Annotated in this window: 52 protein-coding genes and 1 rRNA gene; 18 read left to right on the forward strand and 35 right to left on the reverse strand. The window is 46.1% G+C overall.

All coding sequences use genetic code 11. From position 1 onward, the window contains the following. The 31 genes from I2494_RS19415 to I2494_RS19560 all read right to left on the reverse strand — a co-directional run. Positions 1 to 612: phage tail protein (locus I2494_RS19415; RefSeq protein ID WP_228351033.1), on the reverse strand; the 612-nt coding region annotated here is incomplete at its 3' end. Beyond that, positions 612 to 1,277: a DUF2612 domain-containing protein gene (locus I2494_RS19420; RefSeq protein ID WP_218468591.1), complete on the reverse strand. Its 666-nt coding sequence runs from the start codon at positions 1,275 to 1,277 to the stop codon at positions 612 to 614. The genes I2494_RS19420 and I2494_RS19415, both read right to left, overlap by 1 nt. Beyond that, positions 1,274 to 2,473 carry a baseplate J/gp47 family protein gene (locus I2494_RS19425; protein WP_218468592.1) on the reverse strand — a complete coding sequence of 400 codons (1,200 nt, stop codon included), beginning with the start codon at positions 2,471 to 2,473 and terminating at the stop codon, positions 1,274 to 1,276. The genes I2494_RS19420 and I2494_RS19425 overlap by 4 nt, the downstream gene beginning before the upstream one ends. Next, positions 2,473 to 2,826, reverse strand: coding sequence for a hypothetical protein (locus I2494_RS19430; RefSeq protein ID WP_218468593.1), 354 nt, complete (start codon positions 2,824 to 2,826; stop codon positions 2,473 to 2,475). Before I2494_RS19430 ends, I2494_RS19425 begins: the two co-directional genes overlap by 1 nt. Before the next feature lies 1 nt (position 2,827). Continuing rightward, complete coding sequence (locus I2494_RS19435; RefSeq protein WP_218468594.1) at positions 2,828 to 3,448, reverse strand: Gp138 family membrane-puncturing spike protein; 621 nt, start codon at positions 3,446 to 3,448, stop codon at positions 2,828 to 2,830. Between the two features lie 132 nt (positions 3,449 to 3,580). After that, entirely contained in the window at positions 3,581 to 4,255 is a 675-nt protein-coding gene (locus tag I2494_RS19440; RefSeq protein WP_218468595.1) for a hypothetical protein, read from the reverse strand. Next, the gene (locus I2494_RS19445) at positions 4,252 to 5,253 is read right to left on the reverse strand and encodes a baseplate hub protein (protein WP_218468596.1); all 1,002 of its coding nucleotides are present in this window, start codon (positions 5,251 to 5,253) and stop codon (positions 4,252 to 4,254) included. Before I2494_RS19445 ends, I2494_RS19440 begins: the two co-directional genes overlap by 4 nt. A 2-nt stretch (positions 5,254 to 5,255) precedes the next feature. After that, on the reverse strand, positions 5,256 to 5,558 hold the full coding sequence (locus I2494_RS19450; protein WP_218468597.1) for a phage baseplate plug family protein: 303 nt from the start codon (positions 5,556 to 5,558) through the stop codon (positions 5,256 to 5,258). Next, positions 5,555 to 6,148 carry a phage baseplate protein gene (locus I2494_RS19455; protein ID WP_218468598.1) on the reverse strand — a complete coding sequence of 198 codons (594 nt, stop codon included), beginning with the start codon at positions 6,146 to 6,148 and terminating at the stop codon, positions 5,555 to 5,557. The genes I2494_RS19450 and I2494_RS19455 overlap by 4 nt, the downstream gene beginning before the upstream one ends. Continuing rightward, the gene (locus I2494_RS19460) at positions 6,148 to 8,175 is read right to left on the reverse strand and encodes a lytic transglycosylase (protein ID WP_218468599.1); all 2,028 of its coding nucleotides are present in this window, start codon (positions 8,173 to 8,175) and stop codon (positions 6,148 to 6,150) included. Before I2494_RS19460 ends, I2494_RS19455 begins: the two co-directional genes overlap by 1 nt. Further along, positions 8,172 to 8,318 carry a DUF6889 family protein gene (locus I2494_RS19465; protein WP_218468600.1) on the reverse strand — a complete coding sequence of 49 codons (147 nt, stop codon included), beginning with the start codon at positions 8,316 to 8,318 and terminating at the stop codon, positions 8,172 to 8,174. Before I2494_RS19465 ends, I2494_RS19460 begins: the two co-directional genes overlap by 4 nt. A 35-nt stretch (positions 8,319 to 8,353) precedes the next feature. After that, positions 8,354 to 8,779 (reverse strand): phage tail assembly chaperone, encoded by a 426-nt coding sequence (locus tag I2494_RS19470; RefSeq protein WP_218468601.1) that lies wholly within the window; start codon positions 8,777 to 8,779, stop codon positions 8,354 to 8,356. Positions 8,780 to 8,782: 3 nt separating this feature from the next. Continuing rightward, positions 8,783 to 9,223 (reverse strand): DUF3277 family protein, encoded by a 441-nt coding sequence (locus tag I2494_RS19475; protein WP_218468602.1) that lies wholly within the window; start codon positions 9,221 to 9,223, stop codon positions 8,783 to 8,785. A gap of 9 nt (positions 9,224 to 9,232) precedes the next feature. Then, positions 9,233 to 10,726, reverse strand: a complete 1,494-nt coding sequence (locus I2494_RS19480) for a DUF3383 domain-containing protein (protein WP_218468603.1) — start codon at positions 10,724 to 10,726, stop codon at positions 9,233 to 9,235. A 2-nt stretch (positions 10,727 to 10,728) separates the two neighbouring features. After that, positions 10,729 to 11,277: a phage neck terminator protein gene (locus I2494_RS19485; protein ID WP_218468604.1), complete on the reverse strand. Its 549-nt coding sequence runs from the start codon at positions 11,275 to 11,277 to the stop codon at positions 10,729 to 10,731. Further along, on the reverse strand, positions 11,270 to 11,656 hold the full coding sequence (locus I2494_RS19490; protein WP_218468605.1) for a head-tail adaptor: 387 nt from the start codon (positions 11,654 to 11,656) through the stop codon (positions 11,270 to 11,272). Before I2494_RS19490 ends, I2494_RS19485 begins: the two co-directional genes overlap by 8 nt. After that, positions 11,656 to 12,159 carry a hypothetical protein gene (locus I2494_RS19495; protein WP_218468606.1) on the reverse strand — a complete coding sequence of 168 codons (504 nt, stop codon included), beginning with the start codon at positions 12,157 to 12,159 and terminating at the stop codon, positions 11,656 to 11,658. Before I2494_RS19495 ends, I2494_RS19490 begins: the two co-directional genes overlap by 1 nt. After that, a complete protein-coding gene (locus tag I2494_RS19500) occupies positions 12,156 to 12,566 on the reverse strand; it encodes a DUF4054 domain-containing protein (protein WP_218468639.1) in 411 nt (136 codons plus the stop codon). Before I2494_RS19500 ends, I2494_RS19495 begins: the two co-directional genes overlap by 4 nt. Then, positions 12,538 to 12,975: an STY1053 family phage-associated protein gene (locus I2494_RS19505; RefSeq protein ID WP_218468607.1), complete on the reverse strand. Its 438-nt coding sequence runs from the start codon at positions 12,973 to 12,975 to the stop codon at positions 12,538 to 12,540. The genes I2494_RS19500 and I2494_RS19505 overlap by 29 nt, the downstream gene beginning before the upstream one ends. Before the next feature lie 62 nt (positions 12,976 to 13,037). Then, positions 13,038 to 13,985, reverse strand: a complete 948-nt coding sequence (locus I2494_RS19510) for a major capsid family protein (protein ID WP_218468608.1) — start codon at positions 13,983 to 13,985, stop codon at positions 13,038 to 13,040. A 10-nt stretch (positions 13,986 to 13,995) separates the two neighbouring features. Further along, positions 13,996 to 14,499, reverse strand: a complete 504-nt coding sequence (locus I2494_RS19515; protein WP_218468609.1) for a structural cement protein Gp24 — start codon at positions 14,497 to 14,499, stop codon at positions 13,996 to 13,998. 11 nt (positions 14,500 to 14,510) lie between these two features. After that, entirely contained in the window at positions 14,511 to 15,932 is a 1,422-nt protein-coding gene (locus I2494_RS19520) for an anti-CBASS protein Acb1 family protein (RefSeq protein WP_228351029.1), read from the reverse strand. Between the two features lie 49 nt (positions 15,933 to 15,981). Beyond that, positions 15,982 to 17,505, reverse strand: coding sequence for a phage terminase large subunit (gene terL, locus I2494_RS19525; RefSeq protein WP_218468612.1), 1,524 nt, complete (start codon positions 17,503 to 17,505; stop codon positions 15,982 to 15,984). Then, positions 17,435 to 18,061, reverse strand: a complete 627-nt coding sequence (locus I2494_RS19530; RefSeq protein ID WP_218468613.1) for a terminase small subunit — start codon at positions 18,059 to 18,061, stop codon at positions 17,435 to 17,437. Before I2494_RS19530 ends, terL begins: the two co-directional genes overlap by 71 nt. Before the next feature lie 4 nt (positions 18,062 to 18,065). Continuing rightward, a complete protein-coding gene (gene lysC / locus I2494_RS20745) occupies positions 18,066 to 18,275 on the reverse strand; it encodes an Rz1-like lysis system protein LysC (RefSeq protein ID WP_407657932.1) in 210 nt (69 codons plus the stop codon). After that, positions 18,208 to 18,390, reverse strand: coding sequence for a hypothetical protein (locus tag I2494_RS19535; RefSeq protein WP_228351030.1), 183 nt, complete (start codon positions 18,388 to 18,390; stop codon positions 18,208 to 18,210). The genes lysC and I2494_RS19535 overlap by 68 nt, the downstream gene beginning before the upstream one ends. A 188-nt stretch (positions 18,391 to 18,578) precedes the next feature. Next, a complete protein-coding gene (locus I2494_RS19540) occupies positions 18,579 to 19,004 on the reverse strand; it encodes a lysozyme (RefSeq protein ID WP_218468615.1) in 426 nt (141 codons plus the stop codon). Further along, the gene (locus I2494_RS19545) at positions 18,979 to 19,353 is read right to left on the reverse strand and encodes a phage holin, lambda family (protein WP_218468616.1); all 375 of its coding nucleotides are present in this window, start codon (positions 19,351 to 19,353) and stop codon (positions 18,979 to 18,981) included. Before I2494_RS19545 ends, I2494_RS19540 begins: the two co-directional genes overlap by 26 nt. A 323-nt stretch (positions 19,354 to 19,676) precedes the next feature. After that, positions 19,677 to 20,099, reverse strand: a complete 423-nt coding sequence (locus I2494_RS19550; RefSeq protein WP_218468617.1) for an antiterminator Q family protein — start codon at positions 20,097 to 20,099, stop codon at positions 19,677 to 19,679. A 446-nt stretch (positions 20,100 to 20,545) separates the two neighbouring features. Beyond that, positions 20,546 to 22,813 (reverse strand): DUF5906 domain-containing protein, encoded by a 2,268-nt coding sequence (locus I2494_RS19555; RefSeq protein WP_228351031.1) that lies wholly within the window; start codon positions 22,811 to 22,813, stop codon positions 20,546 to 20,548. A gap of 3 nt (positions 22,814 to 22,816) precedes the next feature. Next, positions 22,817 to 23,035 (reverse strand): helix-turn-helix transcriptional regulator, encoded by a 219-nt coding sequence (locus tag I2494_RS19560; protein WP_218468619.1) that lies wholly within the window; start codon positions 23,033 to 23,035, stop codon positions 22,817 to 22,819. 128 nt (positions 23,036 to 23,163) lie between these two features. Here I2494_RS19560 and I2494_RS19565 point away from each other — a divergent pair, with 128 nt between their 5' ends. The 13 genes from I2494_RS19565 (at position 23,164) to I2494_RS19620 (ending at position 33,930) form a co-directional block, all read left to right on the forward strand. Next, complete coding sequence (locus I2494_RS19565) at positions 23,164 to 23,838, forward strand: S24 family peptidase (protein WP_218468620.1); 675 nt, start codon at positions 23,164 to 23,166, stop codon at positions 23,836 to 23,838. Positions 23,839 to 24,303: 465 nt separating this feature from the next. Continuing rightward, entirely contained in the window at positions 24,304 to 25,188 is an 885-nt protein-coding gene (locus I2494_RS19570) for a hypothetical protein (RefSeq protein ID WP_228351032.1), read from the forward strand. Between the two features lie 3 nt (positions 25,189 to 25,191). After that, positions 25,192 to 25,950: a hypothetical protein gene (locus I2494_RS19575; RefSeq protein WP_218468622.1), complete on the forward strand. Its 759-nt coding sequence runs from the start codon at positions 25,192 to 25,194 to the stop codon at positions 25,948 to 25,950. Positions 25,951 to 25,952: 2 nt separating this feature from the next. Further along, positions 25,953 to 27,251 (forward strand): DUF2800 domain-containing protein, encoded by a 1,299-nt coding sequence (locus I2494_RS19580; RefSeq protein ID WP_218468623.1) that lies wholly within the window; start codon positions 25,953 to 25,955, stop codon positions 27,249 to 27,251. Positions 27,252 to 27,267: 16 nt separating this feature from the next. After that, on the forward strand, positions 27,268 to 27,816 hold the full coding sequence (locus I2494_RS19585; protein WP_218468624.1) for a DUF2815 family protein: 549 nt from the start codon (positions 27,268 to 27,270) through the stop codon (positions 27,814 to 27,816). Between the two features lie 46 nt (positions 27,817 to 27,862). Continuing rightward, complete coding sequence (locus I2494_RS19590; protein WP_218468625.1) at positions 27,863 to 28,489, forward strand: Nmad5 family putative nucleotide modification protein; 627 nt, start codon at positions 27,863 to 27,865, stop codon at positions 28,487 to 28,489. 102 nt (positions 28,490 to 28,591) lie between these two features. After that, a complete protein-coding gene (locus I2494_RS19595; protein WP_218468626.1) occupies positions 28,592 to 30,691 on the forward strand; it encodes a DNA polymerase in 2,100 nt (699 codons plus the stop codon). 131 nt (positions 30,692 to 30,822) lie between these two features. Then, the gene (locus I2494_RS20750) at positions 30,823 to 31,065 is read left to right on the forward strand and encodes a S24 family peptidase (RefSeq protein ID WP_407657933.1); all 243 of its coding nucleotides are present in this window, start codon (positions 30,823 to 30,825) and stop codon (positions 31,063 to 31,065) included. Positions 31,066 to 31,121: 56 nt separating this feature from the next. Then, positions 31,122 to 31,337, forward strand: coding sequence for an ANR family transcriptional regulator (locus I2494_RS19600; protein ID WP_218468627.1), 216 nt, complete (start codon positions 31,122 to 31,124; stop codon positions 31,335 to 31,337). Continuing rightward, on the forward strand, positions 31,334 to 31,624 hold the full coding sequence (locus tag I2494_RS19605; protein ID WP_218468628.1) for a DUF4406 domain-containing protein: 291 nt from the start codon (positions 31,334 to 31,336) through the stop codon (positions 31,622 to 31,624). The genes I2494_RS19600 and I2494_RS19605 overlap by 4 nt, the downstream gene beginning before the upstream one ends. Beyond that, a complete protein-coding gene (locus tag I2494_RS19610; protein ID WP_218468629.1) occupies positions 31,621 to 31,890 on the forward strand; it encodes a VRR-NUC domain-containing protein in 270 nt (89 codons plus the stop codon). Before I2494_RS19605 ends, I2494_RS19610 begins: the two co-directional genes overlap by 4 nt. Beyond that, a complete protein-coding gene (locus I2494_RS19615; RefSeq protein ID WP_218468630.1) occupies positions 31,887 to 32,504 on the forward strand; it encodes a SprT-like domain-containing protein in 618 nt (205 codons plus the stop codon). Before I2494_RS19610 ends, I2494_RS19615 begins: the two co-directional genes overlap by 4 nt. 31 nt (positions 32,505 to 32,535) lie before the next feature. Further along, on the forward strand, positions 32,536 to 33,930 hold the full coding sequence (locus I2494_RS19620) for a DEAD/DEAH box helicase (protein ID WP_218468631.1): 1,395 nt from the start codon (positions 32,536 to 32,538) through the stop codon (positions 33,928 to 33,930). 196 nt (positions 33,931 to 34,126) lie between these two features. Here I2494_RS19620 and I2494_RS19625 read toward each other — a convergent pair whose 3' ends face one another. After that, positions 34,127 to 35,524: a site-specific integrase gene (locus I2494_RS19625; RefSeq protein WP_218468632.1), complete on the reverse strand. Its 1,398-nt coding sequence runs from the start codon at positions 35,522 to 35,524 to the stop codon at positions 34,127 to 34,129. 202 nt (positions 35,525 to 35,726) lie between these two features. Between I2494_RS19625 and I2494_RS19630 the strand changes: the two genes are divergently transcribed. Continuing rightward, positions 35,727 to 35,987 carry a YfhL family 4Fe-4S dicluster ferredoxin gene (locus tag I2494_RS19630; RefSeq protein WP_218468633.1) on the forward strand — a complete coding sequence of 87 codons (261 nt, stop codon included), beginning with the start codon at positions 35,727 to 35,729 and terminating at the stop codon, positions 35,985 to 35,987. A gap of 72 nt (positions 35,988 to 36,059) precedes the next feature. Here the strand turns inward: I2494_RS19630 and I2494_RS19635 are convergent, their stop codons facing one another. Next, positions 36,060 to 37,103, reverse strand: a complete 1,044-nt coding sequence (locus I2494_RS19635) for a tRNA/rRNA methyltransferase (protein ID WP_218468634.1) — start codon at positions 37,101 to 37,103, stop codon at positions 36,060 to 36,062. Between the two features lie 181 nt (positions 37,104 to 37,284). Here I2494_RS19635 and trxC point away from each other — a divergent pair, with 181 nt between their 5' ends. The 4 genes from trxC (at position 37,285) to I2494_RS19655 (ending at position 41,111) form a co-directional block, all read left to right on the forward strand. Further along, the gene (gene trxC / locus I2494_RS19640) at positions 37,285 to 37,716 is read left to right on the forward strand and encodes a thioredoxin TrxC (protein ID WP_218468635.1); all 432 of its coding nucleotides are present in this window, start codon (positions 37,285 to 37,287) and stop codon (positions 37,714 to 37,716) included. Between the two features lie 122 nt (positions 37,717 to 37,838). Further along, a complete protein-coding gene (locus tag I2494_RS19645; protein ID WP_218468636.1) occupies positions 37,839 to 38,579 on the forward strand; it encodes a tRNA-uridine aminocarboxypropyltransferase in 741 nt (246 codons plus the stop codon). Between the two features lie 207 nt (positions 38,580 to 38,786). Further along, positions 38,787 to 40,142, forward strand: a complete 1,356-nt coding sequence (pssA, locus tag I2494_RS19650) for a CDP-diacylglycerol--serine O-phosphatidyltransferase (protein ID WP_218468641.1) — start codon at positions 38,787 to 38,789, stop codon at positions 40,140 to 40,142. 207 nt (positions 40,143 to 40,349) lie between these two features. After that, the gene (locus tag I2494_RS19655) at positions 40,350 to 41,111 is read left to right on the forward strand and encodes a transporter substrate-binding domain-containing protein (protein ID WP_218468637.1); all 762 of its coding nucleotides are present in this window, start codon (positions 40,350 to 40,352) and stop codon (positions 41,109 to 41,111) included. Positions 41,112 to 41,166: 55 nt separating this feature from the next. On the opposite strand, the gene I2494_RS19660 is transcribed toward I2494_RS19655, so the two are convergent. Further along, entirely contained in the window at positions 41,167 to 41,763 is a 597-nt protein-coding gene (locus I2494_RS19660; protein ID WP_218468638.1) for a hypothetical protein, read from the reverse strand. A 717-nt stretch (positions 41,764 to 42,480) separates the two neighbouring features. Beyond that, positions 42,481 to 42,596 (reverse strand): 5S ribosomal RNA (gene rrf, locus I2494_RS19665). Between the last annotated feature and the right edge of the window lie 19 nt (positions 42,597 to 42,615).

The raw sequence follows: 42,615 nt of genomic DNA on the forward strand, positions 1-42,615 counted from the left end.
ACCTCCAACAGTAAAAGCTCCGTCAACACTAGAAGTTCCCACCATCGTAATGTACCCCACGCTACCCGTGATATTTCGAATTGCGTCGCTTTGTGAACTGAGCAGTGCCCTTCCACTATCAACACCACGACCTTCATCCCACAAGCGTAGAAACTCGCCTCGCGCTTCCGTCAGTGATAAGCCAGGGAAAACTAATGCAAGTTTTGGGTAGGTTGTTGCTGAAAACGTAGCCCCATTGAATTTCAGAAATACCATATCCGACCACTCATCCATCACAGTATTCGGCATCGCAGATGATGGCCAGAAGAATGGGATACCAATAGCCGGTGCACCAGCTCCTAAACGGAGGTTTGTGATAAGCGCGTTCGTGAACTTTGTCACCAGCTCATCCACATCACCATTATCCAGCGCATCATCGCCAGAATTCGCAATAAACTGCCCCACAAGTGAGGCAATCGAGGTCGATTGACGAATTGCTTTGTTTACCTGCGCACTGGATGCCTTGCCAGAAGAGAACCCGGTCTGTAGAGCAGGTAGTGCTTCCCAGTCAGTCTGTGACATGACGTTAGCATTATGATCAAGCGCAAAGGCTTTAAAATTATTAATTGGCATTACAAATACACTCCCCATGAGCCAGTATCAAAACCGGCGATGTAGTCATTTTCCATATCAAATCCAAAAAACTTATTACCTTCTGATGGTGTTAATATTCCATCCGTAAAAACACCAGCAGCTTTAACCGTGAGATATCCCTGTCGTATCGCAGCAAGTAATTCCAAATCAACAAATTCGAGAGTGGTATCGGGGAAAACCCATATAGAGATCGTCATATCTTGGTTATCAATAATCTGCATGCTGATCCCCGACCCAGACAACGCAGTATCAATAATTGCAGGTAAAGAATCGTTCTTACCATCCCAATTATTTATTGCGATCTTAGCTTTCAGTACTATTCGATATGTATCGTCACTCAACGCCCTATAGCCTGCATCCGGATCAAACGGTCCCTGCCAAACACCCTGATCATACCCAAGTCCGTCTGTATCCCATGAGAAATAGATACCTGATATAGGTTCCTGAACATAACGAGTACGACCTATCCACTCGCCAAGTGCATCAAGCTGAACGCCCACCGCGCTATCAAGATCAAAAGCTGAGATAAGTCCGGATACAGTGCTGTCGATATCGATCAGCGGCCTTGTGCTTAAATCAATGTGGTCAAAGAAGATAGGTTTTGTTGCGTGGTAGTTCGTTATTAAATCTGTATATTTACTCATACAGTAGCCACTATATTGATATTGCCTGGTGAGCACTCTGCAGCTTCGTCATATGCAATAACGATATTAGCCGCCGCAGTAGTTCCGGCACTCCTGCCAATTTTCAATTCCAGAATGTCATAATATTTAGCATTACCCCCACTCACGACACCAAGGTTAGCAGGAGAATAAACACGGCTAATCAACACATCATCCCCAATAATTAATGAGTTGATATATGCTGCTACCTCTATTTTAATTTGTTCGCCAATTGCCGTTGTGTAACCAGTAAAACCTTTAAGCAATATATATACATAGATAGGCACGATTTCAGGCCGGGAGAATTTTATAGTGTGCGGATTACCGTAAAGATCTGGCACCGATACAGACGTAGTTCCATATGTAGATACACCCTGCCCTTTATTTCCCCTGATCGTTTGTGCGATTTCGGTAGCGTCACCGCCCTCAACTATTGCAGAAATAGAATGAGGTGGTAGTCCATCGCTATCAGTAATTCCCGTATCGTTTTCATAAAGTTTGTGCCTGGTAACACCATCAACGTTTGCTATCGCTCCGTCAACACCATCAAACGGCGTCAATGCAGGTAAAGCAACACTACGGTTCTGTCTAATACGAAGCTCTGCGTCACTTTCGACCGGAGAGCCAACGGAGGCCGCTGTTGGATTTGTTACTGCAATCCAGCCTCGTGTCGGTGTGTTAATACCGGTTACCGTACCAATAAGAGCCGCTACAGCACCTGATATCGAACTTGTTGCCGTTACAATTGCTGTTCCATCAATGCCAATAACAACAACGTCAGGTAAATTCCAAATAACGCCGTTATCATCCTTTACTGATCCATTATTGATAGTGGTTCCAGCGGTACCACTCAGGAGCAAATCAACAGTCGAGTTGGTTGCAGCCTTACGACTAATTCCGTTTATTTTTACGTTACTGGTTAATGCTCCAGATAATGCCGTTGAAGGTGAAAATGAGGTGTAAACCTGAATAGCTGTATTATTGGCATCGTGAATAGCTAACGCTACGAGGGACACCATTTGTCCATCTTTACTATCCGGTTCGAGATAGGCGTCATTTCCGTAAATCTGCTTAAAGTAGCCGATCAGCGTGTTTAATATTGTTTGATAATCTGGGGCACTAATGCCAGTTGCTGTTACGGTCGCCGATAACCCCAGAGAGTCAATGTTTAATGTCATTATGCTGTTCCCTCTACCGTTGCCGTTCCATAGATAGTGTTAATCTCCGCTTCAAACGTTACTCGTCGTCGATTGGTATCAACGACCGTATCCAGCTTAATAATGGAATTAACGCCGCGAGTTTCCAGAATATATCTGCGTATCAGCATGTCGTAGACCTCCGGATTTTGCTTACCAAGAACCGACTGCAACCACGGCATCCCCTTCGTCGTATCAAGAAACCACTGCCCGTACCATAATTCAAACCGAGTTTTTACAGCTTGCGCCACAGCTTCGGGTGAATGAATCAACCAGGACTCATCACCGGATCCAAAGGTGTAATCCCCGTCAGAATTTTCTCTTCTGTATCTCATATCAAGTCACCGGTCCTGAGTTATCACTACCAGCATCTACGCCAAGGAAAGTAAGCAGGCCATGAATCGTTACTTGTTCTGAAAAATCAGCAACAGGAGTAATAACGTCAATTCCACCAGGGGCAACGATCTTAATTTTTTTGGTAGTTGGATCTATTTCGAAATATGTAGAGCCGTCATCACTACGAAACTGAGCTGCTGTAGTACTAATACCCCCGATTTTTTTCGCTTGCGATTGCGGACCAACAATAACGAAAGCGTCAGATACGTCATGCATTCTTGGCTCTACAGTTTCCTGAACACTTCCGCTCTGCCACCAGAAGTCGATACAACGATCAGAGTAAATCACAAGACATTCGTCACCCTGTGATATTGGAAAGGTTAATGTGACACCCCCACCACGGGGAAATGATACTGGTATGTCAACAAGCACGGGCAGGTCAACCGAACCGTTGCCGTCACTCCCTCGTGGAGCCAGTTGTACAACACAAGTAACAGCATCAGCATCAAAAGATTGAATAATACCCGGTGCTGCAACACGTAATTCAGCAGAAACGGATTCATTGAGGTCCTGCAGCATAGGTTGTTCAGAACCGGTTTGAGCCTGTATAGAGACTGGCATTATTTTCTCCGGGCAATAAAAAACCCGCTCAGTTCACAGTTGGCGGGTTCATTAAGATTAAAAAGTATATTAAGGTAGCAAGATAGCCTTTGCACTCGCTATTGCTGTTTTTTGGCTTTTGCTCTTCTTCAATTAATTCACACCAAACCCTTTAAAATCCTTACATAGTGCAGATAATGTAACCATCTTAACGTAGCCATCATTATTTTGTTTTTTACACATTTCATTATGCATTTTTGCAAGTCTGGCCGCGTGACCAAAATATATAGTGGCGCCAATGCTTGCTTCTCTTAACGCTGCTCTTTTAGTTGATCCTAGAGTATTTTTATCCTTAACCATAGCAGCAAAAGCAGATAGATCTTTGCTCATTTGATTAATGCAATAACTTTTAAGATCTGAACCTGTATAGGCGGATACACGTTGGCATTCTGTTGATAATTCTTTTATGGATACGAGTATCCTTCCCAAGGTCAATTCATAACCATCAACATTAACATATACCTTTTCAAGATCTTTACTATCTGGGTATCTTGTAACAAAAGGAATTCGGTTAAATGCATTACTCATTGCAGCTGCATTTTTATCTGAAAAATCATTACTAATATTTGGTACAGGAACTTCTGGATGCTCTTGTTCAAATGATTTTCTTTTTTCTTTATTTTCCTGCTTTTCTCTTTGAGTTGTATTCGCTGATATACTCTTATTAGTCACCGACTCCGGTAGGCTTTCCGCCCTTGGAGAAGAGCTACATCCAGAAATCAAGAAACAAAAGAATATTGTTGGAATAATAAAAAACTTAATCTTCATCCTATTAAAGGCCCCACGCGATTGATTGTCGAATTGTTCATCAGATCAGCAGAGCCTTTTGCTATGCACATTAAGTCCATATACCAGTTCTGCCCTCGGGTATCACCACGATAGTCTATACTTCCTACTATATAATCGCCATCAGCATTAATAGTACTAATTCTACCTGGACCGTTGCCTATTTCATCATTAGATAGGGCAGTTCGATAAATAGAACCCTGGTTAATGCGCACCAAACCACCCATACGGATATTTGGATTTATCAGGCAGCGTACATTAATACCACCACCCATAGTTTGTTGCGGGTACCCAATCAGACCATTATTTGAGTTAAGTTCGACTGCTTCACTTAAATAGGTACCATTAGGACGAATCATGACCTGATTATTCTCATACCACCAGTCAGCATTACAGGCTTTAGCAACCTGATTAAGAACCTTTGGTGTATTACTGTGGATTGTTTTCCCCCGGGGGAAAACAGTATCCGGCATTTCGGGAACCTGCCCTACGGTGATACCATACGACTCATACGTCCTCATTGCTACATTAAACACGTCTTTCCACTGCCAGCCAGCGGCTATTGTTGTAGAGACGACAGCATTTAAGTGGCCTTTCCATCCATCAATACACTGCAGCTGTATCCATGAGTCGGTTGGATTATCTTTACCCGTGATACAGAAACGAATATCACCAGAAAAAATAATGCTGTAATTAGAGTTATTTGCAGCAACCTCTGCTTCATCTTCGGTCGCATCTGCTTTTTGTGGCATTCCGTCATACCCGGCAATAACCTCAATATGCGAGTATTCCTCACCCATGATGCTGTTTACGGTAAACGATGACAGGTTATAGATTTTAAAATTACCAACTGAACCAGCAAAGGCTGTATTAGGCATTTTTTGAATATCAAAAGTTACCTTAAAATCAGACAGGCTAATACCGCCGCCGTCATTATCATAAAGTCTGATTTCAAAATGACGTAACCAGTTTTGAGACATGTTTACTCCGTAATAACGTAAAGGTGGCTTTTGGTACCAAGATCGGTTTTTGTTGGGTTTTCCTGTCCACGGACATCACAGTAGATAACCAATGAGAAACCAAAATTAAGATAAGCATATTGAGCAAGTAAATTAGTACCCGTTACCAGTGGTATACCGGTTACCAGTGGGTTATCACTATTGTCTGATATATCGAGACACCAGAAAGACGCTCTCCAGACAATGCGCATTTTGTACACAACACCAACCAGGGCTATATTAAACTTCTGGTTATACGGGGTAAGAGGGATTTCATTGATAGTCATAACGAGAATACTCCCCCTGCTTTACTAAGGATCGACTCATTGCTATCTACTGGGGTTGTAGCCTTTGTCCCTGTATTTTGCGTTGCTGAGGTATCAGCTCCCATTTCCATGTCATTCTGGCTGGCAGCGACAAAATCAGCAGTTTGAGTAATAATGACTTCTTTTAATGTTAAGGTAGCCATTAACACATTTTCGCTGGTTCTGTCGGTGGTCACCTCAACAGCGCGGATCAGCATATTGCTGTACTGCTTCTTTCCCGTGGTGACGTCTATCCGCTCCCGGGCTCGCTGCATTTCAATGATCTTTTCGTACGTTTCCTTCGGTGACATACCCAGTTTTATACCAATCGCCGATGTATCAACAAAATCAAGCAACGAACCACCAGCAGCAAACCCTATTTCCATAGTGACTTCTGAAGGACGCCGATACGCATGATCCGCTACGTATGCCGTTCCCTCTGTAGTTAACTGCTCCACTGGATGCTCTGTTATTTCCAGTACATCAGAATGCTTTTCAGAAATAACAACATCAGGTACAAGTAATCCTATCTTCCGGCTCTGTAAATTAAACAGTGTTGATAAAATATCCATCAGGTTACCTTTTTCTGCATTTGCTGAGTGGCCCGTGAATTAACCCCTTGCTGACGCTGTGCTACTTCCTGCCCCGCCTGTCTTGGGTCACTGACACCATGGATATGGATGTTTGTTTCCTGCTGGAATGAATTACCACCGATCCCTGACTGAGCAGCCCGGTGAACTAAATCACTACTGTATGGATTACGACCGTTTTCATGCTGAACAATACCGTTCATCAACGCCGACATGACTTTAGGATCACGCAAGTTAAGCGCTACATCCGGCGATACACCTAGTTTCTTTGACATCTGACTAATATACGCACCAGTATTATTTTCATTGCCGGGGGCCCAGGTGGAGATAATATCGCGGATAGTCTGAAGGCGTTTCCCCGTGGTTTTACCATCGAAGTACCTCAGTAGCTGCTTAGACATAGCCTGCAGCCCGTCAAATGCCGTTTTAAAACGGGCAAATCTTCCACCTGGGCGCTCCAGCGTCGCCCCTTTCTGTCCTCTGAAATCAATGTTTCCCGGATTATTGTTACGGATCCCTCGGGGACCGCTACCGCCAACAGATGAAACACCTTCGTTAGGAGAACTTGAGGCGCTATTCGCTGGCGTTCCACCCAGAAACTCAGGTAAAAATTGATTCACCTTACCGTTAATCTGGCGATAGAAATCGATCACCGCCTCACGATGGCGGACTGCTGTTGCTGTTACTTCTGGAATAGCATCCTGATTACCTTTACCCTGATCCAGAAGCTCCTTACCAATTCTGGCAGCATCAGACCACCGGCCATCTTTGATGGCATTCAGTAACTGGGCTATCTTGTCCAGCATCTGGCCTAAATCACCCAGATTCTTACTCAGGTTTTCAAACTCCCACTGTAAAGACCATGAACTGAGGTCTATATTCAGGAGTTTGGCTACCTCTTTACCCAGAGATATGATGGTGTCCCTTAACACCTTTATATTCTCTAATGCAGAATCAATCTGTTTTTCCCAACCCTTCCAGTCAATCAGGCTTTTTCCGCCCTCTTTCCATGTCTGGTAGTCTTCCCAAAGCAATCCGATAGCTGTTGCTAAGGAAATAATTATCCCAATCGGTGACGTGAGAAACGCACTATTGAGCAATCGCCAGGCTACAACTAAAGCCCCGAACACCATAATCAGTTTTTTAGAGCCACTATCCAGACCCTTCCACCAGTCAGTGATTGCCTCACCCGCCTGAATCATCCTGAATATAATCCGACCCAAAGCCTCCCCCATCCAGAGAATACCTTTCACCCCTTTAGTGATAACGGTTTCAATTTTGGGGAAGTTATCGATTATCTGACGACGCAAACGGTCGATAGAACCTGATAACCCGTCAGCCAGATTACTACCGATTTTATCTCTGGCCATTCCTGCCATTTCACCGAATGAGCGTAGAGATGTCATAAACTTATTCGATGATACGGCAGCATGATCGGCATTAAACCCGATAGCTTTCGCCATAGCGTTATATTCGCCGGTAAAGCGCCCCATACCACGCCGCATTGCCATTAGCGTATTTTCATCTATACCCAGCATCTGAGCATATTGATTAGCGCGGTAATGAGGCATGGTACTCAGGCGCTGGCCAACACCGGTAAAGATGGAAGCCATATCCCGCATACGCCCACGCGCATCACGGGTCTGGACACCGAGACGGTTTAGAAATCCCTCTGCCCCGGGATTGTTCCGCATGAAGCGGGACAGACTTTCTAACGAACCTTTTGCTGATTCAGCACTAACACCAGCCTGCGATGCTGCATAACCCAGTGCCTTAATACCTTCAACAGAAGCGCCGGTACGTTGGGAGGCAAAATAAAGCTGATCAAGCCCTTGAGCAATTTTGGCTGTAAACGCAACGACAGATAAACCAGCGCTCTCAACCGCCAATCCCATCTTCATGACGGTTTTAGTTGTGCCGACAATAGTAGCTTCAAATTTACGGGCACCAGCTTCATCAAGCTGAAAACCGAGCGAAACGAGAAATGATTTAATAGTTTCAGCACTCATTTATCCTGTCTCCATCTCTCTATTCTCGCCTCGTTATCGGCTTTCAAATCCAGCCAGTCATTCATGCGTGCAATATCCGACAGGTCTACAGATCCGTCTATTAACGCCGTATAAGGGATATACCCGGCATCCACCGGGCGCATAAGAAAATCCTCGCCATCAGGCAAGGAGTCCAGAGTTAATCCGCTGACAGGGTAGCTGTCTCTGACTCTGGGAGTTCGGGAAAAAAACTACCCAGGCTTTCTCCAACGACACGCCCGACAATCTGCAGCATGCCAGGCAGATCTATGTCATCAAACATCAACTCACCCTGACTAAATACCGGGGTCCAGCCTTTGTTATGCTTTCGTGATGTTACCGATAGACAAGGATGAAGGATGGCATTTACGCTGTCATCAGACATATCAGCCAAAGCATCAGCGATTTTAGGTACCACGGTAGCCAGTAACGCGTACGTATCACCACCTGCTCTCATGGAGTTAATAGCGTCAAATTCAGATGCCATACCCGCAAGAACGGGAAGCAACTTACGCGATACTTTAAGCTGGTCAAATACATTGAGTTTGGCGGTGCGATATTCCACACCATTGATTTCAAATTCCATAAATTAGAATGTCCCCAGCAACTGGTCGATTTTTCCGCAGTCGAAAACCCACTGCACGGTACCGCCAACTTTGGCGTTTTGATTATCAGGTTGTTTTTGGAAAGCGACTGTACGAGCAGTCGTGATATCACCTGAAACCTTGTTACGAACAACAATGACGTTATTCCCCCACGTAGACGATGACAGGCTCTGTGCGTTATACATCAGAGACAGTTTTTTATTCACTGGGGAGGTCTTCAGTAGCGTTACCGTGATGGTCCCGCTTTTACCTGCATGCAGACTGTGCATCACTTCACCGTCAGCGCCGGTTGTCATGGTATTTTTAGCCTCGGTCATGGCAATAGAAATGCCTTCTTCTGAGTTAGCCGAGCCATAGCCCAGATCGACGTTGCCTGTAGGACCGACAAGAGATGCTGTAACATCGATAAAACTGTATGTGGACATAAATTCTCCTTACCGCACCACGTTAATCAGAACATCGGCGAAATGGATTGCACCGGCCAGTTTTGCAGCAACCTGAATAACAGGTGCTTTTCTGGCTTCCCGATCAGCCTGCGCCTGTGTATCCAGTGGATTAGCGTAAACGTAATACCCTTTTGTCAGAGTATCTCCGGCTGTTAACTCCCCAATATCGCCACCATTCCAGACACCAGGCGCCACCAGACCGTTGTTGACTGACTGATCCATAGATTGCTCAATGTTCGTCAATAGTCGTGTTACACCCGCTTCTGTTTGTGGGATCTTCGTCGTGGAGGTATACAGCAGGTTCCAGAGATTGTTCTGTACATAGTTTTGTAACCAGTCCAGCCCATGCCGTTCATCAAAGAAATCACCGTTTGACATCACGCCTTCTTGGATAATGGCCGTATCGTTTGCGTATTTAACAAACACATTGCAGTTTTTCGCCTGTAGCGTGTTGGCCTGTTGCGCGGTGATCACTTCGGCTGTAATGCCTGGCTCTTGCTTAAATTTAAGTGTGATCGTAGTGTTATTACCAAGGAAGTTCACGGTAAACGCCCGACCGAATGCAGACGCAGCAGCATAATCGACCTGACTATACTGAACGAAGGTCCGTCCATAGCCGGCAGCTTTTAAGCGGCTGGCGATATCATCGGTCACTGTAGCGTCCAGAGTTGTCACGGCTTTAGTACTAACGCCGTATACACGAGAATCACTGGCGGACCCAATTAATGCGGATACATCCATATGGTCTTGATCGGTCATGGCAGGATCTGCAATAACCAACCCATACCAGTCAGCCGAGTAATTCAAAGCAACAACGACAGAAGGTAATGGAGAACCCCCAGACGCATTTTCACCAGCAATAACACTTGGATTATGTGCTGAATCAATCGCCAACAGAGGTGCTATATCAGTCCCCGTTCCGGCAGCAATAGGAATACCAATGGATGACGTTGCACCGGATGTCGCCGAAGTAATAGTAAACTGGTTAGAACCCGCTACCCATGCAACGGTAGTACCTGTTAGCTTCGCCTGTACCGCTGTAGCCACACCAGCCAAATCCGTAACGCCTGACAGGTCAATACCTGTCACCGTCTTCATGGTTCCGTCTACCGGAAATTTAAGCGCCCCATCCTCAACTGAAGTAAAGTTACTCATTACCTGTTCAGCTGATGATAGAACCGCACTGGTCAGGTAACCTTGTGTTGCTGTAGTTGGCGTTCTCTGCATACGACCGATATACAGATCACGCGGCTGTGGTGACTGCTGGAAATATAAATTTGCAGCTTTGTATTCTTCTGATGCGATCCCGAAATCTTCAGCGACGCTTTCAATGTCGTTATATAACCGCATAACCTCTGGTGCAGTGAGTACATCAGATGTACCAAGAATGAGAAGCGCACCAAAGTTACGTCCCGCCGCCGCTTTAACGGCAAGCGAAACCTGCACGCTGACAACACGCGATACAGATAAACCTTGAGTCATGATTATTCTCCGAATATTTTGACGGGTGAGTCCACGAGCGATTTAATGTTGTACTCGCGTATTGTTTTACGGCGCAGCGTTACAGTGATGTCGTAACGGCGTACCCATGTGTTGTTGATAAGCTCTGGTACAGAAATAATCCTTCCGCACTCAAGAAGTGTAAGACCGGCTGTGACGTTCAGTTCTTCGTTGTTCTGGGCAACTGCCATACCATCACGAAATAGCGTGGCTGTCCGTTGGCCTGAAGGTCCGTAGAAGCAACAAATGACTGAAATTGATTCATGTGACCATTGTTCCGAATGCTCACTGTCGTTTTGTACATGGGCTGGCGAATAGTCTTGCGGGATAGCCGTTATACCGAACTCACACCATGTAACGCCGGAATTAGGTATTTTAGGTTGTGTTTCGGTCCATCTTGGAAACACCTTATTTACTTCCAGACCAGTAACACCGCGTATCCAACGACTGATTTCACGCTCTAACGCTTCGTCATACGTTGGTTCGATCCCGGTAGGTGTCAGATACCCGGCGCTTGTGCTGTCATTACTCAACAGGTGTTCCCCCATCAAATTCCAGCAATTCACAATGCGCCTGAACAAATCCAGCACCATAAGCGGAATATGGATCAACAAACGTCACGCGGTACTTTCGCCCCTCATAGGTGACAGTATCAGCATCAAGCCCAGGCATTCCCTGAGTAAGTCTGAAGCGAGTCACAATAAGAATTGCCCCACTGATATTCTGGCCTGCTTCCATTCGCCGTGCTTCCAGTGACCGATCAACGGTAACAACGCCAGAGAAAGGGATATTCTGCGCTGTGTTAACTGCAAAATTATCCTCATCCATCGTCTGAACATTACGGTGACAAATCAGAGTGGTATTACAAAAGTAGGGATCAAGAAGAACCTCTGTTACATCAAGAAGCGGCATTATTTATCCCTCACAACGTAATTGATTGACCGCAGAAGGTAACCATGTGCATACAAAGGCTTTTCACCTGGAAGACCTTGCGCCCGTCTGGCTTCAAGCGTTCTTTCTGACAGAGGATGAAGACGATCTCCTGTAGAGATAACAGCTTTAGAAGCATCGCGTGCAATCTGCCCTGCTCTTTCCAGTTCTCTATTGGCTGCATCTTCTTTGCCATCCAGTGCAAATTCTGCTGCAGCCCTTAGATGCTCAGTTGTGCGGCCCTGACTGTCCTCAATTCCCATATCAAGAAAAGCCCTCGGCTGAAGCGTAACGGTCTGGCCTCCGATACTCACTGTCGCACCAGTAGATTGCAGATAACCAATTTCCGCATTATTTAGCTTTTCGCCATCCTCTCTCGTTGCGTTTGCTTCCGGGATACCAACCAATACCTCTTTATTAGAAAGACTCTCTAATGCTCGTAAAATATCGGCGACGTTATCCGTCGTTACCCTGACGCCACTCATAGTAATTGTCTCCCACCAGCTCCGAACATCGACCACCACCAGTAAAACTCTCTACCATAGGCCGTGTTATTCCAGAATCCAGCATCGGGATCGATTACGCTGGACACGTCGTAACTGACTGAAACCTTATCTACTGATTTGGAGGACACCACACCAGCAGATCCATTACTGTTAACACCACCAATAGCGGCAGCGGCCAGCGAACGACCTCGTAGCTCCGTATAGTGGGCAGTAAAAAGCTCAGCCAGATAGACAAACTGATCGCCAAGCACATCCTGATTAAGAAGTGCGTCAGCCTGCCCCAGATAAAAATTAACTGAGGCGTCGGGATACTGGGTTTTGTCGGAGAATTCGGGAAAGTCGGTGCGAAACTGTTCGTTAGTTGGAAGCCGGCTGTTTTTTGGCATTTTTAGTGCCCTCACTACTGGTAGTGTCAGATTTGCCCGTATCATCGGTTTTGTCCGTGGTATCGGTTTTATCTGTAGTATCAGAAGATTTACCATCAGCGGGAACCAGTTGCGCTTTCAGCTCGGTGATCTCACCAGCCTGTTTGGTGATAGTTTTTTCATGCTCCACCAGTTGCGCTTTCAGTTTGTCGTTTTCTTCTGTCAGTAATACCAGACTGGCAGCAAGATCTTCAGTGTTCTGCTCTTTCTCCAAATCTGATTCATCCAGCGGCTTAGCGTACGCCTTAAAAGCCCAGTGTTTCTTCACGTTATCCGGAAAATAGGAACTGTCATGAATGCCCTGTGACAGATTAAATTTAGTACCATCAGCAAAACTGAGTGTGGCCCCACCAGAAACAACGTATTTCATATTAATGCTCCATAAAAAAGGCGGGTTTCCCCTGAGGTATCCCCGCCATTTTCGTTTTCAGGTTAAGACGCTGGAACGTCCAGGTAAGAGATCGTATTGGAATACGGTGCTTCCACCTGACCCAGCTTGCCGTAATAAACAGACGATTGCTGCATGCCTCGATACTCCAGCGGAGTATTCAGTAGTGGTACCATCGGGAAGCGAACATATTGCTCATCTTGCGTGTACGCCACAATACGATGAGAGCCGCCAGCGCCGCGCTTAGATGCCCATTTCATAGAAACGATATTGAGAGGTTCACCGTTTTCCTGAAAAGAGATGCAGTTAATTTTTACGTATTCGAGTACAGAAATATTACCCGCAGAAGACACCTTTTTAGTCGTCATCAGCCCGAACAATTCAGGAGCAAGGCCGATTTTCGCAGGACATATAGCATAGCCAGAACGTACCCAGACATCGGTCAGCAATAGGTTAACATCCTGAAGCATAACGTCTGGATCGGTAGTCGCAGTCCATGCAGCAGCGGCAGCCAGTGGAAGAATGTCAGGTAAGTTAAGCAGACCGGGAACACCCAGAACTTCGTCTCCGATATAAACCTGCTCATCGGTATCCATGTTCCACTTCATTTTCATTGCTGTATATTTCTGTACATCAATGGGGCGACCGAGTTGCTGTGCAGAAGCAAGCTCAAGAACGTTCCATGAAACTTCTGTAGCCCAAGGTGTCAGATTGTTACGGGTTGGGGTAATATCCAGCTCCGGTCCTGGTGTCGCCGTCCCTTTTTTGCCCATCCAGTTCTTACCGGTTGGGTTTGGCCCACCTACACTGGAGAAATCCGTATTGGTAAAGGAAGATACTTCATCCGCGATAGAAATATCGCTACGCATTGATATATCGCGGGACCATTTAACGGACACCAACGGCATATTCAGATTTTGATCCATGCGCTCCAGCTCACCGACAAGAAAAGCGCCGGTGGAGTCAATGGTAGCTCTGTCAACTGTAAACATTCATTATTCCTCAGATGTTATATGCAATTTCAATACGACCGTCAGCCTCACCCGGTCCCATTACCTCTGCATTTGGTAGCTGAGGTGTGTTTGTTGCGGTTGCGTCCTGTGTTAAGACAAAGGAACCAACCGGACTACCAGAAGTTCCCGCCGCCACACGGACATAAATTGGCGCGCCTTTTTGCGCTGTTACCGCATTACCCGCCGTTACTTTCACGCAGATATAACCACGTTTTAGATTGTCACCAATCTGATTAACGTTAACGCCGATATAAGCTAAATCAGCAAACGAGGTGATCGGGAATGGGCGAACCAGAATCCCTTTCACTTTATCGATAGTGTCACCATCAACCAGTGGCACAAACTTATCGCCAACGTATTTACCAACCAGCCCATAAGAAGTGAACTGATTCTGGTAATTCAGTGCTACAGGTTCAATTGTAAGATCGCGGGGACGTGTTACACCCCCGGGAATGCCAATAGGCATCCGGTATAAATAAGCCTTTCCAGCCATGTTTAGTTACCTTATTTACGGTTATTCCAGAATTCAGCGTTTAGCTTGTTAAGCTCAGCTGGCGTCATGTTTTTGGTCTGTGGTGCTCCGTCAATGGTACGAACACCATTATTCAGCGGCTTGATGTGATTTTTCGCCTTGTTGAGTGCTACGGCTGCAGCAAATACCGCATCTACTGTTGCTTTAGGCGCTTTAGTGAAATCAGGTACACCGAACGATTTCAGGCTATCACCAGTGCGCATGACGTGATTCAGCACCTGGCGCTTCAGCCCCTTGTCGCTAGCTGGCTGAAACCCCGGGTAGATGATTTCCGCATCTGCAATCAGATTACGTTTGAAAGCTGCATCGCCCGTTACCTTACGGTCTTCTTCAGCATCTTCATCCGTAGTCATACTTTCCGGATCGGGATCACCGTCAGTGGTTTTACCTTCCAGTTTCTCCAGTCGAACAAGCAACGCTTTCGCCCATGCTGGAATCTCTTCATCACCGGTTGGTTCATTCTTTGGTTCAGTCACACCACCTTCATTATCTGCTGTGGTCCGCTGTTCCGCAGGTAGAGAGGTAGCCTGTGAAGGTATGTTGATATTGATTGTTGAACCGGGGGTTGATGCCATGCCATCAGACGGCATTATTTCCGGCGCTTCGTCGATGAGTTGCTGCATAGCGGCTTCATCTTTTGTCTTAATGGCCTGAGCCAGTTTTTTAAGCCATGACATTACAGGCTTCTCCTTTGTTATAGATGGGATGGAATCCCCGATTGCACAACGGCCACCAGCCCGACCGCGGTCAATGCCGACAGCCAGGTGATTACCTGTGATTTGATATTGCTTACCTTTACCCGGAGCCAATTGTTTGTACTGTGCGTCGTAGCCGCAGCTAACATCCGTCAGGCCAGCGTTAATCGCGTCAATTGCCTCCTGTCGCTTAACCAGTACGTCAGCAATGAGCAGATCCAATTTATCAACGGCGCCGCGTCGGACATTCTGAATATGTCCGTGGGCCAGCTCTGAGTAGTTTGAAGGGTTAACGAAAACAATATTGCCTTCATCGTCTTGCCCCTCAATGAGGACTACAAGTAACGCTCCACCGTAAAGACGTGACCATTTCAGAGTGTCATTAAGTCCATCCCAGATAGCTATCTCATCCCAGAATGTCTCGATCGTTCCTTTTTGACCTGGCTTAAGTTTGGAACTGATATTGATCCCCTTTCGGGTCATATCATCAGCCATTGCATCCACACCAGCACCAACAAGAAATGATGAGCGATAGGCGAATTCCAACATCACACGATTACGGGTAATATATCCCGGTGTGTAGGTTCCGCCTGTCTGGATGTTCTGTGTGTTGTTACCAAGTTTAGCCGTGAAATTATTATACCCGTCAGCTGTCGCAACGGGCTTTTGTGCGCCGCTTTGGCGTTTCTTTCGGGACATACATCCTCGCGGGATAATTTGAAGGAAAAAGAATATTTTTTTGGGTAAGTTACTGTCTTCCGATTGCCGCCCAGATATTAAGTTCTCCTGACTTCATGTCCGCAATAGCGTCCATCATTGGGTCTAGCTGGTCGTCGTGGGTATTGAATTCAGCTGTTATACCTTCCATCTCAACTAAAAAATCGTTAACCCAATCCGATTCCGCCGGTAGGAAAACGTAACCAGATTCGATATAACCTTGAACATCCAGCAGGCGAGTGTATTTATCTTTATCCCGCTGAATAGGAGTGATAGGGCAGAAAGCTTCTGATCTGATATCTTGAATAAGGCCGGTGCCGGATGATTTATCTTCGACTTTCATTGAGATGACAGCCCCACAATCCGTTCTTGCTTTGCATTTCACCCAAAAAGCAACTGCTCTTCGTTTCAGCTCCTTCGACTCCCATTTACCGCGTATCATGTCTATTAAATACAGTCGGCCATCTTCGCCAAGACCCCAAAACTCAAATACCGAGTAATCGTTGGCCTCTTTGGTTTTTTGTGCAGTATCCGCATACACAGAACTCCACTTGATAGGGGGCAAAATCTTATACTCACCAAACCATGTTGACTTGATAAGCCCCCCACCTTTGGCTGTTGGCCGCTGCTGATACAGAGCATTCCAGACAAGGGAACCTCTTTGCTTACATTTATCAACAAAAGCTTGAGGCATACGTTCGGGAAATAACAAATCACCAGGATTTCGTAGGTGGTACTTTTTACCATTTAACTCATGAGTCTCTACCTGTTCCGCTTCCATCGGGAAACTAACAACACGCCATTTCTCGCCCCCCTCATCTGCTAACTTTAGAAGTTGCCCAGCAAGATCATCTTTGTGCCATCTGGTTAGAATTATGATAATTCCATTAATTTTGGGATCAGCTCGGGTAAAAAACGTAGTGTCATACCAATCAAGTACCGCTTCTTGGTAAGCAACTGATGAAGCTGTTTTATAGTCTTTCGCCGGGTCGTCAATAATACCTATATTCATCCCCTGCCCGGTGATACCGCCATTAACACCCGCGGCACGATAAGCCCCGCCAAGTAAGTCACCATCCGCCCCAACTAATTCCCACAATTCAGCAGTGCGAATAGCGCCACCAGCAACCGTGCGTATATTTTTGCCATTTAGGTGGACATTCGGGAATACATCATGATATTTAGCGGAATCAACAATACGTTGTGTATCTCGTGACATTCGATTGGCTAAATCCGCAGAATATGAACATGATATGACATTCCAATCAGGGTGCTTACCTAACGCATACGCAGGAAACCGACGTGATGCAATTTCACTTTTACCTGACCTTGGTGGCGCAAAAATCATCAGCCGTGGCATTTTTCCGTCTTCAGCATCTTTTAAAAATTGATCTAATTCCGCACACAATAAAGCATTAAACCAACCAAACTCGTATTTGGGGTATGTGTAGAGAGTAAAATCTTTTAAAGATTCCGAGGCCTTACTAATCGCCCTTTTCTTGAATGCTTCCAGCGTTTGTCTGTTTCTCGCTGAGTTGGTCTGTGTCACGACCATAACCTAACTCCCGTAGGCGATCTTCTAATGCCTCATCACTGATGTCGGAAACTTCAATAGGGCCGCCGTCTGGACCCGTGAGTTCATTTTTAACGTTTTCTCTAAACGCTTGAACACTGATATGCTTACCCAGTAATTCAAGATTCTTGACTTTGTCAGGCCATTTTATTTTTTTCAGTATGACATCTAGATCTTCCTTAGAAGCCAAATTAATCAGGTCAATGCCTTGGATCGTCAGGCGCCAAACCGCTGGCCATTCGGACACGTTCTTTATACTCATGTCTTCGTGCAGAATGTCCGCCACGTCCATCTGATCAATCTCATACAGACGTAACAACACATAGTTAGCGTCGATACCTAACGTCTTAATCCGATCGCTTTTGAGTATATTTATTCTTTCAAGTACATCAGGTTCCTGTAGTAAACAAGGGCCTTTACTGTACGCTGTTTTGGGGCTGTACCCCGCACGAATAGCCGCCGGCCCAGCTTTTAAATCAATAATGTATTCGTGGCAAAACAGCTCTTTACGCGCTGGGAGCTTTTTTACCTTGTCCATGTAGTTACCTTAATGCCTCTATCTTCTCTATTGCTGATATCTGGCTATTGCACTGCTCAATGACTGCGAAGAGTTCGGCAATGTAGCCGGGATAATCACCGTAATGTTGCACCTGATAATCAGGCACCAGACACGGTTTAAAGAGGCTAGTTGGAACCGGTAGCGGCGGCGTTGATTTCGGCGGCGCGTTCGCGCAGCCGCTGAGTAACAGCATCAGGCACGCGCACGCCAGCGCATGGAGAACCGACCTGTGCCGCTTTAAGCTGCCGTTGTAGCTCTGCGGTGCGTTTATCGCCGGCTTGCTTTTGTTCTGCGACACTGTCAAGCACTCCTTGTATCTGCCCGTACTGCTTGCGTATGTTTGCTGCGTCGGCCTGTGCTTCGCCCAAAGCTGCGATAGTTTGCTGCTTATCGTTCCGTAACTGTGCAACCTCGTTGCTCAGCCAGCGGCAATACATCAGCAACGCAACAATGCACAACACGCTCAGACCTGCGCTAATAAGTTTTGATGTGATGCTCATGATTCGAAGATCTTCTTTTCAGCCCTGCGGCGGCGCTCTAATCCCGCGAGTCGTTTACCGTTGGCGTATACCCAGCGGCTAAACTCATTTGCCGCACCGGCGAAGTCACGGGCGTTAATCTTGCGTAACATCGTGGAATTGCTGAACGCCCGTGTACCGACGTTAAAGACAAACGATACCAATGCGTCAAACTGGCCTTGTGTTAGTGGCACTTTCACTAACCGGGTGATGTCCTGCTCAAACTTGATTACATCACCCTTAAGGAAGCGTTCCGCCTGATCTGCACTTATCAAATCGCCGCGTTTAACACCATCTGTGTGGCCGTAGCCTATTGTCCAGACATCAGCCGGGCAGAGATACGCACCCAGCCGCAACGACTCAAACGCTTTGATAGTATTAATTCCCACCTGACTGGTTATCACTGCCGCCCCCTGTGCGCCGCGCTATAACTGCGTCGATTACTTTGCCGATGGTCTTCGTACCCATTGAGCCGATAATCACACCGGCAAGTACGGCCATAGATTTGGGCAGGCCGAAGTACTCCAGGGTGGTAATCACCCCCAGGCTGAACAGCGCACACATAGAAGACTCATAGAATGAATCTTTCAGCGTATCGCCTGCGCGTTGCGTCTTAAATGCGGACATAAGGAAACCAGCGGCAACGCCGGTTATGGCGGCGGCATTGCTGTTTAGCCAGTTAGCTACGTCCGTCCAAAAGTTGAGATCTTTTTCAGGCATTTCCATTGGTCCATACCCCCGAACGGGAGACATAAAAAAGCCCCGCACGATGGCGAGGCTATGGAGAGGATTATTTAGCGGATAAGTTCGCTATTTAACATAATGGTCATTTTCCGCACCACGATTTTAGGGTTCGTCATAAAATCGTGGTGAGTGGCGCAAAATAACAAGTTATCTCGTCGATTCTGTGTAGTTTTGAGCTACAACATTCTATTAACATTTCGCGGGTATTGGTGTTCGGGTAATTTGGCTATCGTAGCCCTCGTTTTACCGACTTATCCCAGAAAAGCAAAAAGGCCCCCGTCGATTTGGGAGCCCTTTATTGAAGATATAAATTGCATGTACAATTTTAGATGCTAAAAGATTAGCACATGTTTTTGGCCGTCCGCAAGCATTTTCGGTAAGGAGATTTCAGGATCCATATCAAGCCTTACCGCCATCGCTACCAAACACCCCGATAAAAACTCCTCAGAAGCCCGCAGGGAGCTGGTAATGTTAAATCTAGGCATGTCCATAGCCTCCGCGATAAATCGCGTGGTATGCCCTCCTATGAACCTTTGGCCTAGTATCAAAATATCTTCTACAGGGCGTACCATGCTCATGTGCGCAATGCAGGTATCAATCACCAGCCCGTCTTCGTCAGAACACACAGGCTTACCGGATGCCGGTTTATATCCAGGGATAACCGACAGCGCGGGCCAGTCAACCAGCGAGCAGTACTCATCACTTGCCGCCCACCGGCCCCAGCGTTCTAAAACTTGTTGAATATCTCTGCGCATTAGTCTGGCCTCTACGTTTTGCTACTACTGGAATTTTAGTTACCCATAAACCCGGGTGCTGGTTTGTCCTAGATATCGATAAGTGCTGCTTCTTAGTCGCATAGTCTTACGCCTCAACTTTTCTCAACTTTGTAAAAATTCACGCAATTGCTTTTGACACAGTGGTTTCGCTGCTGTGTCATTGCTGTGTCAGCCTGTAAGCCGCGCCGTTACTGGTTTAGTGCCGTTTTTGAAGCAGTGACACACTAAAACGCCTAAACCACATATACATATATATATGTGTATATATGCGTGACATGTATACATATACTTTTATTCCTATACGCTTTAATTAGATATTTAGTGTGTCACTGTGTCATTTCTTTTTTATCTACTGATTTATCTATAATTTTGATGGCACACAGCCCTGTTTTTACTGTGTCATTCACTGTGTCACTGTGTCATTCCTAAAAACCACTTTGTAATTTTTCGCAGGTTTCCATTGCCGTTTTAATGTCGTTGTTACTTAACTTGTTATTTTTTACCAATAACCAAGGGCGAACCTGTACCCCGTTAACCCGCGGTTGATACGTTAACCATTGTGCTGAACTGTTCTGCAGTACCTTTTTTGCGACGCCTTCGTCTAAAATAAAGTCAATCCCTCCGCGTTGGCGTAGCTCATAAAAAATTTGGTGTTGGGCCATTGCGGGATATGGAGGATCGGATAGCAGCTCTAATAACAGCTTTTCAGTATCAGTTTGGTTACTTTCGATCATTTCCCGCCGCGCTGGGGTATCAAAAGAGCGCTTCCAATTGAATGATGAGAGATCCATTTGAATTAAATAGCTGTACACCTGCGCTAAAAACGTATGGTCGTTTAAGGCACCATACAAGCGGTCGTAATACTTAGCGTTCTTAGGTTCGTCGGGACCTGAAAATACGTTTATCCGTCGGTCTTCTTGCGGAATGACCAGGGCGTCGGTGTGATTGGTCATCATGAAAAAATTGGTGAAAACATCGATAGTGCCTTTGGCACCGTATTTAAGGTTCACCTCCAGCCGCTTCTCTGTCAGTATGCTGCGGATACTCGCGTTAATAGAAAACCGGTTTTTACCCCCTTCTTTCGACTCTTCTACGCTACACATAAGCGATTGATTAAGGCAGTTACCAAAACTACCGGTAGCCAAGTCCTCCAACTCGGTTTTGGTACAATTCCATGCCCCGAGTAGCGCTTCCATCAATTCCACAATCCAACCGCGGCCCGTGCCTTGAGTCTTGGCCACAAGCAGCGGAGTAACCTTACACCGGGTTTCAGGTCGCTGCAGCGTAAACGCCATCCACTGAATGAACCAATTGCGTTCGACCTCAACCGGCAAGATATAGGCCATGTGATCGAGGAAAACGCCGAGCTGGTCGATGCTTTCGGTTAACGTAAATTCGGGCATGTAAAAGGTATTAATCCAGTTCAGCCCATAAGTATCAGTAATCAGCCGTTCTTGACCAGGTAGATACTTACTCCCTCTTGCCGTTTTACGTAGCGGGTGAGATAACCATTTATTGCTTACTGCGACATCGACAAAGGTTTTGCCCTTTGCCTCTACGATCTGGATGTTGGCGGTAGTGCGAGAAAACTCGGTGTATTTAAGAACTCCGTGCTGCGGAGGTAGTAATAAATCGCAAACTAAATCCCCTTCCGCTATCTGAATATACCTTGCTAAGAAGTGGCCTACTTTATCGGTTTCCAGCGCAGGGATATCCTGCTCTTCCGATATGGTCAAAGGCTCCAGATCGTCAAAATCATCATGACGAAAACCTATTTGATTCAGATAATCGCCATCGTTACGATGCGCACAACTGGCGTGTAGACATTTGAAATGACCTAACTCAAAACCCGCGGTACCGGCAGGAAAATAAACTGTAGAGGTAGGATCCGATAACCCGCTATGGCCATCTTCAAACGGACACCGAATATAACGCTCACCACTAGAACCGAAATCCAACGTCCAATTGTTGGCGTCCAGATATTCAGATACTTCGTCGGTGGCATTAGGTGTAAAAGTGCTTCGGTCACGTAAGCGACTTATACCGACTTCGGTCGAAGACTCCACCGGCAGTACTTCCGCCAGCGCAGACCAGAAGACCTCCAACTGTTCTGGCGTGATAACAGATGGCTCGTCAGGTAAACCGCCATCCCATTCAATACGGGCGCCGCTTGGGTGGGTACCCGCTATAACAGCCTGCTGACCGTCCGCCAGTAATTCAATAATTCCGTTATCATCACTCAACCGGTGGATACGTTTACGGTATTCGCCCACGATAGCCAACAAGTAAAGACACTTATTACTGTTCACCCGGTACCGACGCGGGGGTAGTTCTCCGAAATGAGTAAGTAATAATGTTTGTACAACATCCTGAATATCAGGCGATTCGCTATCACAATCCAACGCTAACCAGCCTTTACCCATACGAGAGCAGATACCGTAATCATTCTCTTGGCTCCAGCGTTCAATATTAGCGTCGCTTATTTCGCGTTTAGTCCAGTTGGCCAGGCCAACAACTTGACGGTTGCCGTTGTAATGGCTTGGGGTTTTACCTAAAGCCTTTAGTTTACTGTCAGGAGATAGCGGCGCGTCGGGGTTACATACGACAGGTAACAGGTCATGAGTACGCCCTAGTACCAAATCGAAATGAAACCATTCCTCCGGTGTCGCACCCCATTGTTTGATCTGCGACATGCCCTACTCCCTACCGTCGTTTTCGGTCCACGAATCCACCTCTAAGAATAAAGTTTCTAGCGCAGTAACAACGGAGACACGTAAATCAGTGGATCTACCCGTCAGAATTCTGCTTATTGAAGCCTGACTGATGCCGGTTTTATTCTGTATATCGACTTGGGTAAGCCCCGCGTTAATTAAGAACTGCACAATTTCCCGCGGTGTATAGCCTTGCTCTTGCATTTTTGTATCCTCTCGGCCATTAAATTCAATACTGGATTTAATAATAATTCAGAATTGAATTCAAAGCTAGAGTAATATATTCAAAACAGAATATTCATTTTAGGATAGACACTCTAAAGGGCTTGATCATGGACAAAACAACAGAGCAGCTTATTAAGAACATTAATCTTTTGATGCATAAACGCGGCATAACCAACGTTACCGAACTGGCAAAAAATAGTCGTATTCCGCAGCCGACGATGCATCGATTAATGGCAGGTGAAATAAAAGATCCTAAATATGCTCTGTTAAAACGTATCGCTAGCTTTTTTAAAGTTACTGTCCAGGATATCGCTGAGCAGGATTTATCCCACGCACAGCTAGAACAAAACGTTAGTAACAACCCTGAGAAAGTGAATTTCAAACAGGTACCCGTTGTCGGCGGCGCCCAGTTAGGTAATGGCGGTCACTGGGTTAACATGCAGTATCCCGTTGGCCATGGTGACGGTTATATCAACTGGCCAACCCGCGATCCGGATGCCTTTGCACTACGTTGTTCAGGCGATTCGATGAAACCACGTATAAAAGATGGCGAGTATGTCGTAGTAGAACCTAACCACGGATACCTACCAGGCGATGAGGTGTTAGTTATAACTAGAGATGAGCAAGTTATGGTTAAAACCTTTTTATATGAGAGGGATAGCGAAATCATGGTTATGTCCGTAAATGAAGAACACCTTCCTATTAGGTTCGCCCTTAGTGAAATAGAATGCATCCAGTACGTTGCAGGTATCGCAAAATCCTCCCTGTATGTAGATAACTAAAATACCCCAATAAATTCAATACCGACTTTTTAGTTGGTATTTTTTTACAAATATAAATTCATTATTGAATTGACATTGCATTCGCTCGCGCGTATAAATTCAATATTGAATTATAAATAAATTCAAAAAAGCAAAGCATAGTCGAACGGCGCGACTTTAAACCATGCGTCGGGACGTGGCGGGGCAGGATGCCGGCAATACGTATCAGTTTATAACAGAAGGTCTTGGTATCAGGGCCTTCGATTATAAAAACCGAACACATAAATTCGCTCTGTACTCACAGGGCTTTCACATACCAAGAAAGGTCATCCAGCTAATGAAACCCGAAAACTTCCACAGGTTAACCGGTACGGATGTGCTTCGTTACCGGCGCCAACGCACATTTGATCTAGTCACCGTTCTGGCCTACGCCACGGTAGCGGGCCTGATTGTATCCATTCTACTTATCACTGTAAGGACTCTGTAATGCAAATAACTAAAGAACAAGTTAAGTCGTGGGACGCCTGCACATCTGGCTATCGTTGGTTCCTTGAAAAATTTCCCCAAGGCGGCGCATACGCCGACGTTCACCAAGCACTGACGAAAGACAAACGTTTTGATGATGCATCTTGGTTAGTTAACCAGATGTACGACACCTTCCTAAACGAGCCGGGGTTCGTTAAAGCAGAAACTGCCGCAACCGACTTAATGGTCGAAGACCTGAACAGCATGGAGCACCCAACCGATCAGACCGAAGGAGAAGGTAGCTCCGGTGAAGGGGCGCGAATCGGTAGCTCCGGTGACTGGGCGCAAATCGGTAGCTCCGGTGACGGGGCGCGAATCGGTAGCTCCGGTGACTGGGCGCAAATCGGTAGCTCCGGTGACGGGGCGCGAATCGGTAGCTCCGGTGTCAGGGCGCGAATCGGTAGCTCCGGTGTCAGGGCGCAAATCGGTAGCTCCGGTGACTGGGCGCGAATCGGTAGCTCCGGTGACTGGGCGCAAATCGGTAGCTCCGGTGACTGGGCGCAAATCGGTAGCTCCGGTGTCAGGGCGCGAATCGGTAGCTCCGGTGTCAGGGCGCAAATCGGTAGCTCCGGTGACTGGGCGCAAATCGGTAGCTCCGGTGACTGGGCGCGAATCGGTAGCTCCGGTGACTGGGCGCAAATCAACGCTACTGGAGAAAATGCAGTAGTTGCAGCGGCGGGATCTGTTTCACGCATCGTGTTAGGTGAAGGTGGCTGCGCAGCTATTCCGTATAACGATGGTGATCGTATTCGCTTTGCAATCGCCTACGTAGGCGAAAACGGCATTATGGCCAACACCCCGTATTACATCAATGACGAAGGCCAATTCGTTCAAATTGAGGAATAAGACATGAGCTTAGAATTAGCTATTACCGAAAATACCGAAGTTATGCGCCAACTCATCGCTGTAATGCAAAACGTCGGTAGTACAGGGGTTTTTACCCCGAACGAGAAGCCAGTACATAAAACGGTGGAAGTTACCGAGGTAACTATCGCGGTTGAAAGTGATAAAAAACCAGATATCGAAGCGTTAGACCGCGCAAAAATTATCGCTCTTGCACTTCTGTACGGTGAGAACGCTACCGACCTAACGACCGAGAAGCTAGCCGCGGTAGATGAGTTTGTCACAGCCGAAAGCGGTAGCGAACTTTCCGATAAGTCCGACGCCCTATATATGGCGCTTGCGGGGGTCGAACCGTCGAAACACTTACTAAAACCAGTACTACTCAACCTGTGTATTCAGATGTTCAAGCATTGGGATGCTATACCAGATATCGCATCCCGCCGCGCGTACGCTGATTTATTACTCCGTACCCCGCAAGACGAGCGTTCAAGCGTTAAGCCTAAAGTGAAAAAGGCCGATAAAGTAAATAAGGAGATTAAGGAAGATAAACCTCCGGTAGCAGATACCTCCTTAACCACTACCGAAGAAGATCCTAAAGCCATCTTTGATACCGCTTCCTCTTTAATTCTTAAACTGGCCAAAGGTGGGTACCGTAGTGAAGCGGTGGAAATTCTGGCCACGTTCGGCGCAACTAAGTTAGGTCAGGTCCCCGCAGATAAATTGCCAGAGGTTATTACGCTGGCTGAAAAAGCGTTGGAGGGGTAATCATGCCAGACTCACACGCAAGATTATCGCCCTCTTCCGCCCATCGGTGGATGCGCTGTGAGGGAAGCCTAGCATTAGAAGCGGGTTGCGAAGACAAAGGATCACCTTTCGCCGTTGAAGGTACCGCCGCACATGCGTTAGCTGAAATAGTATTAAGCAACCGGCTAGATGCATCACTAGTGGGAGTTGAATTAACGGGTGGGCAACAAGCATCCGATTACATCGGTACCTACCCGCTAAAAGATGCCGGCACGCCACAGGTCACCGAGGAAATGGCCGAATTTGTACAGGTCTATGTTGATACTGTTTGGGAACTAGCGAAGGGACACGAACTCCTTATCGAGCAACGTGTCGATTTCTCCAACGTGGTTGATGTACCCGATCAGTTCGGTACCGCGGACGCCATCATTATCAAAGGTACTGAACTACAGGTTCACGACTTGAAATTTGGTCGTGGGGTAAAAGTTGATGCCGAAGAGAATGAACAGCTCCAACTTTATGCCTTGGGAGCTTTAGAACATTTCGAGCTGATTGCGGATTTCGAAACGGTTCGAATGTTCATCCACCAGCCCCGCCTCTATCACGTATCCGAATGGGTAATATCTGTTGCTCAGTTACGAGCCTTTGGAGAACGGGCAAAAGAAGCTGCGACCAAGGCGCTTATCGCGGCGGCAATCGTTGAGTGTGAAGGAGCAAATTCACTACCGGCGGATGCATTCACCCCAGGTACAAAACAATGTTGGTTTTGTAAGGCTAAGGCTAACGCGTCATGTGATGCTTTAAAGCAACACAACCTGAACACCGCTAAAGGCGATTTTGTCGACCTAACCCAACCATTAGCGCCGCAGTTAGAAGGTATAAAAGAACAGGTTAGTACCCACGATAACACCCGATTAGGGGAATTATTGGGCCAACTCGATTTAATCGAGAGTTGGTGTAGTGCGGTCCGCGCTAAAGCCAATAATGAACTCAATCAGGGGTACTCAGTGCCCGGCTACAAACTAGTAACCGGTAAGCAAGGTAACCGAGCTTGGAACGATGAAGAGATCGCCCGAGCGCTGTTAAAAGACCAGTTCCGATATAAAAATGAAGAAGTTTTTAACTTCAAACTAATCAGTCCAACCCAGGCAGAAAAACTGATTAAAAAAGCCAGCCCCCGCCGCTGGCCAAAAGTGGAAGCCCTTATCTCTCGTGCCGAGGGTAAAAATACCCTGGTACCGGAATCCGATCCACGCCCCGCAGTCATTATTAATCCAGTAAACGACTTTGATGATATCGAAGCCGCGGAATCCCTCATTTAATTAAAAGGTATAAATCATGAAAGTAAAATTAAACAACGTCCGAATGGCCTTCCCTGCTTTGTTCGAACCAAAAACAGTAAACGGTGAAGGTGAACCCCGTTTTAGCGCTGCGTTTATCTTTGCGCCGGACCATCCTTGTGTTGCTGAAATTGAGTCAGCCATCGAGCAAGTAGCGAAAGAAAAATGGGGACCTAAAGCGGAGGGCGTCCTTAAATCCCTGCGTACCGGTTTAAAAGTTTGCCTACACAACGGTGATGAAAAATCAGAGTACGAAGGCTACCCCGGCAATATGTTCATTTCTGCCAGCAATAAAGCCCGTCCTTTAGTTGTCGATCGTGACCGTTCAGTGCTAACCGCAGCAGACGGAAAACCCTACGCGGGCTGCTACGTCAACGTAACGCTGGATATCTGGGCGATGGATAACAACTTTGGTAAACGCATTAATGCGTCGCTGGGCGGTGTTCAGTTCCTACGTGATGGCGATGCTTTCGCGGGCGGTGGTGTAGCGTCAGAAGACGATTTCGACGACGTAAGCGAAGGCGCGGACGCTGAGTCTTTAGTTTAACTAATACCCCCGCCACTGTGCGGGGAGTTTTTTAAAGGTAACCAACATGGCCTACACCACATTAACTCGGGCGTTAAAGAACGCCATAATTGACAATGCAGTAATAAAGGCAGGTATCCCCCGCAGAAAGGCCAAGTTAAGAGCCGCGCGGGCTGATTGGGCGGAACGTGTTCGAGTTGAAGCCCTAGGTGGGGTACAAGTAGAACCCGACATAATGCAGCAAATAGCGGTAATAAACGCAAAGATAAAGCTCCTGCCGAGGGGACTACTTTCGGGTTACGCCTTCGTAAATAAGCGTGAGTGTATTTATCTTAATTTAGCGGGACAAACCCTCAATGCCTATTTCAACGGTAACTACAAGGGATATGAAAACCCGCACGAATGCGTACTTAAAATCACCCTGCAAGAATACACACTAACCGCAGACAACCCGTTAGTAGATGAGTTTTACGCATTTGATCCGGAATATAAAGCTATTCACGATCATGAAAAAACCATACGTATGAATGTAGAGGCTACTCTTTGCCAAGTGCGTACTGTCAAACGCCTTATTGAAGAATGGCCCGAAGCCGTCGAGTTACTACCTAAAGAAGAGGCAAAAGCGATGGACCTGCCCGCTATACGCAGAGAAACGCTAAACGAGCTCGTAGGCCTTCCATCTGAAACAACCTGAACCCCGTAAGATAAAACAGCCCCCGTGTCACCTCACGGGGTATCTGCTTAAAACGTATTTTCAGTGCGCTTTAAACAGATACCCGAATTAAAGGATCTCCCCATGCATCAAAAACTCTGGTTCGACTCCGAAACTTTTTGCGAAGTACCCATTACAAACGGCACCCACGCGTATGCGGAACAAGTCGAAGTGATGATTATCACTTATGCCTTAGACGATGAGCCCGTTAAAACATGGGATGTCACCAGCGGCAAACCCATGCCCGCCGATTTAAAAGCTGCATTAGCCGATGAAACGATACTTATCTACGCTCAGAACTCGCATTTTGATAGAACGGTGATGCGTCATGCCATGCCTAATGTTATCGCGGGAGGCGTTGAGCGTTGGCGGGATACGATGGTTAAGGCGCTCGCGCATGGTCTTCCTGGAGGGCTTGGTATTTTGTGTGAGGTACTGAACATCGACCAGGACAAAGCCAAGGATAAAGAAGGTAAAGCGTTAATACAGCTTTTCTGCAAACCCCGCCCTAAAAACTCAGTTATCAGGCGGGCCACCAGCAAAACCCACCCGGAAGAATGGCGCCGGTTTTTATCATACGCAGGGCTAGATATTGAGGCAATGCGGGCGATTGATAGGAAATTGCCTAACTGGAACTATCAAGGGGTGGAACTGGCGCTATGGCATCGCGACCAGCAGATTAACGACCGTGGTGTATGTGTCGATGTTCAACTCGCCCATGCGGCTATCGAAGCCGTAGAGATCGAACAGAAGCGGTTAGCAAAACGTACGCAGGATATTACCAACGACGAAGTACAGGCCGCCACCCAACGCGATGCACTGTTAAAACATATTGCCAGTTCATTTGGGATAGAACTGCCCGATATGCAAAAAAGCACATTGGAGCGCCGAATTAACGATCCTGATATCCCGATCGGCTTGCGTGAGCTTCTTATTATCCGGCTGCAAGCCAGCACAACCAGCACCAGCAAATATAAAACGTTAGTGAAAGGTGTTAGCGAAGATGGACGATTGAGGGGAACACTTCAATTTTGTGGCGCCAGCAGGACGGGTCGCTGGGCGGGTAGATTATTCCAGCCTCAGAACTTACCTAGGCCTATGCTACCACAAAAAGTTATTGATGACGGTATCGAAGCGCTAAAAGCGGGATGTGCAGACCTGCTTTACGATGATGTGATGCAACTCACCAGCTCCGCCCTACGTGGCTGCATAATGGCCCCTCCGGGTAAAAAACTGGTGATATCTGATCTTTCCAATATAGAAGGCCGTGTACTTGCTTGGTTGGCGGGGGAGGAATGGAAGTTACAGGCCTTTAGGGGTTACGACACTATCATCGGCACGGATGAAAAAGGTAAAGCAATCCGAAAAGGGCCCGACCTGTATAAACTGGCCTATGCACGGGCATTTAATATATCACCCGACGAAGTAACAAAAGACCAACGACAAATCGGTAAGGTCATGGAATTAGGCCTTGGTTACGGCGGCGGTGTCGCTGCGTTTTTAACATTTGCGCTTACTTATGGCTTAGATCTCGATGCGCTGGCCGACGCTGCGCTACCTAATATTTCACTAGATATTCAGCGAGAAGCCCAACGATGGTACAAAGCCTCAGTTGAACAGAAAAAGACATATGGTCTATCTCAACGGGTTTTTATTACCTGCGATTCACTTAAACGTATGTGGCGTAACGCGCACCCTGAAACAACATCGTTTTGGTATGACTTAGAGAACGCCGTAAAACGTGCTATTGCATCGCCTGGTAATACTTTCGTTTGTCGTAAATTGAAGGTACGCAGGGATAAGGCTTGGTTACGTGTAGTTCTTCCCTCCGGTCGTGCACTCTGCTATCCCGCCCCGCGGGTAGACAACAGCCAGATAAGCTATATGGGTGTAAACCCTTACTCACGTAAATGGCAAAGACTGAAAACCTATAGCGGAAAGCTAGCGGAGAACGCGACTCAGGCAGCCGCGCGGGATGTTTTAGCCGGTAATATGCCGTTGGTTGAGGATAACGGTTATCTCATTGACCTTACCGTACACGATGAAATCATCGCCGAAGCGCCGGATACAGCTGAATACTCACATCAACACCTTAGTGAATTACTCGCTAATAATCCCGCATGGGCTTTAGACCTTCCGCTTAATGCTGGCGGGTTTGAAACCCAACACTATCGTAAGGACTAATAACGTGAATGAAGAAACTTACGCCCTCCCATTTCGACGCTATACACTGCGAAAAATGGGAGTAGAAGCCCGCTACGCAAGGGTAATTAGAGCTATCGGAAATAGTATGGCTCCGTGGATTCGCTCCGTGGATTCGCTCCGGTGATGTTGTCGCTATCGATACAAATAATACGACAATTGAAAGCGGTCATTTATATGCAGTTCAGGAAGCGGGTTTAATCCGCGTTCGTAAACTCCACATAATGAAAGATGTAGGTGTATGCGTTGAGTGCTTTAACTGTAGTGAGTACCCGCTGGAAGGCTTAACCTATGTTGATTTTAACGAGCGATTTACTGTAATAGGTCGGGTGTTTTGGTCTTCAAGGCTTTGGTAAACCTCAACTAACCCCACTACCAGCTTATACTCAGTTTTCCCCTAGGAATAAATAATATGACATTTAAATATCATGACAGCCCATTGTATTTTCGGGCTGCGCGGGATGCTGCGCAAATTGAACGTGAAGGCGATTATCAACGTGCCGCCAAGGTTTGGATTAAAGCGCTGCGATTATCCCGCAGTGTTGATAACCAACTCTGGTGCGAACGGCGATCTGACTTCTGTTTATCTCAAATCCCACGGGAAAAATATAAGGCGGTAGCGGTATGAAAATATACATCGCGGGCCCGATGAGCGGGCGACCTAATTTTAATCGCCCTGCATTTTATGACGCTGCGAAGGATTTAACCGACCAAGGTTATATCGTTCTCAACCCCGCAACCTTACCGAATGGCCTGACCGAAAAAGCATATATGGACATAGGTATTGCGATGCTACTGAACGCAGACACTATTTATCTTTTAAACGGTTGGAAAGCCTCCGCGGGAGCCCTCGCAGAATTAGCGCTAGCCGAAAAGATCGGACTGGTAGTCATTTATCAAGGTGAAAGCGGATGAGTTACCAGCGCGAAAGCACAATAGAAAACCATCTTGTTAAACAGGTTAAGGCCGCCGGCGGTATCGCCTATAAATTTATCTCACCTGGTCGCCGGTCGGTACCAGACCGGATCGTGATATTGCCGGGCGGTCGTGTTGTTTTTGTTGAATGTAAAGCGCCAGGGCAAAAACCACGACCGGAGCAAGAACGGGAACACAAACGGCTTAGGTCTCTCGGCGTTAGAGTCGTGGTTTTAGATAGTACTAATCTGGAGGGCATATTGTGACTACAAAAGCTAGAACCCGCGAAGAGTGGCTGAATAATGCAATATTATTACTCGACCCCGTTTTTGAAAATTTAGGCGCCCCACTCCCCGCAAAAATACGTGTGGCTATTGGCTTCCCCTCAGGAGGGCTTCGGGGGAAATCAGTTGGTGAATGTTGGGATCCTAGCGTATCCCGTGACGGCTGTTATGAAATATTTATACGACCAGATTACGAGTATCCCGAACCCCGAGAGAATTACGATATTCAAATTCTCGCCACCTTAGTACATGAGTTAATCCATGCGGCTTTAGGTCTCAAAGAAGGCCATGGCACCCGATTTAGGCGGATGGCTAAAACTCTAAGTTTAGAGGGCAAAGCTACGGCAACCTACGCCGGCGAATCCTTCTCGGAATTCATCAAACCTATTGTAGAAAAGATCGGCACAATGCCCCATGCGTTAATGCTCACGGATAAAGATACGAGTAAATCATCCCGCCCTAAGAAGCAGAAAGCTCGATATTTAAAATGTATCTGCGCGGAATGCGGCTACACCGTCCGCGCGGTACGTAAATGGTTAGATATCGGCGCACCGCATTGCCCTTTACATGGTGAAATGGGATTAGAAGATAGTTAGCCACATATTAAATTTTAATGGGGTATCAAAAATGCCTAAACATTTCACCCCCCGCCCTTACCAAAATCTCATTATCGACCACGCCCTAAACCAGCCCCGCAGTAATATTTGGGCTGGCATGGGGATGGGGAAAACAGTAGCAACCCTCACCACACTAGAAGACCTCTATATGTGCGGTGAAGAAACCCGCCCGGCGTTAGTACTTGCCCCGCTTCGTGTTGCGCGATCGACATGGCCGGATGAAGTCGAAAAATGGGACCATTTTCGTAATATCGAAATGCAGCCTATTGTCGGTACGGTAAAGGAACGGCTTGCGGCCCTGCAGAATACCAATGCGAGCGTGTACACGACTAACTACGATAATTTGGTTTGGCTTGTAGAAACACTGGGCGACCGCTGGCCCTTTGCTACTGTTATCGCAGATGAAAGCACCCGGCTAAAATCATTTCGCTTACGACAAGGTGGAAAGCGTGCAGCAGCGCTGGCTAAAGTTGCTCATAAACACGTTCACAGATGGGTAAATCTAACGGGTACCCCAGCGCCTAACGGCTTAGTTGATCTATGGGGTCAGGCTTGGTTTATCGATCAGGGGCAGCGTTTAGGCCGCACATTTGGCGCATTCACTTCGCGCTGGTTTAACAGCATACAAATACCGGGGCAGCAGTGGTCGAAACTGGAGCCCTTTCCATTTGCACAAGAACAGATGCAGGCAGCCCTCGCAGACGTCACGATCTCTTTAGATGCCGCAGATTGGTTCGATATTGAAGAACCTATCCATAACGTTATCAAAGTTCAGATGCCCGCAAAAGCCCGCCAGCAATACCAAGACATGGAAAAACAAATGTTTTTGGAATTGGACGGAATGGACATAGAAGCGCAGAACGCCGCCGCAAAGACGGTGAAATGCCTGCAAATTGCCAGCGGCGCAATCTATACCGATGATAAAGGTACATGGTCAGAAATTCACGACGCAAAAATACAGGCCCTAGAGAGCATAATTAACGAATCGGGCGGTATGCCGGTGTTAGTCGCTTATCACTTCAAAAGTGACCTGGCTCGACTGCTAAAGGCATTCTCTAAGGGTAAACAGCTTGATTCAGACCCACAGACTTTACGCGACTGGAACGCGGGAAAGATACCGGTTTTATTCGCGCACCCCGCCAGCGCAGGCCACGGTCTGAATATGCAGGACGGCAGCAACATACTGGTGTTTTTCTCGCACTGGTGGGATTTGGAACAGTACCAACAAATTATTGAACGTATCGGCCCCACCCGCCAAATACAGGCGGGACATAACAGGCCGGTATGGATACACCATATTATTGCCGCAGACACGGTAGACGAACTTGTTATGCAGCGGCGCAACTCAAAACGCGAAGTGCAAGATATCTTGCTCGAGGCTATGAAAAGTAAGGGCTTAAAATGAGCACACAACAAGCTAAAGATCTAATGACTCCAGCGGAGGTTGCAGTGTTGTTGCGTATAACAACAAAAACGCTACGCGACTGGAACATAAACCATCGACACCGGAAAATACTATCACCTATCCGTTTCACTCATAAAAACGTCAAATATGAGCGTAGTAACGTTATGGCGTTTATAGATAAGTGCCGTAGTGATTGCTAACCCCTGCGTTTAATTAACGCCACCTGAGCCATAATACTGGCCTCGTGTGCCTCAAAAGCAATACGTTTTAACTTCATTTCTTCTTGTGTGATCTCATCTGAAAAATCGTAGTGCTCCCCCATTGGATCGTCTTTCCTGTCCGAGTGGTGCATACATAACTGACTAATTTCCCTAGCATCAGAACGGGAAAAACCCCGCGCTCGCATCTGTATAATCACATTACTTTTTAAAAACTTCCTGCACATGGTGTTAAACGCGCCGGCACTACCTTTAACAGTACCGGCATGTTTAACTCCTTTCACCGCATCCTCGGGGCTGTAAGTCTTAATCAGCTTATCGAGCGACCGTTTAGCAAATGGCATGGAAGGATTGCGCGGCTGTAAAAATACATATTCTTTATTACAGTCCGGTACCGAATCCCTCCATGCTTTTTGTTCTTCCAAAATTTGCCGCATTTCTACCGTAACGGGTAACCTAAACTCTTTTTGCGTCTTCATAGCTCCCCGCATACCCATAACCCCCGCCGGATACACGATCTCGCTTAAATCTTCAGCAACAAAATCCCAACTTAAATTATTGATATTAACTGGTCTAACACCGGTTAATATCATTGCACGTACTGCATTTTTTTGGTGTATCGATGAGCAAGCCGCTACGTTAATCCATAATGCCGCTATTGACTCGATATCGGTATACAGGCGCGTAGGCATCGGGCGTTGCACGCGTGAGGAAATGTAATCATCCGGAAGGCTGGCAGCTACATTCCGCCCGTTACAAAATTTAGGCGCACCAAACTTCCACAACCGGCGTAGTTCCGCAAATAGTTCTATGGCCTGATTATTAGATTTAGAAGATACCCACATATCAAGCACATTGATTAAATCGTTATAACTTATATCGCTAAATATGGTTCGTTCACTGAAAGACTCGGCTACCCGCCGCGTACGGCAACAGTAAGTTTCATAGCTGTTTTGGCCTAACTTACCTCGCGTTACCTTACCGGCTAAATCATTCTCATATAGCGTAATAACTTGCTGTACCGACTCCGCTTTTAACCCTTCCGATGCCATGTCGCTGGCTCTTTCCCGTGCGATCTGCACGGCCATTTCCGGCCATTCCCCCAGTTTACGCCCTTTCAGCCCCATCACTTTGGGAAACTCAGCATAAAAAGTAACTTTACCGGCTTTGCTAAAATCGATACGTAAATAGCTATCTTTTTCGTATTTAGATCGGCGAGGTTTTCCCGAATGTAATAGAATAGTTTTAGCGGCAGTAACACAGATTTTAATATCTTGGCTCGTATAAGGGGGTTTACAACTATCCCACTTAGCCGATGCGTTCATTAATTCGCCGTTATCGGGGTTTGGTTCACTCTGTGTTACGTTACGCGACATTGAAAACCTCATTAAAACTACAGGCTCACACACTATACATTTTTAATACGTAAAAAAGGCTTGTGTTGCTGTTTTGTGTTACTGATATGGGTTTTTCAATGTATTATATACTGGTTAAATATACAAGGTGTGCGTGAGTGTGCGGCATTCGAAAGGTTATCAACCAACTGATATTAAAGGGCATTTTAGGCAAGATATTGAAATGGCATTATTAATTACAAAGCGCTGTATCAACTGTGACATGTGCGAACCAGAGTGTCCAAATCAGGCAATTGCTATGGGTGCAGAGATTTATGAAATAAATCCTGACCTTTGCACTGAATGTATCGGTCACTATGATGAACCAACCTGCATGAAAGTCTGCCCGATTGATAACACCATCATTCATGACCCTGCACATAAAGAGAGTAATGAGCAGCTATGGGATAAGTTCGTGTTACTGCATCATTCAGATAAACTTTGATCTATCGACATCTCAGCCAGCAATAAAAAAGAGCGCAATGCGCTCTTTTTTAGTTTTGATGTTCAATCGCCATTAGCGAGAGGCGTTTTGGCGCCACCACTCTGCCAGTAAAATACCGGTAGCAACAGAAACGTTCAAGCTCTCGACGTTGCCGGTTCCGGCAATCGAAACGCTTACATCACTTTGCTTCATGGTTACATCTGACAGGCCATCACGCTCTTCGCCCAGCACCAATACGGTTTTTGCCGGTAAAACAGCCTCTGATAACGGTGTTCCCTTATGACTGGAAGTAGTCACAATGGTATAACCCGCCCGACGGAACAAATCTAATGCCTGAGGGAAATCATCAATACCGATAGCGGTTAAATGTTCTGCACCACCTTCTGCGGTACGAATGGCTGCACCAGATTCAAGCATATCAGGGTCGCGCAGCAGAACGCCTTTCACACCAAAGTGAGCACAAGATCGCATCATACCGCCCAGGTTATGTGGGTTTCCTACGTTTTCTAACGCCAGTACACAATCGCTTTTCCCGGCTTTCGCCAAATAATCCGCCACGGTTAAACCGCCGCGTTTCTTAATCAGGAAGCAAACGCCACCGTGATGCTCAGTGCCCGATACGCGAATAAGCTCTTCTTCATCAACCACATGGTAAGCTTTACGGTTAGCCGCCATCCAACGCAGAGCTTCGCGGAATCTTGGGGTTACCGACTGGATGAAATAGGCGCGAACGATAGCATCAGGACGACTTTGGAACAGTGCCTGACAAGCATTTTCGCCATACACTTTGGTTTCTTCTTCACGTTGGCGACGCAATTGAGCCGGATCGATCTGACTTTTGCCGCTAATTCCACCGTGGTCAAAAGGTTCTGGCTCACTGACATCTTGCAGCTTCGCTTGCCATGGAGAGCGAGGCGGTTTTTCATTGGCACTACGAACCGGACGATGCGGAAGATCTTTATCTCCCCAACGTGCATTTTTATCACCCCGATCGTTACTTCTGTTTGCCGGGCGCTTTTTATCTGAGCGACGGTTATTCTTATCATCTTTGTTGTCGTCACCGCGGACGTACATTACTTTAACTTTGCCGTTCTTACCGCTAAAAGAGTCATTCATACCTATATCTCCACTTCCACATCGCATCCGGCGCGCAGATTACCTGATGTTATGTCGGTAAGCCACCATCATCTGCCAAAAGTCTAAATCTATTATAACTATCGATGAAATCACATTGTTGATAGTTAATCATTTGTACATAATAAGTGAAATCAATGTGTAATTTCACTGAGGTAACAGCATGAATACCCTTTGTCCTTCTTGTCTGACTACAAATCGAATCCCTGAAGATCGTATTCAGGAAGATGCAAAATGTGGCCGCTGTGGACATGAGCTTTTCGATGGCGAAGTAATTAACGCTAGCCAAGCTTCTTTTGATTCATTATTAAATGACGACCTTCCTGTAGTCGTCGATTTCTGGGCTCCATGGTGCGGCCCGTGCGTCAACTTTGCCCCAATCTTTGAAGATGTCGCTCAGGAAAGGGAAAGAGAAGTCCGCTTTGTAAAAGTCGACACCGAAGCCGAACAGGAACTGAGTGCTCGTTTTGGCATCCGTAGTATACCTACCATTATGGTATTCAAGAAGGGACAACGTATAGATATGTTGAACGGAGCCCTTCCAAAAGCCTCTTTTGACCAATGGTTGAGTGAAGTTTTAGCTAAAAATAGTTAGCACTCTGCGGTAAATCTGAAGGTTTCGCTAAAAAATTATCCCAGGGGCGCTGAATACGATATCATGCGCCCCTTTATTATTTATCGACTTTAATCCCAACAGATTATCTCAGGTTACCTCTTATGGCTTCTGACATTGCATCCCCTTCTCTTCCTGACAATGCTGTTTTACAGTTGAGGGAACAGCGGCTTGCTCAATCCACTCGGCCTTTCCGCGCCAGAGGATGCAGGGTCATTCGTTGCCATCGTTGTCTGCTGCCTCGAGTCCATTGTTTGTGCCACTCTTTTTCAGCGACTATTGCCGAAAGTACTTTTTGTCTGTTGATGTACGATACAGAACCGCTAAAGCCAAGTAATACCGGTCGTCTGATTGCTGATATATTGCCTGACACTAAAGCATTTCTCTGGTCACGCACCAATATTGATCCTCAGCTATTAGCTCTGTTATCCAGTCCGGATTATCAACCTTATGTTATCTTTCCGGCCTCTTATTCATCACCTGACCGGGTTGTTACTCGCGTTGAAAAACAGAGTAATAAGCGCCCGCTATTTATCATTCTGGACGGCACCTGGACAGAAGCCAGAAAAATGTTTCGCAAAAGCCCCTATCTGGATCGCTTTCCTGTACTTTCTATAGATAACGATCAGAGCTCAGGTTACCAATTGCGGGAAGCCAGCCGTAAAGAGCAACTTTGCACCGCTGAAGTCGCTATTCAAATTTTGCATCAGGTAGGTGAATCACATGCTTCAGAAGGCCTTGAGCATTATTTTGATGATTTTCGTCAACGTTATCTTGCTGGTAAGGCAAACCGTTCACTGGAAAGTTTTATCGCTTTTTCAGCTGGAGAAACCGATAAAAGTTAGAATGTGTAGTTTTAAATATTATTAAGTATCAATTAGTTGAAATCTCTACTGGTGAAAATCTGTTATATCAGCGACAGTTTTGCAATATTAGCGCGGTTTTTTAGTCACAATCTTAGCTAGTGGTGGTAGTATTACCGGATCCAACTGATAATCAATATGCACGTTATGGCCTGTTGCCATAACCCAACAAGAGAAGAATGCTTTGTGATGTTGTCATCATTTAAACGAAAGAAATCTCAACAACACCTTGCACAACTGCCGAAAATTTCCCAGCGGATTGATGATATTAAAATATTATCAACACCAGGTGATTATCGTTCTACTTTACTTGACTTGATTAGTCGCGCAGAACAACGCATATACCTGATCGCGCTTTATCTTGAGCATGATGATGCAGGTATCGATATTTTATCTGCGATTTATCAGGCCAAAATGCGTCGCCCTGAGTTAGAGGTCGCTATATTAGTAGACTGGCATCGTGCTCAACGGGGTCGAATTGGTGCAGCCGCAGAAAGTACCAATGCTGATTGGTACTGTAAAATGGCTGAACAGCATCCTGGAGTAGAAGTACCTGTCTATGGTGTTCCGGTTAATACTCGCGAAGCGCTGGGTGTGCTGCACTTAAAAGGCAGCATTATCGATAATACCGTTGCCTACACTGGTGCCAGCGTCAATGACGTTTATCTACATCGACACGATAAATATCGTTATGACCGCTATCAGTTCATTACCAATGCCTCATTAGCGGATAGCATGATCGCTTATGTCAAACAGTTCCTGTTACCAGCAGAAGCGGTGCGCAATTTAGATTGCCAGAACCGGCCTCGCGGTCAGGAAATTAAAAATGACATTAAAAAATTCAGACAGAGCTTGCGTGTTCATGGTTATGAGTTTGAAAACAGCGCTACCAATGAAGAACTCTCCGTCGCCCCATTCGTTGGCTTAGGTCGTCATAGTCCATTAAATAAAGTCATCGATCGGCTGATGAACAGTACAGAGCACAAACTAACGTTATGTACTCCTTATTTCAATTTACCTGCACCATTAGTGAAAAATATCATTTCATTATTACGTCAGGGTAAGAAAGTTGAAATTATCGTTGGTGATAAAACTGCTAACGACTTTTATATTCCTGAAGACCAGCCGTTCAAAATTATTGGTGCTCTGCCCTATCTGTATGAAATTAATCTTCGTCGCTTTGTTACACGATTACAGCGCTATGTAGACCAGGGTCTGCTAACCGTTCGTTTGTGGAAAGATGAAGATAACACTTATCATCTGAAAGGCATGTGGGTTGACGATGAGTGGCAGCTCATTACCGGTAATAATCTAAACCCACGGGCTTGGCACTTGGATCTGGAAAATGCGATTTTGATCCACGACCCTCAGGGAGAGTTGAAAGAAGCGCGCCAGCATGAACTGGAATGTATTCGCACACATACTTTTGTGGTTAATCACTATCAGCAACTGCAAAGTATTCAATTCTATCCGGTCAAAATACGTAAGCTAATTCGTCGATTACGACGTATTCGTATCGATAAGCTAATTAGTCGTATTCTGTAACTCTAAAAAGCCCCGAAATTCGGGGCTTTTTAATACACCAAAAACATCCTTTCTGCCTCTCTTCATTTTGTATTGTATTTACCCTTCAGTACGATATTTCTTACCCTTTTGAAAAACACACCTTTAAGTAATTTTCTTGTCTTTTGCTGGTGTTTTGTTGGGGATTGATGTTAATTAATAACACACATCAAACCACAAGGATAAAAAATGAAGTTCAAATTATTGGTTGGTACCGCATTAATCCTGAGCTGCTTACAGGTTCAGGCTCGTACTATGGACGCAATTCAACAGTCAGGAACACTCAAAGTGGGTGTTCCGGGTGACTACGCTCCGCTGGCGTATCGCAATGCTTCAGGCGCACTTGAAGGCTATGATATCGATATGGCTAATGCATTAGGTAAATCATTAAATCTGAAAGTAGATTTTGTCATTACCAGTTGGCCAACTTTGTCAGACGATCTGGCTGCAGACAAATTTGATGTTGCCATGGGTGGTGTTACGGAAACAGCAAAACGTAAAGCAGAATTTGGATTAACCAAGCCAATTGTAGCCAACGGAAAAATTGCTTTAGCCAGCTGTTCTGTTGCCAAAGAATTACCTGACTTAGAAAAGATCGATCAACCTAAAGTTAAAGTCGTTGTTAACCCAGGTGGCACCAACCAAACCTTCGTAGATAGTCACATCAAAAAAGCACAAATAATTCGAGTTAAAGATAACTTTGATAATCTACAGGCACTGAGAGATAAAACAGCAGACATCATGGTAACCGATCTGATCGAAGGCGATTACTATCAGAATAAAGAACCAAACGTACTTTGTATGGCGACAGAAAAGCCTTTCTCTGGTACCGAGAGCCATAAGGTATATATGGTTAAAAAAGATAATACCAAGCTGCTGGAGAGTATTAATACCTGGTTGCAGGGAGAAACTAAATCCCAGCTGGCAAAACAGTGGAAAATTCGCGAGTAAGTGGTAGCAATTTCTCCATAAGCCCTAACCAGCGAATTGATTAGGGCTTTTAAAACTAAGCGCTGCAATCGCTGGAAACACGGTCTAAAACGGTTAAATACCAGCGTTGGTTAAAATGTCCCAAATGAAAAACTAACTCTTCACCATCATTTGATGCCAATACTATTCTACGACTTACAGACTCAAGCTTTTTCAAATCAGCAAACTCCTTATCGCTCATATCTGTCATTTCATGCAGTTTCAAAAAAGCGGCCGTTTCAGACAAGAGATGGTCATTGCCTGTTTTTCCTACTGATAAACCAGTTGGACTCCAACGCTCAGTATCACAATCAAATATAGCAGCAGTCTTATATCGGGTAATCTTGCTATTTGCTCTAATAAGCTTTTCAGATAAAACCTCATAGGGCAGATATTCCGGAACCGGCTGTTTAAAATCAAACTGAGATAATTGCTCATATTGGTATGGAATACCGCGTTTATACACAATATAAATACCAATATCTTTATTAATGAGAGAGTTGATTATTTGAGTATCTTGCAAATGAAAACCAAGTAATACTTTTTGAACAATCTCTTCAAAAGATGAATTTGTTGAGGCAATAGAGGTACAGGAAAAGAGAAGTGCATACAGGGCGACAAAAAATGTTCTCATACTTCATAATCCTTTAAATCAAGCACTCGTTTTTATATCACATAAAGTAAAAAACTCAGTCTTTCAGTTAAGATAGTTTTTCCTGATTAGAACCTGACAAATTGGCTGAAGCGGATATTCCGGCCGTAACCGATATGTGCTTATATCACTTAGGTGCCCGGCCGGTAGCGCTAATCTCTGACTATTTCACTATCTGCATAAAGCGAAAAACCTCAGTCTTTCAGCGGAGGTGGTTTTTCCTTATTCGAACCTGACAAATTGGCTTGAGTGGATATTCCGGCCGTAACCGGTATGTGCTGATATCACTTAGGTGCCCGGCCGGTAGCGCTAATCTCTGACTATTTCACTATCTGCATAAAGCAAAAAACCTCGGTCTTTCGGCGGAGGTAGTTTTTTCTGATTCGAACCTGACAAATTGGCTGGAGCGGATATTCCGGCCGTAACCGGTATGTGCTGATATCACTAACGTGCCCGGCCGGTAGCGCTAATCTCTGACTGTTTCACTATCTGCATAAAGCAAAAAAACCTCGGTCTTTCGGCGGAGGTCGTTTTTTCTGATTAGAGCCTGACAAATTGGCTAGTGCGGATATTCCGGCCGTAACCGGTATGTGCTGATATCACTAAGGTGCCCGGCCGGTAGCGCCGGTCTCTAACTGTTTCACCATCCGCATAAAGCAAAAAACCCCCAGCTTTCGCTGAGGGTTTCTCTTAATTAAAGCCTGGCAGTTTCCTACTCTCGCATGGGGAAGCCCCACACTACCATCGGCGCTACGGCGTTTCACTTCTGAGTTCGGCATGGGGTCAGGTGGGACCACCGCGCTATCGCCGCCAGGCATATTCTGTACATGAACC

Source organism: Limnobaculum allomyrinae, assembly GCF_016649425.1.
In the GTDB taxonomy this organism is placed as follows: domain Bacteria; phylum Pseudomonadota; class Gammaproteobacteria; order Enterobacterales; family Enterobacteriaceae; genus Limnobaculum; species Limnobaculum allomyrinae.

Bases quoted from the DNA above. Each gene is read 5' to 3' on its own strand.
- I2494_RS19420 (WP_218468591.1), bottom strand. From the start codon at position 1,277: ATGAGTAAATATACAGATTTAATAACGAACTACCACGCAACAAAACCT.
- I2494_RS19425 (WP_218468592.1), bottom strand. From the start codon at position 2,473: ATGACATTAAACATTGACTCTCTGGGGTTATCGGCGACCGTAACAGCA.
- I2494_RS19430 (WP_218468593.1), bottom strand. From the start codon at position 2,826: ATGAGATACAGAAGAGAAAATTCTGACGGGGATTACACCTTTGGATCC.
- I2494_RS19435 (WP_218468594.1), bottom strand. From the start codon at position 3,448: ATGCCAGTCTCTATACAGGCTCAAACCGGTTCTGAACAACCTATGCTG.
- I2494_RS19440 (WP_218468595.1), bottom strand. From the start codon at position 4,255: ATGAAGATTAAGTTTTTTATTATTCCAACAATATTCTTTTGTTTCTTG.
- I2494_RS19445 (WP_218468596.1), bottom strand. From the start codon at position 5,253: ATGTCTCAAAACTGGTTACGTCATTTTGAAATCAGACTTTATGATAAT.
- I2494_RS19450 (WP_218468597.1), bottom strand. From the start codon at position 5,558: ATGACTATCAATGAAATCCCTCTTACCCCGTATAACCAGAAGTTTAAT.
- I2494_RS19455 (WP_218468598.1), bottom strand. From the start codon at position 6,148: ATGGATATTTTATCAACACTGTTTAATTTACAGAGCCGGAAGATAGGA.
- I2494_RS19460 (WP_218468599.1), bottom strand. From the start codon at position 8,175: ATGAGTGCTGAAACTATTAAATCATTTCTCGTTTCGCTCGGTTTTCAG.
- I2494_RS19465 (WP_218468600.1), bottom strand. From the start codon at position 8,318: ATGCGCCCGGTGGATGCCGGGTATATCCCTTATACGGCGTTAATAGAC.
- I2494_RS19470 (WP_218468601.1), bottom strand. From the start codon at position 8,779: ATGGAATTTGAAATCAATGGTGTGGAATATCGCACCGCCAAACTCAAT.
- I2494_RS19475 (WP_218468602.1), bottom strand. From the start codon at position 9,223: ATGTCCACATACAGTTTTATCGATGTTACAGCATCTCTTGTCGGTCCT.
- I2494_RS19480 (WP_218468603.1), bottom strand. From the start codon at position 10,726: ATGACTCAAGGTTTATCTGTATCGCGTGTTGTCAGCGTGCAGGTTTCG.
- I2494_RS19490 (WP_218468605.1), bottom strand. From the start codon at position 11,656: ATGCCGCTTCTTGATGTAACAGAGGTTCTTCTTGATCCCTACTTTTGT.
- I2494_RS19495 (WP_218468606.1), bottom strand. From the start codon at position 12,159: ATGAGTGGCGTCAGGGTAACGACGGATAACGTCGCCGATATTTTACGA.
- I2494_RS19500 (WP_218468639.1), bottom strand. From the start codon at position 12,566: ATGCCAAAAAACAGCCGGCTTCCAACTAACGAACAGTTTCGCACCGAC.
- I2494_RS19505 (WP_218468607.1), bottom strand. From the start codon at position 12,975: ATGAAATACGTTGTTTCTGGTGGGGCCACACTCAGTTTTGCTGATGGT.
- I2494_RS19510 (WP_218468608.1), bottom strand. From the start codon at position 13,985: ATGTTTACAGTTGACAGAGCTACCATTGACTCCACCGGCGCTTTTCTT.
- I2494_RS19515 (WP_218468609.1), bottom strand. From the start codon at position 14,499: ATGGCTGGAAAGGCTTATTTATACCGGATGCCTATTGGCATTCCCGGG.
- I2494_RS19520 (WP_228351029.1), bottom strand. From the start codon at position 15,932: ATGTCCCGAAAGAAACGCCAAAGCGGCGCACAAAAGCCCGTTGCGACA.
- terL (WP_218468612.1), bottom strand. From the start codon at position 17,505: ATGGTCGTGACACAGACCAACTCAGCGAGAAACAGACAAACGCTGGAA.
- I2494_RS19530 (WP_218468613.1), bottom strand. From the start codon at position 18,061: ATGGACAAGGTAAAAAAGCTCCCAGCGCGTAAAGAGCTGTTTTGCCAC.
- lysC (WP_407657932.1), bottom strand. From the start codon at position 18,275: ATGCTGTTACTCAGCGGCTGCGCGAACGCGCCGCCGAAATCAACGCCG.
- I2494_RS19545 (WP_218468616.1), bottom strand. From the start codon at position 19,353: ATGTCTCCCGTTCGGGGGTATGGACCAATGGAAATGCCTGAAAAAGAT.
- I2494_RS19550 (WP_218468617.1), bottom strand. From the start codon at position 20,099: ATGCGCAGAGATATTCAACAAGTTTTAGAACGCTGGGGCCGGTGGGCG.
- I2494_RS19555 (WP_228351031.1), bottom strand. From the start codon at position 22,813: ATGTCGCAGATCAAACAATGGGGTGCGACACCGGAGGAATGGTTTCAT.
- I2494_RS19560 (WP_218468619.1), bottom strand. From the start codon at position 23,035: ATGCAAGAGCAAGGCTATACACCGCGGGAAATTGTGCAGTTCTTAATT.
- I2494_RS19565 (WP_218468620.1), top strand. From the start codon at position 23,164: ATGGACAAAACAACAGAGCAGCTTATTAAGAACATTAATCTTTTGATG.
- I2494_RS19570 (WP_228351032.1), top strand. From the start codon at position 24,304: ATGCAAATAACTAAAGAACAAGTTAAGTCGTGGGACGCCTGCACATCT.
- I2494_RS19575 (WP_218468622.1), top strand. From the start codon at position 25,192: ATGAGCTTAGAATTAGCTATTACCGAAAATACCGAAGTTATGCGCCAA.
- I2494_RS19580 (WP_218468623.1), top strand. From the start codon at position 25,953: ATGCCAGACTCACACGCAAGATTATCGCCCTCTTCCGCCCATCGGTGG.
- I2494_RS19585 (WP_218468624.1), top strand. From the start codon at position 27,268: ATGAAAGTAAAATTAAACAACGTCCGAATGGCCTTCCCTGCTTTGTTC.
- I2494_RS19590 (WP_218468625.1), top strand. From the start codon at position 27,863: ATGGCCTACACCACATTAACTCGGGCGTTAAAGAACGCCATAATTGAC.
- I2494_RS19595 (WP_218468626.1), top strand. From the start codon at position 28,592: ATGCATCAAAAACTCTGGTTCGACTCCGAAACTTTTTGCGAAGTACCC.
- I2494_RS19600 (WP_218468627.1), top strand. From the start codon at position 31,122: ATGACATTTAAATATCATGACAGCCCATTGTATTTTCGGGCTGCGCGG.
- I2494_RS19605 (WP_218468628.1), top strand. From the start codon at position 31,334: ATGAAAATATACATCGCGGGCCCGATGAGCGGGCGACCTAATTTTAAT.
- I2494_RS19610 (WP_218468629.1), top strand. From the start codon at position 31,621: ATGAGTTACCAGCGCGAAAGCACAATAGAAAACCATCTTGTTAAACAG.
- I2494_RS19620 (WP_218468631.1), top strand. From the start codon at position 32,536: ATGCCTAAACATTTCACCCCCCGCCCTTACCAAAATCTCATTATCGAC.
- I2494_RS19625 (WP_218468632.1), bottom strand. From the start codon at position 35,524: ATGTCGCGTAACGTAACACAGAGTGAACCAAACCCCGATAACGGCGAA.
- I2494_RS19630 (WP_218468633.1), top strand. From the start codon at position 35,727: ATGGCATTATTAATTACAAAGCGCTGTATCAACTGTGACATGTGCGAA.
- I2494_RS19635 (WP_218468634.1), bottom strand. From the start codon at position 37,103: ATGAATGACTCTTTTAGCGGTAAGAACGGCAAAGTTAAAGTAATGTAC.
- trxC (WP_218468635.1), top strand. From the start codon at position 37,285: ATGAATACCCTTTGTCCTTCTTGTCTGACTACAAATCGAATCCCTGAA.
- I2494_RS19645 (WP_218468636.1), top strand. From the start codon at position 37,839: ATGGCTTCTGACATTGCATCCCCTTCTCTTCCTGACAATGCTGTTTTA.
- pssA (WP_218468641.1), top strand. From the start codon at position 38,787: ATGTTGTCATCATTTAAACGAAAGAAATCTCAACAACACCTTGCACAA.
- I2494_RS19655 (WP_218468637.1), top strand. From the start codon at position 40,350: ATGAAGTTCAAATTATTGGTTGGTACCGCATTAATCCTGAGCTGCTTA.
- I2494_RS19660 (WP_218468638.1), bottom strand. From the start codon at position 41,763: ATGAGAACATTTTTTGTCGCCCTGTATGCACTTCTCTTTTCCTGTACC.